The sequence below is a fragment of the Cyanobium sp. ATX 6E8 genome (assembly GCF_024346335.1).
Taxonomy (GTDB): domain Bacteria; phylum Cyanobacteriota; class Cyanobacteriia; order PCC-6307; family Cyanobiaceae; genus Cyanobium_A.
Genome location: NZ_JAGQCT010000018.1, coordinates 1 through 42,856, shown reverse-complemented (window position 1 = coordinate 42,856; position 42,856 = coordinate 1). Strand labels below are relative to the sequence as shown.

Below are 42,856 nucleotides of genomic sequence, written 5' to 3'. Positions count from 1 at the left end.
CGTTTTCAGCTTGCGGATGATCTGCTCCGCGGTGTGCCTGGTGCGTTTCATGGTGAAGTCCCCGGCCCAGTCTGGCCGGCTGAGGACTCTCATTCACCCTGGACCGATTGCCGGGGTCCACGTCATTTGCCCGCAGTGCGGCCCGCGTGGGTCAGCCTTTTGATCGGCTGGCTTTGCTGGCGTCGTCCTTCTGGCGGCAAGCCGTGACCCTGCTGCAGCCATGAGGGGTTCGGTGTTGCCCCCCGCAGCTCTGCACCAAGACGCCTTGGCTGCGTTGGAGCAGGCCCGGCCGCAAGCAGCCCTCGGCCACTGGCGCCAGCTGCTGTTGCAGGATCGCGCTGCTGTGCGCGCCCATGTGCAGGCGGCCGCTGCGACCCTGGCGGTCGACCCCCTGGCCCCCCTGCGCCGTCAGGCGCTGGGTCTGATCGAGGCCCTGCTGGCTGGCGACCCTGGCGAGGCTGAGGTGGTTGCCTTGGGAGCGCTGTTGCGGGGGTGGGGAGAGCTCTGCTACGCGGAGGCCCCTGGCCGGGCGCTGCAGCACTGGGAGCGGGCCTGGGGCTGCGGCCGTGATCCCCAGCTGGCGTTGCATCTGGCCGGGCTGTATCGCCGCTTGGGCTTGGGCGAGGGGGCCAGCTGGCTGGAAGACGCTGGAGGTGCAGCAGCTGCTCGCCCTGCTGCTGCGGCTGGGCCGGTGGCCCTCGAGCCCTGGCCCAGCAGCCCCTGTGCGGCCCAGGCCTGCAGCCCCTGCCAGCACCAACCGGCTCCAGACGATCCACCCCTGCAGCTCTGGCAGGTGCCCGGCGGCCGCTGCTGGGTGCAGCGTCACACCAACCCCTGGGGCCACAGCCATGGCCTGGCGGTGCAGACGGCCGAGAGCGATTTTCTGCCGGAGCTCTGTCGCCGCTACCCCTGGCCCTGGCCCACCTGTTCCCACCTGCAGGCCCATCGCGATGAGGCGCTGCGGCAGCTGGGCTGGCTGGCTGCGGTGCCTGCGGCCGCAGGAGGCTTGCCGCCGCAGGTGCACCATGCGGGCCCGGTGCTGGCCATCGCGGAGCTCTCCGGAGAGCTCTACTTCCACTGGCAGCTTGAGCTGCTGCCGCGGCTCGGGCGCTGCTGGCCCGAACTGCAGCGGCAGTGGCCGGGCCTGCAGCTGTGGCACAACGGCGGCACAGGGCCCTGGGTGGCCGAATCCCTTGAGCGCCTCGGCATTCCGCCGGAGCGGCGGATCTGCGCCCAGCAGGTGCCGCACCTGCAAGCCGAGCTGCTGCTGGTGCCCAGCTTTGCCAGCGCCTTTGGGAGTCCGGCAGGCGCCAACCTGGCGTGGCTTGAGCAATTCTGGGCGGTGGCACGCACCAGCCCGTTGGCAGGGGGCAGGGCGGGGGCAACCACCGATCCACCCCTGCTGTTGCCCCGGCCCGCCACGCCACGCCGGGCGCTGCTGGGGCTCGACGCTGCCTTCCTGCCGGGCGTGGCCAGCCTGCCGCTCGGGCCCGTGGCAGACCAGCTGCTGGCCGTGGCCCATGCCCAGCGGATCGTGGCCCCCCATGGGGCCGCCCTGGCCAACCTGATCGCCGCTCAGCCGGGCACCGCGGTGCTCGAGCTGGTGAATCCGGCCTACCAGCCCCCCTATTTCGCCGGGCTGATGCAGCGGCGCCAGCTGTCGCATCAAGTTTTGCCTGCTGCTGACACCCCCTGGCCCCTGCAAGAGCTGCTCTATGAAGGGCCCTTGGCCTTTCCGATCGACCTGCGCTCCGGCGGCAGTCCGGCGGCCGAGGCCATCGCCCAGTGGTGCGCGGCCCATGCTTGACCCCCAGCTGCACGACACCCTCAACGGGTTGGCGGAGCCCAATCCAGCGCCGGAGCTGTTTGAGCGGGTGTCGCGCTGGCGGCGCAGCTGCGGCGATGCGGTGGCGGCAGGCCGCTGGCAGCTCTGGAGCTTGCTGCCCCCGGAGCGGCCAGAGCTGGAGAAGGCCCTCGCTGAGCTTTGGCTGAGCCAGGGTGAGACCGCCCAGGCAGCAGCCCTTTTGCCCGCCCATGGGGCCAGCTGGGAGCGCTTAGCGCTGCTGCTGGAGCAGGGCCACTTGGAGCAGGCCCGCGCCCTCCAGGCCGCGTTGTTGGCAGCGCCACCAAACCTTTCAGACAGCCAGCTGTTGGCCCTGGCCGGCGCCTGGCAACAGCAACAGTGCCCAGATCAGGCGTTGCAACTGCTCGAGCAGTTGGTGCGCTTCTATGGCCAGCGCAGCTACACCATCACCCCCACTCTGGCCAATGCCCTGGCCCAGGTGCTGGAGCAGGCGCAGCGCTATGGCGAGGCAGCCCAATGGTGGCGCCACAGCCTGCAGCAACACCCCCAACAAGTGGCGCCGCTGATGCGCCTGGCGCGCCAGGCCATGCGCGAGCAGCAGCCTGCCGCCGCCGTGCACTACTGCCGCGAGGTGCTGACCCTCGACCCGGGCCATGCCTGGGCTCCACAGCTTCTGCAGCAGGCCCTGAAGGCTCACGGTGCCCGCGGATCCCTGGCCCTGCTGCGGGGTGAGCCGCTGCCAGCCCCATGGCGCCGCCGCCAACAGCGCTGGCTGGAGCCGTTGCGGGGGCTCATGAAGCCCGGCGCGAGCAGCGACCAGATCGCTGGGTTGATTGCCCGTGGCCCGGTGCTGCCGTTGCCGCTGGCGGCTGCGGAGGGGCCTGAGGAGGGCGGCGCTGAGTTGGCGCTTTGGGGCGATGCCGATGGTCTGGCCCTGGTGTCTGTGTTGCAGCAGGTGGCTGCACGTCCCCATGGTCTCCGGGTGATCTGGCTGCTGGCCAGTCCAGAGCCCCTACTGCAGCAGCACAACCTGGAGCGGCTCCTGCAGCAGCCGGGGGCGCTCAAGCTGCGCTGGTGGCCCTGCTGGGATCCCCAGCAACATGCCCTGTTGACGGGGCTGGCGCTGGCCAAGGGGGCCCGCGATGCCCCGGCCGAGCACATGATTCCGGCGGGGTGCCGGCTGTGGCGCCGCGGAACAGCACTCCAAGGCTGGCATTCGGATTCTGCAACTTATAATGCAAATGATGCACTTAGCGGCGAATGCTGACGCAGCCAAGCCGAATCCGTAGTTGCAATGCTGTATAATTTGCGCAGTGAAGTTTATACACGGTGTCTTTCGCCATCCCCACCGTTGCACCCATCACCGTAACGAGCTCCACGGTTGAGCCCATCGCCGGTTCGACAACGACGCTCAACACCGCAACGCCTGTGGTCATCACCGATCCCGGATCTACGGGCACTCCGGTGACGATCACCGGCAACGGCACGCTGGCCGTGGCCACCCAGGAAGCGCAGGTGTTGCTAACGGGTAACGGCGACATCGACGTCGGCATTGCGCGTGACAGCAATGGCAATCCGCTGGGCATGGGTGGCGCGGTGATCCAAGCCACCGACACCAAGGGCGGCAGCATGGTGGTCAACCTCGACGGGGCCAATATCGGGGGCGCCAAGGTGAGTGGCAATGTCAATCTTTCCGGCCTCGGAGGTGCCGGCACCATCGCTGACAACGCGCCTCCTGGCACTTTCGATGGCACTCCCGACACCTATATCCACACCGGCGCTGGCAACGACGAAATTCAGGGCAGCGCCGGGATCGATTTCATTCGTGCCGGCGCCGGCAACGACACCATCAATGCTGGTGCGGGCGACGACATTGTGCGTCCGGGGGCTGGCAATGACTTCATCACCCTGGGCAAGGGCAATGATGTGGTGTATCTCACCGTTGACCAGCTCCAGGGCACCAGCACCAACACCATCTCCGACTTCAAGGTGGAAGGTGCGGACAAAATTCAAATTGCCAAAGAGCTCCAGGGCCTGGTGTCGATCAGTGGCAAAGGCACCAACCAGATCGTGATCAGTCTCAGTGGCGCCCAAACCGGCACCACTACGATCGTCTCTGAAGGCCAGGCCATCAACGACGACGACATCCAATTCGTCTGATCCCTTGATCCCCACCCATGCCCAGCCCCTCTGGGTGCTGGGCATGCATCGCAGCGGCACCTCCCTGTTGGTGCGCACGCTCGAGCGTGCCGGCGTCAGTCTTCCCACCAATCTGTTGCCACCAGCAGCAGACAACCCCGATGGGTTTCAGGAGTCGGCTGATTTTCTAGCCCTCAATGAGGCCTTGCTCGCCCAGGCCGGCTCGCCTTGGGATGGCACCTGGCCCCTGGCATCGGGCGTGGACTCGGCCCAGGTGCAGGGCTTGGACAACGAATGCCTGCGCGGCCTCGAAGGCTTGTTGGCCACCGAAAGCGACCCTCCCTTGCTTGGTGGCAAGGGCCTACGGGCCCTCAAGGATCCACGGCTGTGCCGCACCTGGGGCTGCTGGCAGTCGTTTCTGCCCCAGCCCTGGCAGCGTTGGGGAGTGGCGATCGTGCGCCATCCCTTTGCTGTGGTGGCCTCGATCGGCTACCGCGACGACATGCATCCGATCAAGGCTCTGGCCCTGTGGCTACGCCACAACCTTGAGATGCTGCCAAACCAGCCCGGCTTGCCGCACGCATCCTGGCCATTGCTCAGTTTCGAGCGCTTGCTTGCCGATCCTGCCGCCGAACTCGCCGGTCCACTGCAGCAGTGGCGCCAGGCTGGTTTGGCGGTGGCGCCAACCCCCGGGCCCGGCGGCCCGCCTCGCCCCCTGCCCGCTATCCCTGCACAACTCGAGGGCGTAGATCAGACCTGGCAAGACCTGGCCTTGCACTTTTACCGGGCCCTCACCGCAGCCCGCCGGCTGGAGCAAGTGGATCCAGCCGTTTGCGCTCAGGTGGATCGGTTGCTCAACCAGCAGCCCCTGCTGACCCAGCAGCTACTGGCGATCGAAACCAACCGGCGTCTCACCCTGGGCCATGCCTTGGCAGCGGAGCGCCGCGGCACGGCGCCACAAGAGCGCTTGTTGGGAGAAACGGATCTGCAGCGGCTCGAGCAGGCCCAGCGCCGCCCCGTTGCCGACCCCCATCTGGAGCTGCAGGGGGTGTGTGTGGATTTGCGCGGCCGCGAGCAGCGCCATTCACTCACGCGCTTGGCCTTAGGTGTGCGCCGCTCCAGCACCCGAGCCCTCGCCCTCGATGGCCTCACCCTGCATGTTGAGCGTGGCGAACGGGTGGGGTTGCTCGGCCACAACGGCAGTGGCAAAACCACCCTGCTGCGCCTACTCAGCGGCATCTATGCCCCCACGGCAGGCACCTTTCGCTGCCATGGCGAGCTGCTTTCGCCCATCATCGAGCAGTCGCTGGGTTACAGCCGTGAGCTCACCGGTGTGCAGCTCTGCTACTACAACTACCTGCTGCATCAACGCCAACACAGCAGCTGGGCCGATTACCTCAATGAGATCGAAGCGTTCACCGAACTCGGTGATGCCCTGGCCACCCCAACCAAAACCTGGTCGCAGGGGATGCAAACCCGCCTCTCGTTTGCCCTGATCACCGGGCGCAGTGTGACGGGCCTGGCCCTCGATGAGGGGTTGGTGGCGGGAGATCAGTGGTTTCAGCGCAAGGCCAAAGCCCAGCTGGATCGCTTCATGGCCCAGGCCGGCACCCTGGTGCTGGCCTCCCATTCGGTGGATCTTCTGCAGCGTTACTGCAGCCGGGGGGTGATTCTTGAGCGGGGCCGCATCTGCTTCGATGGCAGCCTGTTTCGCGCCTTGCAGCTCTACAAAGGGATGGTGGGATGACCCCGTGCAGCAGCTTGAACAGCTACCGCCAGATCCTGCCGGCACTGGCGTATGCCGCCTGGCTGAGGTTGTCCGTGCAATTCGCCCGCACGCTGATTGGCAGCGGTTGGATTGGTCTCTCCACCCTGCTGTCGGTGGCGGTACTGGGCACCATCTACGGCACCCTCACCCGCGTGCCCGATTGGCCGGCCTACTGGATTTACGTGGCCCTCGGCATGGTGAGTTGGTCCACCCTGGCGGGCAGCATCACGGCCAGCTGCACCTTGATGGAGCGGGCGCGGGAACGCCTGCTCAACCAGCCCCTGCCCCTGGGGGTTTACGTGCTGGAGGAATGGGTGACAACCAGCTTCAGTTTGCTGATCGCCCTGGCTGGCTTGCTGCTGGTGGTGGGTGTGCTGGAGCCCCAGGTGTGGCTGCGGCTGCTGCAAGGAGGTTGGTTAGGCCTCCTCAACCTGCTGTTGGGGTGCCTTTGGCTCTCGCTCCTGCTCAGCCCATTGGCGGTGGCCCTGGCTGATCTGCCCCAGCTGATGCCAATCCTGTTGCAGATCGGCTTTTTGGCCTCGCCGATCCTCTTTTATCGCCAAAGCCTGGGGGCTCTGGCCTGGGTGAGCCAACTCAACCCGCTCTACGGCTGGGTGCGCCTGGCCCGTGACCCCTTCCTCGGCGAGATGCGCTGGGGCTGGCAGCTGCTGGTGCTGCTGGTGCAATTGGCCTTGGTGGCGGTGCTGCTCCGCTGGCTTGACCGGCGCCGGATGGCTGTGATCCGCTGGTTGTAGTGCCCTATTGCTTGTAGCCAATGATCGGTGGGCGCAGGAAATCCACCAGCTCGACCGCATCCACCCAGTCGGGCCGGCCACCAGCGAGCAAGAGCGGATCGAGGCTGTGGCAGAGATTTGACTCCAGCAGGTCGCGCTTGATGAATGGAAACCCTTGCAGCAGCAAGGGAATGGCGAATTGATGGCTCGGCGACACATGAATGATCGCGCGATCGCTGCTCTCGAGCAGTTGGCCCAGCAGCAGGTCTGCCGCCGCCGCTGAGCAGTGCTCCAACAGCTGCTTGGCCAGGGCGGTGCTGCAGAGCCAACTGCGCAACCCCACCACCCCATGCAGGGGCTGCAACGCCACCCCGTGGCGCAGCAGCAGTTGGGACAGGCCAATCTCGCCATCCCGGATTGCTGCGGCCGTGCCGCCCCAGCCCGGGTAGCTCCACCAGAACCCATGCCACCAGGGTTGCTGCAACACCGCAGCAGGGATGTTCAAGGCATAGCTCTGCAGGTGGTAGCCGTTTTGGAAGGAGTCGGTGAAGCCCACCACCGCGTCTGGATGCCCATCAAGAAAGCGCGGCCAGCTGCTCGTCTCCAGATCCACCACCGGATAGACGCTGTCATTGAGCAACACCAGCTGCTGGCACTGCTGCAGCGCGCCCCGCTGGGCTAGCGCCAGCCAGGCATCTTGGAAGGCACCGAAATCCCGCCCCTGGTTGCTGCGCAAGAGCACCGGCATCTGCCGCTCGGCACACCACTGCAGGCCGGCTTCTTTCAAGCCGCTGCTGATCACCAGCACCTGCCAGCCCCGATCCGTCAGGTTGTTCAGCAGGCGCCGCACGCAGGCCTGCAAGTGGCCCCGCGGCGAGTAGTGGCAAAACAGCACCATCCGGCTGGCCGCTGCGGTCTGCTCCGGCCAGATCAGCTGCTCGACCCGCTCCAGCCGCCGGATTCGGGCCAACATCCGCTCGGCGTGACGCCGCTGCAGCGGAGCTGCCAAGGGGGCCAGCCGGCGTTGCTTCCAGCTCTCCCAATCCTGTTGCCACCGGCGCAGGCGCCGCTCCAGCAGGCTGCGGGCGCCCATCAGCCCTGCCCCACGGGCTCGGCGCTGAAGTAGCCACCGGGCACCAGGGCAACGCCGGTGTTGAGGCTGTGCTGCTCGCGCGCAAATGCCGCAGCGGCAAAACGCTCGGGCACAAAGCGAAAGTCGATGCTGCTCACCGACACCCCTTCGCGGTTGCGGCAGCAGCCATGGCGCCGATCGATGTGGTTGAACAGCACCAGCTCGCTGGCCGCCAGGGAGAGTGGGCTGTACCGATAACTGCCCGCTTGCTCCTCCACTTGCAGCGCGGCAGAGCCTTGCATCGGCGTGAGTGCCAGCACCGCATTGAGCTCATGGGGCGGGTGGCCGAAATCGGAATCGTGATGAAAACTGCCCACCCAGCGGTTGCCCGGCAGGCCAAAGCGATAGGTGGGGATCTGTTGCACGAAACAGGGCTCACCGATGAGCTCCACCACCACACGCGCCGCAAGGGCGGTATACAGCGGTGCCAGCTGAGCATGGGCTGCGTAGAAGCGTTGATGCAGGTCGGTGTGCTGGTCGCGGCCTGGGCGAAACAGCGGGTAGGGGCCAACGTGCTGGTGCAGGTCGGCCAGGGCCATGCCCAGCTGCTCTTCCAGGGCCAGCCGCAGGGTTTCGGCTTCCTGGAGGCGCCGGCGCCGGCCATGCAGGCGTTCCCTCAGCTCCTGCGCTTGCAGGATGAATTGAGGGCGCATCCGCTGCGCCCCACTGCGCAAATCGCAGTGCCCCGATGCAGCACTGGCACCCATCACCATTTGTGCGGCCAGCCTTCGCCGAGGCCAATATGCCCCATATCGGTAGGTATACAGCGTTGCAAATTCGTATTCGTCTTTATGGCCACCTGCGCGCTGCTTTCGGCCTAGCCGGTGGCGCCCAGGCCACCAGGCGCGCCCTTGAGCAGGCCGGCTGCGAAGTGGAGCCCGTGGATCTGGCCCTCGTCAGCCACCCCCCCCTGGAGCCGGCTGAGGACCCGGAACCTTCGTTGGAGCCAGCCACGGTGCAGGTGGAGCTGGTGCACACCAACCCCAATGTTCTGACCCATACCCCCGGCTTGCTGGATCCGGCCACGCTCCAGGCCCCCATCCGCATCGGTTACTGGGCCTGGGAGCTCGAGCAGTTTCCAGAGGGCTGGCAGGACCACTTCCGCCATTTCCACGAGATCTGGTGCCCGAGCAGCTTCTCGGCGCAGGCATTGGCCCAGCGGGCACCGGTTCCGGTGGTGGCGGTGCCCCACCTGCCCGATTGGCCGCGCTTGGACGCTCTTTATGCCAAGCGCCAGGCCCCACCGAGGGCCGGGCAGCCGTTTCGCTTCCTCACCCTGTTCGATTACTGGAGCACGCCAGAACGCAAAAATCCCGCAGGTGTGATCGACGCTTTTCAGCGGGCCTTCCCGCTTGGCTCCGGCACGGCCACTGATGCCGCCCCTGCAGTCGAGCTGGTGATCAAAACCAGCAGTGCTGCGCAGTTTCCGGCTCGAGCAGCTGAGCTGCGGGCCCTCACCGCATCCGACCCGCGCATCAGCTGGCGCGATGAGCTGCTGAGCTCCGCCCAGCTTGATGCGCTGCTCGCTTCTGCTCAAGCCCTGGTGAGCCTGCACCGCGCGGAAGGCTTTGGGCTGGTGCTGGCAGAAGCCATGGGCGCCGCCGTGCCGGTGATCGCCACGGGCTATTCCGGCAACCTGGAGTTCTGCGCTCCCGGCAGTTGTTGCAGCATCCCCTGGCAGCCGGTGACCATCCCTGCCACCGCAGGCGACTACCCGGCCGGTGCCACCTGGGCCGAGCCGGACGTGGATGCCGCGGCCCAGGCGATGCGCCAGCTGGCGGCTGATCCTGTAGCCGCAAGGGCCTTGGGAGAGCGGGGCCGCCGGGTGGTGCGCGAGCGCCTCAATCCCCAGCGCATCGCCGCCATCATTCACCAGCGGCTGGGGTCTCACCTGTTGCCACCAACCCCAACAGCTGCAGCCGCTGGCTGAGCGCCTCTTCCCAGGGGCTGGCTTCTGCCACTCTGTGCAAAATCTGCCAGCAGCGCTGGGGATTCAAGGCGTAGCAACTGGCTTCCAGCAGCCGGCGGCGGCACGCGGCGTTGCTCAGTCCATGGCGCCAGAGCCAGTCGCTCAGTTCCTCTCCGGGAACCAGCAGGGCTGCTTGCTGGGCACCGCTCCAGTACGCCTCTGGGGTGTCGGGCTGCCCCAACCAGACCTCCAGGGTGTCCAAGCAGCGCTTGATCTCCAATTGATAGAGCACCTGCAGGTGGTTGCGCGCTGTGAGTGGGCTGCTTGAGCCCTCTTGTTCACTGCGCCGATACAGCGCTTCCGCCTCCTCGAGGCGCGCCTGGCCCCGCAGGGCATCGGCCATTTTGTGGCTCACCCAGAAGCTCCGCCCCGGGGCCTCGAGAGCAGGGCGCAGCACCGCTTCGCAGAGGGCGTAGGAGCCTTGCATCAACAGGCAATAGCCGAGGGCATCCCGCAACTCCCAGCTCGCCGAGGGTGCCAGTTGCAGCAGGCGCCACAACAGACCCTCCGCTTCTGGCCAGGCTTCCTGCTGCAGACAAGTGCAGGCTTGGTGCCAAAGCCGCTGGCCCAGGTCTGCACCTGCCTGCGTTGCTGTCATCGCGTGATCCAGGCGCTGTTGAATGGGCGGTAAGCCATTCTCACGCCCACAATCAGTTGCGCTGTTTTGTCTGTTCCGTTGTTGGCCTCCCAAGCACAGTCCCAGCCCTCGCACCAGCTGGTGTTGCTCTGGCCAGCTGCTCCCCTGCTGGAGGAGTTGATCGGCACCGGCTTGCTGCTGCTATGGCTGCAGGCCCGGGTGGAGCAGTTGCTGTGCTCCCGGTCCGAGTCCGCGCCAGCGGCCCTATTGGAGTTGCAGCAAGCAGCGATGGCCCCCGCCACCCAGACGTGGGACAGCTGGTGTGAACAACGCAGCCTGGATCCGGCCTGTCTCGATGGCCTGGCTGCCCAGCGCCAACAGCTCGAAGACCTGAAGCAGGGCTGGTTTGCCAAACGGGCCCATGAACTGTTTTTGGAGCAGGGATCGCTGCTGGATCAGGTGCGCTTTTCGGTCCTGCAAACCACCGATCCCGACCTGGCCCAGGAGTGGTTTTTCAAATTGCAAGACGGCGAATCTGAATATGCAGATTTGGCATTAACTTCGCTGGGTGCGGAGCAGCAGAGTGGCGGTAGTGTTGGCCCTGTGCGCGTCAGAGATCTCCAATCGCCTTTGGATTTGCTGCTCCGTCGTGCCACTCCGGGGATCGTGCAGCCCCCCCTGCTCACCCCTGCCGGCCGCAGTTGGGTGGTGCGCCTCGATCAACGGCTACCGGCCCAGTGGAATCCGCGCCTATGCGCAGAGCTGGTGGAGCAGCTCTACCGCGAATGGCTCAACGCCACCTTGAAAGGCTGGCTCGATCAGCAGCCCCGGCCCGGTGCCCAGCTCGTGCTGGAACGCCCGAATGGCTAACCCAAACATTTGCAGCAACCCAAGGGCTCGGAGTCGCCGATGACTGAGGCCGCCAGCCTGCCGATCCTGCAGCGCGGATGGCTGGCCGAACAGTCGGCCACGCTCCAGCAAGCCCTGCGCAGCCACCTCCAGTGGTTTCGCTACCGCACCGGCCAGGCCCTGCTCCAGCGCGATCGACTGCCCCATCAGGTGATGTTCATCGCCGAGGGCAGTGTGCGACTTGTGGCCGATGATCCCGCCACCGGTCCTTTCACCCTGGCCAGGCTCGGCCCAGGAGATGCCCTCGGCTGGTGCGGTTTGGTGCGCGGCGTGCCCTGTGAAACAGCCCTGGCGATGGAGCCCAGCCTGGTGGGGGCCCTGCCAGCCGCTGAATTCCTCAAGGTGTTGCGCAGCGACCCTGCCTTGCAGCGCGCCTGCCAGGAGGTGGATCGCAGTGAGCTCGCCGAGCTGCTGCTGGCTTGGCTGGCCGCCCAGCCCCAGCGTTACCGCGATGCCCCTGGACTGATCGAAGCGCTGTGGCAGCCCGGTGGCCTGCAGGTGCTGACTGGCGCCGAGCTGGCCCAGCCCCAGGAGCTTCCAGCCGATCACCTCTGGCTGCAGAGCGTGCCCCAGAGCGCGCCCCGCCAGGCCTGCAGCCACTGGCCTGGTGGGGTTGGGGCTGACGCCGCGCGTCTGGTGGGGATCCGCCGTTCCCTGCTCGAACCGGCCCTGCACGAGCGTTTCAGCCAATCCGAACCCGGCCCAGCGGCTGGCCAACGGGGCTACCGGGCTCCCCAAGCCCTGTGGGACGTGGCCCAAGACGCCAGTGACTTACCCACCCCGGATGAGCTGCCCGACCTGGGCTTTAGCTCCTCTCGCCTGCGTCTGCCCCCCCTACGGGAGTTGGGGGAGGGGCCCCTGGCCTCCGCGATGGTGTGCCTGCAGCGGCTGGCCAGCCGCTACCGCTTTCCCTTCCCGCGTGACACCGTGCAGCAGGTGCTGCTGGATTGCGAAACCCGGCTGGGCGGCATCTCGCTGATTCACCTGGGCCAGTTGCTGGAAAGCCTGGGCCTGGAAGTGCGGCCACTGCGCTCCCCCGGCAGCCAGTTGCATCGCATCGAGCCGCCAGCACTGATTCGCCTGCACGATCACTTTGTGCTGGTGGAGGAGGCGAGCGCCAAGGGCTTGCTGGTGGCCGATCCTCAGCGCGGCCTCGTGCAGCTTTCGCTGGCTGAGGTGCGGGAGCTCTGGCCCCAGAGCCTGGAGTTGATGCTGGTGCGGCCTGCCGAAACGCCCGACGCCGACCAAGAAGCCACGCGTTTCGATCTGGCTTGGTTCTGGACCGTGATGCAGCCCTACCGGCCGCAGATGGTGCTGCTTCTGATCACCGGCTTCGTGGACAAGCTGCTCGAGGTGGTGTTTCCGCTGGGCATGTTGCAGATCATCGATGTGGTGGTTGGTAGCCGCAACCTCTCCCTGCTTCTGCCGATTGGCGTGGTGATGGCGATCGCCATCGTGGTGATGGCGGTGCTGGGATTCCTGCGCCAGTTGCTCCTGTCCGATCTCTCCGACCGCATCGACACGCGCCTGGGCAGCCAGATCGTGGGGCATCTGTTCCGGCTGCCGCTCAAGTTTTTTGATCGCCGCACAGTCGGCGACCTCTCCAGCCGCCTCTACGACCTGCAGCGGGTGCGGCGCTTCCTCACCGATACGGCGATCAGCAGCACGCTCGATCTGCTGTTCATGCCGTTGCTGGCGGTGGTGCTGTTTTGGCTGCAGCCGGTGCTTGGAACTGTGGTGGTGCTCCAGGTGCCTCTGCTGTTGCTGATCAATCGCTTCAGTCGCCCCGCACTCAAGCGTTTGCTCACCCGTCGCAACCGGGCCTGGAGCCGTGCCCAGGGTTTCCTGGTGGAGGTGCTGACCGCCATCCGCACCGTGAAGAGCCAGAACTTCGCCACCCAAGCCCGCTGGCAGTGGCTGGAGCGCTACCGGCTGTACACCGGCGAAGACTTCAAATTCTCCCAAGTGCAGGTCACCACCCGGGAGCTGACCAAGGCTGTCAGCCAGGCGATGCGGGTGGCGCTGTTCATGGTGGCGGCCTGGTTGGCCGTGCAGGGCTACACCTCCGTGGGTGGCATCTTTGCCGTGTACATCCTCTCGAGCGGCATCACCGGGCCCCTCCTCAACCTCGCCACCATCTCCAACCAGTACCGAGAAGCCAGGGCTGCCATGGACGCCCTGGCCGATGTCCTTGGCCAGCAGCCGGAGGAATCCATCAGTAGCGCCAGCCTGCTGCCCCTGGGCCCCATTCGTGGTGAGGTGAGCTTTGAGCGGGTGGCCTTCTCCTACGGCCTTGATGGCCGTCGCCAGCTCGACGACTTCAGTCTTGAAATCGCTCCAGGTCAGTTTGTGGGGCTGGTCGGCAGCAGCGGCAGCGGCAAGAGCACCGTGGTGCAGTTGCTGGATGGGCTTTATCGCCCCCAGGAGGGGCGTGTTTTCGTCGATGGCACCGATATCGGCAAGGTGCAGATCGGCAGCCTGCGGCGACAGGTTGGGTTTGTGCCTCAAGAATCGATCCTGTTTGACGGCACGGTGCTCGACAACTTGCGCCTCAACATGCCCGATGCCCCCTACGACGCGGTGGTGGAGGCGGCCCGGGTGGCCTGTGCCCACGACTTCATCATGCAGTTGCCCGATGGCTACAACACCAGGGTGGGCGAACGCGGTGGCGCCCTCTCCGGCGGTCAAAAACAACGCATCGCCATTGCCCGGATGGTGCTGCAAAACCCCAACTTGGTCATCCTCGATGAGGCCACATCCGCCCTCGACCCGACCACCGAATTTCTGTTGCTTGAGCGACTCCGTCAGCGCTTTGCGGGCCGCACCCTGTTGGTGGTGACCCACCGGGTCGGCACGCTGCGAGAGGCCGATCGCATCCTGCTGATGGATCAGGGTCTGATCCTGGAAGACGGCAGCTGGGATGGCCTGATGGCCCGGGGTGGTGCCTTCGCCACCCTCGCCACCCAGCAAAGCTCCCATCACGCCTGAGCCCAGCCATGGCTAACTCCACGCGTCCGTCCAGCCCAGCCCAGCGCCCTGCGTTGCCGGGGCGGCTGGTGCACCAGCAGGGCACCGGCATCGATGATCTCGAACAAGAGGCCCTGCGGCTGGAGAGTCGCCCATCGCCCAAGTTGCCACTGGTGCTAGCCGGGGCCCTATCGGTTGTCACCCTCACTGTGTTTGTTGCTGCAGCCGTGGTGCAGGTGGATCAGATCGTGGCCGTGCCCGGCAAGTTGGTCACCCGACGCAGCACCCAGGCCCTGACAACCCCGGAGCAGGGCGTGGTGAAGGAGGTGTTCGTCAAGGAAGGGCAGCGGGTGGAAGCAGGTCAACCGCTGGTGGTGCTGGATCCCCAGGTGCAACGCAGCGATGTCAACGAGCTCGGTCTTCAGCTGCAGGCTGAGGATTCCCGTCTGGCCTCGGCCCGGGCGCGTGTGCTGGAGTCCATCGCCGGTTTGGAGCGCCAGGAGGCGATTGATCGACGGGTGTTGGAGCCGTTGCAGCGGCTATCCGCTGAAGGCGGCACCCGCATGCTCGATGTGGCGGAGAAAGAGCGTTTGCTGGAAGCCACCCGCCGTGAGTTAGCCGAGGCCCGCCGCGAGCTGGTCACGATCAATTTTGAATCCCAGCGCACCCAGGCCCAGTTGCGGGCCGATCTGGTCGGTGCCCGCTCCAAGCTGGAGTTGGTCACCCTGCGGGCCCCCGTCAGCGGCACCGTGATCAATTTGCAGGCCCAGACCGGTCAGGTGGCCAGTGGTCAGGTTCCCTTGCTGAAGCTCGTGCCCAGTGATGAGCTCCAAGCGCAGGTGTTCGCGCCCAACCGCGACCTGGCCTTCATCCGGCCGGGTCAGAAGGCTGAGGTGGGCTTTACCGCTTACGACCCGACCCTTTATGGGACGCTGCCCGCCGTGGTGGCCACCATCAGCGAAGACGCTTTGCCGCCCAGTCCTGAATACGACTATCCCCATTTCCCTATCACCCTGGCCCTCGAGAAACAAGTGCTGCAAAGCAAAGGGCAGCGTTTTGCGTTGCAGCCCGGCATGGCGCTCAATGCCCATATCAAACTGCAGAAGCGCACCATCCTGCAGTTGTTGTTCAGCCGCTTCAACCAAACTCTCGATGCCGTGCGCACCGTGCGATAGAAGCGCGCCAGACAACATTTTACTGGCCCTGCTGGCGACCAGCCCCTCCCAGCTTGGTTCGCTGCTTGCTGCGAACTTGCGAAGGGCGCTTTGGTCGCGAGGGCACGGCCCACCACGAGCCGCGGATACGCAGCTAATCGAGCAGCGGAAACTGCGCAGCGATGCCATCGCCGGTGAACTGGGCCACCCAGCCGTCGGGGTTGTCGAAGAAGCGGATGGCGGTGAACTGCGGGGCGGAGCCCATGTCGAACCAGTGCTTGGTGCCGGCGGGCACCCGCAGGAAGTCGCCGGTCTCACAGTGCACTTGCAGCACCTCCTCGCCGATGTGCAGGCAGAACAGCCCGCAGCCCTCCACAAAGAAGCGCACTTCGTCTTCGCTGTGGGTGTGCTCGGCCAGAAACTTCTGCCGCAGGGCCTGCCCCTCGGGGTGCTCCGGGGTGAGGCGGATCGCATCCACCGTGGGGTAGGTGCCGCTGGCCTGCACCTGAGCGATCTCCGGGGCATAGGCCGCCAGGATCTCGGCCGACTCGGCGTGCTCCGGGAGCTCCACCCGGGCCGGCCAGCGCTCGAAGCCGATGCCGCGCGCAGCTAGGGCTTCGCCGATCAGGGCCGGATCACTGCTGGCCAGGCTGGCCGCGGCGGGGCTACCGCCAGCGGCCGGGAAGATCTGCAGATGGCTCATCGCACCAGCGCGCCCACTGACGTGAGCCTAGAAAGGGCCCCTCAGCAGCCTGTGTGTGATTCCCCCCTCGAGTGCGCCTGCCGCCGTCGGCCTCACCCTGGTGGGCGTGGGCCCCGGTGATCCGGAGCTGCTCACGGTGGCGGCGGTGCGGGCGATCCAGGCGGCGGCGGTGGTGGCCTACCCGGTGGCGCGGCTGGAGGCTGAGGGCATGGCGGCGGCCATTGCTTCTCCCTGGATCGACCCGGAGCAGCGGCGGTTGCCGCTGCTGTTTCCGATGGTGACGGAGGCCGAACCGCGCCGGGCGGCCTGGCACGCCGCCGCCGATGCCCTGGCGGCGGAGGTGGCGGGTGGCCGCGCCGTGGTGCTGCTGTGCGAGGGAGATGCCTCTCTCTACGCCAGTGCCTCCTATGCCCTGCTGGCCCTGGCGGAACGCCATCCGGCCTGCCCCGTGGCGGTGATCCCCGGCATCACTGCGGTGGCGGCTGCAGCAGCAGCAGGCCGCTGGCCCCTGGCCCTGCAGCAGGACGCCCTCTGGATCCGCCCCACCCCTGACACCGCCGCGGCACTGGAGGCGTTGCTGGCGGAAGCCCGGGCGGCTGGGGCGGTGCTGGCCCTGCTCAAGCTGGGCCAACGCTGGCGCTGGGTGCGGCCGATTCTCGAGACCCGGGGCCTGCTGGAAGCGGCATTGTTTGCCCAGCGGGTGGGCTGGCCCGACCAGCTGCTGGCCGCGGCCGCGGCGGTGCCCGGCGAGGAGCAGCCCTACTTTTCGCTGTTGCTGATCCGCCAGGGTTGGCCCGAGGTGTTGCCATGACTCAGGTGCTGCCATGACGGCCATCGACTGGTTCTCCCTGCTGCACCCGGTCCTGGTGATCTTGTTTGTGTACCCGGTGGTGGGGGCCACGATCCGGCTGGGGATCCTGGTGCGCGAGAAGCGCCTGGGGATCACCCAGCAGCCCGCCCTGGTGCCCCGCGAACATGCCGACCACGGCCGCTGGCTCACGGCCGGGGTGGTGGTGGCGGTGTTGACCGCCCTCGTGTACTCCTTCCTCAGCAAGGCCGCGGAGCCCGGAGCGGCTTTTGCCGGAGGGGCAGCGCGCCTGGTGCTGCTGATGGTTGTGGCGGCCGGCACCCTGGTGGCGCTGCTGGCGCTGCTGAAGGTGAAGCGGCCAGCGCTGCGGGCCAGCTTCACCCTGCTCACCTGGGCCGGTCTCCTGGGCCTGGGTAGCCAACCGGAGATCTGGCGCCTCTCCGACAACCCCTTCAGCGGGGCCTTCTGGAGCTCCCACTACTGGAGCGGGGTGCTGTTGACGGGGCTGCTGCTGTTCAACCTGGCGGCCCGGCCTGAAATCACCCGCCACCTGCGCTGGCGGCGGCTGCACATCGCCTCCAACCTGCTGGTGCTGGTGTTGCTGGCGGTGCAGGCCATCACCGGCAGCCGCGACCTGCTGGAAATCCCGCTCAGTTGGCAGAAGCCAGCGATCCACCGCTGCGATTTTCAGAGCCGCATCTGCCCGGAGCCAGCTGCTCCTCAAGCCTGAACAGCCGCTCCGCACTTTCCCAGCTGGCCTGCGGCCCGATCCAGCAGCTCCAGCGCCTCGGCCGGGGTGGGGGCCCGCATCAGGGCGTGGCGCAGCTGGGGGGCGCCGGCGAAGCCGTTGCAAGTCCAGCTCATGTGCTTGCGGGCGATCAGCAGGCCGTGGTCACCCTTGGCTGCCACCAGGGCCCGCAGCTGCTCGGCCGCCAGGGCCAGCTTCTCGGCAGGGCTGGGGGTGGGCGGCACCGGCCGGCCGGCCAGGGCCGCATCGAGTTGGCCCACCAGCCAGGGGGCGCCCATGGTGCCTCGGCCCACCATCACGCCATCGGCGCCCGTTTCCGCCAGGCAGCGCAAGGCATCCTCCGGGCTGTTGACGTCGCCATTCGCGATCACCGGAATCGTGAGCGCCGCCTTCACCGCGGCGATGGCGGCCCAGTCGGCGCGGCCCTTGAAGCCCTGCTCGCGGCTGCGGCCGTGCAGGGTGAGCAGCTGGGCGCCGGCGCTCTCGAGCTGCTGGCACCAGGCCACGGGGGCGAGGTCGCTGCCGCACCAACCCAGCCGCGTTTTCACGGTCACCGGAATGCGCACGGCCGCGGCCACGGTGTCCACGATGCGGGCCGCCAGCTCGGGGTCGCGGATCAGGCCGCTGCCGCCGCCCTTTTTGGCGATCTTCTTCACCGGGCAGCCCATGTTGATGTCGATCAGGAAGGCGCCGGCGGCCTCGGCGCGGCGGGCCGCCTCGGCCATGGCGGCGGGGCGGTGATCAAACAGCTGCACGCCGATCGGGCCGGCTTCGCTGGCGAGCTCCTCCACCTTCTGCAGCCCGAAGCCCAGCTCCAGGCTGGTGGCGTTCACCATCTCGGTGAACAGCAGGGCATCGGGGGCCCAGCGCCGCACCAGGCCGCGGAAGATGCGGTCGCTTACCCCCGCCAACGGCGACTGCAGCACCCGGCAGCGCAGGGCGCGCGGTGTGCCGTTGCCGGCCAGCTGCAGGGGTGTCTGCGGGGGAGAAGCGGTGATCATGGTGATCCGATTGTGATGCTCCAGGCCGATGGCTTCCGTTCAGGCCGCCGCCAGCCCCGATCCCTTCGCCCTGAGCCGCGAATTGCTGGAGGCGGTGTTGGCCGACCGCCTCAGCGATCGTTTCGTGTGTGAGCTGATCTGGCCGCGCCTGGGATACGCGCAGAACGGCTCCGGCATCTGGAGCGCAGGCCCGGCTGCGGGCGCCGTGTGGCGGGAGTCCTTCCCGATCGAGCCCCAGTTCATCGCCGAGCGGCCGCCCAGCGTCGCCCTCACCCGCTCCATCCCCAAAGAGCACAAGCAACTGCTCAAGGAGCAGCTGGGCTTCGCGGGCTACCGGATCGGCGAGCTCTACCCGCGCCGCACCCGCCGCGCCACCGCCGTGAACTGGCTGCTGGCCCACCTGGCTGAGCGGGGTGAACCGTTGCCGGAGAGCGGGCCGCTGCCGGCGCTGCGCGAGGTGCCGGCCGATCCGGTGGCGGGCCATCCCGGCGACCTGCCGATCTCCTGATGGCCCGGGTTGGGGCCTCTCTGTAGGGTCAAGACAGGACAGATGTAGGAATACCTCCCTTGGCCTTACCGGTCGTTGCCATCATTGGCCGCCCCAACGTGGGCAAATCCACCCTGGTGAATCGGCTCTGCCGCAGCCGCGAAGCGATCGTGCACGACCAGCCCGGCGTGACGCGCGATCGCACCTACCAGGAGGGCTACTGGGCCGATCGCACCTTCCGCGTGGTGGACACCGGCGGCCTGGTGTTTGACGACGACAGCGAATTCCTGCCGGAGATCCGCGAGCAGGCCAACCTCGCCCTGGCCGAAGCCGCCGTGGCGTTGGTGATCGTGGATGGTCAGCAGGGCTGCACCGCCGCCGATCAGTCGATTGCCGAATGGCTGCGCGGCCAGGGGGTGCCCACCCTGCTGGCGGTGAACAAGTGCGAGTCGCCCGATGCGGGCCTGGCGATGGCAGCGGAATTCTGGGGCCTGGGCCTGGGCGAGCCCTTCCCGATCTCGGCCATCCACGGCGCCGGCACCGGCGACCTGCTCGACAAGGTGGTGAGCTTCCTGGCGCCCAGCGAGGAGCAGGAGGGCGAGGAGGAGCCGATCCAGCTGGCGATCATCGGCCGGCCGAATGTGGGCAAATCCAGCCTGCTCAATGCCGTGTGCGGCGAGAACCGGGCGATTGTCAGCCCGATCCGCGGCACCACCCGCGACACGATCGACACCACGATCGACCGCGAGGGCAAAACCTGGAAGCTGCTCGACACCGCCGGCATCCGGCGCCGGCGCTCGGTGAGCTACGGCCCTGAATACTTCGGCATCAACCGCAGCTTCAAGGCGATCGAGCGCTCCGATGTGTGCGTGCTGGTGATCGATGCCCTCGATGGCGTCACCGAGCAGGACCAGCGCCTGGCGGGCCGCATCGAGGAAGACGGCCGCGCCTGCGTGGTGGTGGTGAACAAGTGGGATGCCATTGAAAAGGACAGCCACACCATGCCGGCGATGGAGAAGGAACTCCGCGCCAAGCTCTATTTCCTCGACTGGGCGCCGATGCTGTTCACCTCGGCTCTCAGCGGCCAGCGGGTGCAGGCGATCTTCCCGTTGGCCCTGCTGGCGGTGGAGCAGCACCGCCGCCGCGTCACCACCTCGGTGGTGAACGAGGTGCTCACCGAAGCCCTCAGCTGGCGCACGCCCCCCACCAGCCGCGGCGGCCGCCAGGGCCGCCTCTACTACGGCACCCAGGTGGCGGTGCGGCCCCCCAGCTTCACCTTGTTTGTCAACGAGCCCAAGCTGTTTGGCGACACCTATCGCCGCTACGTGGAGCGCCAGATCCGCGAGGGCCTGGGCTTCGAGGGCACGCCGATCAAGCTGTTCTGGCGCGGCAAGCAGCAGCGCGATGCCGAGAAGGAGCTGGCCCGTACCCAGAATCGTGGCCGTTGAGCCCAGGCCAGAGGTGAGAGGGAGCGGCTGAGTGGATGTTCTGCGCCAGATCCCCATCGGCCAGTTCGCCGCTCCGGATCCGGCAGAGGCGGCCGGCGGCGGCAGTTGGCTGCGCCGGCTCGATCCCCGGCTGAAGCTGGCCTGGAGCCTGATCTTCCTGGTGACGCCGATCCTGGCCGGGCCGCTCTGGCGCCTCAGCCTGGTGGTCCTGCTGCTGTTGATCACCGCCGTCAGTGGCCTGAGCTGGCGCCTGTGGCGCCGCAGCGTGCCGCTGCTGCTCGCCCTGGCCCTGCTGGTTGGCGGCTTGGCCGCGTTGTTGCCGGCGGGGTCGCTGCCACCAGCCCCTTTGCAACGCCCGCCGGTGGAGCTGCGGCTGGAGCCCGGCCCGCCCGGCACTGCACCGCCGGAGCGATCCGGTGCCCGTTGGGTGCTGCTGCGCCAGGGGCCGTTGGTGGTAACCCGGCGCTCGGCGGAGCTCGGCCTCAATGGCGCCACGTTGCTGTTCACGTTGGTGCACAGCGCCAACCTGCTGCTGCTCAGCACCGCCCCCGAGCAGCTGGTGTGGGCGATCAGCTGGCTGCTGGCCCCCCTGGGTCGGTTGGGCTGGCCGGTGGAGCGGCTCGGGTTCACCCTGCTGCTGGCTCTGCGGTTTTTGCCGCTGGTGCAGGAGGAGCTGCAGAACCTGTTGCGATCTGTTGCAACCCGGGCGGTGAATCTCAAGCGCCTGGGCTGGAAAGGGGGCCTCGGCCTGGTATTGGCTGTGGGTGAGCGGCTTCTGGCCAATGTGCTGCTGCGGGCTGAGCAGGGGGCTGAGGCGCTGCTGGCTCGCGGCGGCTGCTGGCTGGCACCTGAGCTGCTGCATCGCCCGCTGGTTGGGGGCCGGCGCCAGGGCCTGCTCAATGGCACGGCGGCGGGATTGCTGTTGCTGGTGCTCGTGCTGCGCTGGAAAGTCGGTGCCCTTTAATGGCAACTGACCGATCGCATTCGTGAGCAGCGCATTGGCGAGCAGCGCATTTGTGAGTCCCGAGCGCTATCTCAACCATCCCACCTTTGGGATGCTTTATCGGGTGGCGTCGGTGTCCGAAGGCCGTGATCTGTTTGCCACGCTGTATGCCCAGCGCATTTTCTTCATCGTCACCCTGCAGCCTCGGGGTGCCACCTTTGAGGTGGTTCCGCTGATGGATGCTCGCCACTACGCCGAACAGAATCTGGCAAGGGCCCGTCGTGAGGGTCCTGAGGCCCATGCCCATTGGCGTCAGTTGTTTGACCAGACCTTCATCTGAGCTGGTGGCTGACGGCGGGCTGCCTGAGCGATTGGCCGGCCTGCGGTTTGGGCTGCCCCCCGGCTGCCGCCTGTTGGCGGTGAGCAAGGGCCAGCCGACCGCCCGGATCCGTGAAGCGGTGCTGGCCGGGCAGCGCAGCTTCGGCGAGAGCCGGCTGCAGGAGGCTGCGGCCAAGCAGGCCGAGCTGGCCGATCTCGAGCCCCTCGACTGGCATTTCATCGGTCGCCTGCAGGCGAATAAGGCCCGCGGCGTGGTGCGCCATTTCGGCACGATCCACTCCCTCGACAGCCTGGAGCTGGCCCGCCGCCTGGCACGCATCGCCGCCGAAGAGCAGCGGGCTCCGGCCGTGCTGTTTCAGGTGAAGTTCCGCCCCGACCCCGCCAAAACCGGCTTCGAGCCGGCCGAGCTGCGTCGCCATTGGCCTGAGCTCAGCGGCCTGGCGCCGCTGCGGCCGGTGGGACTGATGACCCTGGCACCCCTGGGCCTCACGCCAGCTGAGCGCAGTGACCTGTTTGGCGACTGTGCCGCCCTGGCCACGGAGCTGGGCCTGCCGGAGCGCTCGATGGGCATGAGCGGCGACTGGCCCGAGGCGGCCGCGGCGGGCAGCACCTGGGTGCGCATCGGCAGCAGCCTGTTTGGAGCGCGGCCGGCCCCGTTGGGCTGAGCCTCCCGTTGACGGGGTGCGAATCCCGAAATCGGTGCGAATTCCGCTCTGAAACCCTTGCCGCCATTGGCGTGGGACGCTATTCAGGTGGAAAGCTTCCTGTGAGGTTCGCTCCGTGTCGTTGTTCTCCCGTCTGCGTGCCGTTGTCTCAGGAGACGACTACCTCGATGGCGACTACGACGACGAGCTCGATTACGACGGTGGCGAGCTGCCCGAGCCCGGTTTCACCAGCCGTGCCAGTGCTCTGGCCCTGAGCTCCGATTTCACGGCCGACGATCCTTTCGCCGGCACCAACGTGATCGGTATGCCTGGCCTGTCCACGGCCGCCGCTGAGGTAACCCTGATGGAGCCGCGCAGCTTCGATGAGATGCCCCGCGCCATCCAGGCCCTGCGTGAGCGCAAGACCGTGATCCTCAACCTCACGATGATGGAGCCGGATCAGGCCCAGCGCGCTGTGGATTTCGTGGCCGGCGGCACCTTCGCCATCGATGGTCACCAGGAGCGCGTCGGCGAGAGCATTTTTCTGTTCGCTCCCAGCTGCGTCACCGTGACCACGGCCGCCAGCGAAGAGACCTCCGCCTCCTCGATCGTGAGTCGGGAGAGCAGCGAGCCCCAGCAGGAGGCGGCCCCCAGCCCAGCTTGGGGACGCCAGGACGCCGCCATTTAGGGCCGTCGTGACGCCAACCTTCGGCGTGGTGGGCCTGGGCCGCATGGCCCAGGCTTTGTTGTGGCCCCTGCTGGAGGCTGGGCTGGTGGAGCGCGAGGGTGTGCGGGCTGTGGTGGCCAGTGAGGCCTCCGCCGCCAGCCTGCGCCAGGCCCATCAGTTGGCCGTGGACACCGATGCGGCCGCCGCCTGGACGGCACCGGTGGTGTTGCTGGCGGTCAAACCCCAGCAGCTGGAGGTTGCCGCCCGGGGCGCTGCCGAGGCCGCCGCGGCAGGTTCTGCTGCCCCATCGGGCGGCCTGCTGATCTCGGTGCTGGCCGGCGTCACCCTGGAGCGTCTGCAGCGCCTGTTTCCCGCTTGGCAGTGCGTGCGCGCTGTGCCCAACACGCCGGCGCTGGTGCGTGCGGGTCTCACCGGCCTGGCCTGCGCCGACGCCGTGCCGGCGGAGCGGCGGCGCTGGGTGGAGCAATTGTTTGCCCTGGTGGGCGAGGTGCACGAGCTGCCCGAAGCCCAGCTCGATGCCTTCCTGGCCCTCACCTCCTCCGGGCCCGCGTTTGTGGCGGTGGTGGCCGAGGCCCTGGCTGATGGTGCTGTGGCGGCGGGGCTGCCCCGGCGGCTGGCCCAGCGCCTGGCCCACCGCACCCTGGCCGGTAGCGCGGCCCTGCTGCAGGAGCGGGATCTCCATCCCGGCCAGCTCAAAGACATGGTGAGCTCTCCTGGCGGCACCACCATCGCCGGCCTGCGGCAGCTGGAGCAGGCTGGGCTGCGTTCGGCCCTGATTGAGGCGGTGATCGCCGCCGCCGAGCGCAGCCGCGCGCTGGCCTGAGCCGGCTTTGGCTTGAGTGCGGTCAGCCCTTGGAGGCGCCCAGCCGGGGCTCGGTGCCGGCCAGCAGCCGTTGGATGTTGCTGCGGTGGCGCCACACCACCAGCACGGTGGTGAGCAGGGCGAGGGCCAGGTAGGGCCAGCGCAGCCCCAGGCCCGTATCGGCAAACCAGCCCAGCATCAGCAGCGGCAGCGCCAGGGCCGCCACCACGCTGGAGAGCGACACGATGCGGCTGACGCTCAGCACGGCGAGAAAGATGCCGAAGCAGGCCAGGCCCACCGGCCAGGTGAGCCCCAGCAGCATGCCCAGGCCCGTGGCCACCGCCTTGCCCCCTTTCCAGCCCAGCCACACGGGCCAGATGTGGCCGGCCAGCGCCGCCAGCCCGGCCAGCACCACGCCAACCCCGAAGGGATCGAGCACGGTTTTGGCCAGCAGCACTGCGGCGGTGCCCTTGAGCACGTCCACCAGAAACACGCCCAGGGCAGGCCCCTTGCCCACCACCCGCAGCACGTTGGTGGCGCCGGTGGAGCCGGAGCCCTCGCGGCGGATGTCGAGGCCGGCAAGCCAGCGGCCCGCCAGGTAGCCGCTGGGGATCGAGCCGAGCAGGTAGCTGGCGAGCAGCACGGGCAGGGTGATCAGGGGCATGGCAGGCGGGGTCAGTAGGGCTCGTCGGTGATCAATTCGCCGGGGCCGGCCGCAAAGGCCAGCCACACCGGGAACTGCAGGATCGGGATGTCGATCACCTGCTCGCCCGCATCCACCACGATGAAGGGCAGTTCGCCGCGCTCCTCGAGGCGATCGGCGCGCTCCACCAAGGCGTCGGCCCGCTCGAACAGCACGATGCCGCTGGTGGGGCCGAAGTCTTCCCGCGCCAGGCCCAGGCAGTCCTGCAGGCTGCGGCGCCATTCCCCCAGGCGCTCGGGCTGGCTGGCCAGCACCAGGGTCTGGAAGCGTTCGCCGTAGAGCTCGCCCAGGATGGCAATCGCAGCCGCGGCCACCAGGGCATTGCGGCTGCGGCTGCCGCAGCTCGGCTGGGCGCCCCGGCCGCCCTGGCCCAGAAACCAGTCGTCGAGCAGGGTGGCCCCGCTGGGGTCGAGGGTGCGGCGCAGCTGCCAGGGATCGGCGTAGAAGTCGGGCTGGCCGCCAAAGCCTGCCAGCCGTTCGCGAATCAGGGCTTCGTCCTGGCTGAACTGGCCGGCGGCGGCCACGGCAACACTCGGCTCGGCGTCTCTGGCGGCGGGGCTGGCCTGGTCGAGGGGGGAGGGCTGCACCAGCACCTGCTGGGGCACCAGCTCCACCTGCTCCGCCGCCACGGCCAGATCCTGCAGGGCGCCCACCAGATAGTCCTGGAAGCCCTTGAGCCGCCGTGCCACCGCATCGGCCTGGCCGGCGAAGCTGGATTCGATCTCCTTCTGGATCTGGCCGCGGCGGCCCTCCAGCTGGCGGATCTCCTCCTGCAGGGCCTCGCGCTGCTGGCGCAGCTCGCTCAGGGCCAGGGCCTGCCAGTCGGGTTCAGGGCTGGGGGTCTCGGGGCTGGGGGAAGCCTGGATGGGATCGTCAGACATCGGCGTCGTCAGAGATCGCTAGGGGAATCGGGTCGCTCCGGGGAACTGGACGGGCTCACGTGCAGCTCCAGTTGCTGTCGCAGTGTGGCCGCATCAAACAGCACCGGCAGCAGGTGAATGCTGCGCTGTTCACGGAAATAGAACAGCACCGGCAGCCCTGGCCAGAAGAGTTTCCAGCCCAGCCAGGCGGCGTAGGGGAAGCGCCGCAGCAGGCTCTGCTGGCGCCACACCAGCAGCGCATCGCCGCTGAATTCCAGCCGCAGCAGGCTGGTTTGCAGCAGCAGGAACAGGCCGAACACGGCCACGCTGGCGCCCAGCCAGATCGCGCCGCTCCACCAGGGACGCAGGGTGAGGGCGGCCAGCCCCAGGGCGATCACCCCAAGGGGCACACCGAAGCTGGGTGCCAGCACGATGCCGCTGGAGCCGGGGGTCGCGGATGGATCAAGGGGATCAGGGGTGAGGGGATCAGGTGCAGGCATCAGCTGAACAGCAACTTGGTGAGCAGGGCATCCATCAAGGCGACGGTGACCAGAATCATCACCACGGCGCCCGTGGTGCTGGTGCCCACTTCCTTGGGACCACCCCGGGTGGTGAGCCCCCAACCACAGGCGATCACGGCGATCTGCAGGCCGAACACCAGCGCTTTGAGCAGCATGGACGGCAGATCGCTGGGCTCCATCCAGGTGCGCACCGAGTTCCAGAACACGGCGGGAGGGATGCTGTAGAGCATCGTGCTGCTCACCTGGCCCGACCAGATCCCCACCCAGAAGAACAGCAGGCATTGCACCGGCGCCATGATCACCATTGCCAGCACCCGTGGCACCACCAGATACTCCACCGGGTCGGTGCGCAACATGGTGATCGCGTCGATCTGCTCGGTCACCTTCATGGTGCCGATCTGGGCCGCATAGGCCGTGGCCACCTTGCCGGTGAGCAGGGTGGCGGTGAGCAGCGGGGCGATCTCCCGCGACAGCCCCAGGGCCAGTAGGCCGCCCACTGTGGCGCTGGCGCCCTGCTTGGAGAGCTCTGCCGCCACCTGAATGTTGAACACGGTGCCCGCGGCGAGGGCGGTGATCAGCACGATCAGGAAGCTGCCAGGCCCGGCCTCCATCAGCTCCTGCATCAGGTCGTTGAAGCCGATGCGCCCCTTGGCCATGGCGCTCACGGCTTGGCCGCCAATCAGCAGGCTGGCGCCGAAGCGTCTCAGCCAGCGGGGCGCTCTGAGCCAGTCGGGACGCGTCATGGCTGGCGGTGCAGGCCTTTCTCCGGCCAGCGTCGCATCACCACCAGGCCAGCGACGATCAGCAGTGCCGGAATCAGGCCCATGCAGACGCGAATAGTGGTGAGGGCCGAAGCCGGTTGAAGCAGCCCCTGGGCGGCTTCGTAGCCGCTCAGGCTCAGCCCATTGCCGAGGGCAAACACGGCGACGCCGATGCCCAGCTTCTGCGCCACCACCATCCAGGCGGTGTAGAGCCCCGCGGGTTTGTCGGGGTCGGCATCGACGGCATCGGGCAGCAGGGCCCAGGGAATCAGGTAGGCGGTGGAGGCCCCCAGGCCCGTGACCACAATCGTGAGCACCAGCAAGCCCAGGCTGATGCCATTGCTGAGGCTGGCCAGAGGAGCTGCTGCGGCATCGAGGGGCACCAGCAGCGTCGCCCCCACGCAACCGGCGATCCACAGGCCTGTGCCCCAGCGCAGGGCGCACACCCGGCCGTGGCGTCCTGCGACCCGGCTCCACAGCTGCAATCCCGCCAGGGCACTGAGCTGAAACGGGATCAGGATCCAGGTGCTCCAGCTTTCGGGCAGGCGCATCACCACCGCCAGAAAGATCAGCGACACGGGCTGCATCAGTTGCAGCGCACACCAGAGCAAGAGGTAAAGGCCCAGCACCTTCACAAACCGCGGGTTGCCGGCGACGCGTCGCAGCTGGCGCCGGATCGGTTCGGGCTGGCCCGTGGGGCGTTGGCAGTTGCGGGCGAAGGGCGCCAGGCCCCAGCAGCACAGCAGGGTGAACAGCGTCAGCGTCAGCCCCGACACCCAGCCCATGCGCTGATAGCCCGAGGCACCCTGGCCCACCAACAGAGCTCCCAGCACCAATCCCGCCAGGCCGGCCAGGATCGAGCCGGTGAAGCGGCCCGCATTCAGCTGGGTGCGCAGCTGGGTGGAGCTGGTGAGCTCGGAGGCGAGGGCGGAGTAGGGCAGGTTGACGCAGGTGTAGAGGCCCATGGCCACCAGCTGAATGGCCACCAGCACAGTGAATTTCTGCCAGTCCCCCCCCGGCGGCACCCACCACATCGCCACCAAGGCCAGGCCGAGCGGGATGGCGCTGCCGGCCATCCAGGGCAGACGCGGGCCCCAGGGGTGTTTGGTGTGGTCGCTGAGCCAGCCCACCAGGGGGTCGTTGATGCCGTCCCACACCTTCAGCACCATCAGCACCAGGCCGGCCATCCAGGCCGGCAGCCCCACCACACCGGTGTAAAACACGAATAGATAGAAGCCCAGCTGGGTGGCGGCCATGCCGGTGCCGATGTCGCCGAGGCCATAGCTCCACAGCAGCCGGCGTCGCGCGGCTGTCCCCAGGGGTTCGCTGCGTGCCGCGGTGAAATCAGGCGTCACAGGCGGCGATTTCGGGCTGGGTGGGCAGGTCATAATGCAGCAACTGCAGGTTGCAGCCCGCGGCGGTGGGCCAACAATCCAGCAGCCGCTTCAGTACGTCTGTACTGCTGCGGGCGTAGTTTAGTGGTAAAACCTCAGCCTTCCAAGCTGATGATGCGGGTTCGATTCCCGCCGCCCGCTTTCGTCTTCCTGAAGGGTCTCCTTCTCGGCATGGGCGCCAGCTCTTTGGTTGGCTGTGGCGCAAGCGAGGAGCCAGGCGGAAATCACCCCTAACCTAGCCCGTTCATAACCCGTTACAATTCGCGTAACAATCTGAAACGCCCCATGGCTGACTCGTCCTCCCGCTTCGGTTTTGTTGCTTTCGCCGAAACCTGGAATGGCCGCATGGCCATGCTCGGCTTCGTGATCGGCCTCGGCACCGAGCTGCTCACCGGCCAGAGCATCCTCTCCCAACTCGGTCTGGGTTGATCACCATGAGCACCGACTACACCGCAGCAATCGCTTCCCTCATCGCCCTGGTGGCGGTGCTGACCGGCATGACGGTCTACGTCCTCAGCCGTCCCACCGATCTGGGACAGAGGACCCGATGATCGCCGCTCTCACCACCTGACGCGGATACCGCTTCACGGCCGCATCACACCCACTCCTGGTTTTAAGCCCTGCTAGCCAGCATTAGAGAGTTGTGCCGTGGAGCAGCGGTGCGGCCACCAGCACGACCAGGCTGCGGCTTTGCAGGGGGGCTCCGCTCGGTTGCCAGGGTTCCGCGATGGCCGGCAGGTCGTCGCCGGGCGGTAGGGCTGTGTCGATCACCCGCAGCCAGCCCTCACGGCAACTGGGCAATTCGAAATGCATGGCCTTGCTGTAGGCGTTCATGCCGCACCACACCAGCGGGCCCTGTTGGCTGTCGTTCAGGCTCCAGGCCAGCGTGTGCGACCAACTCGCCCAGTCGGGTTTGTCGCGTTCGATCCCGTGCCACTGGCTCCAGAGATGGCCGCGATCGCTGCTGCGCCGCTGGGGTTTGTCGTCGAGGGGGATTTCGGGGTTGAACAATCCCGCCAGGTGGGCCCGCAGCCGCAGCAGGCGTTGCAGAAACACCCGCAGGGCCTGGTCGCCGTCGTCGGGCTGCCAGTGCATCCAGCCGAGGGGGTTGTTCTGGCACCAGGTGTTGTTGTTGCCCCCCTGGCTGCGGCGCACCTCATCCCCCATCAGCAGCATCGGCACCCCGGGGGCCAGCAGCATGCTGGTGAGCAGGTTGCGCAGCTGGCGTTCCCGTAGGGCGGTGATGGCGTGGTCGCTGCTGGGACCTTCAACGCCGTGATTCCAGCTGTTGTTGTGGTTGTCGCCGTCGCGGTTGTCTTCGCCGTTGGCCAGGTTGTGTTTGCCGTTGAAACTCACCAGATCGGCCAGGGTGAAGCCGTCGTGGGCAGTCAGGAAGGTGATGCACTGACCGGGGTGCACCGGCGTGAGGTTGAACAGATCCGGGCTGCCGGAGAGCCGTTGCGCCATTGTCCAGCAGGTTTTTTCATCACCCTTCCAGAAGCGGCGCAGGTCGTCGCGGAAACGGCCGTTCCAGGTGGCCACCCGGCGGGCGGGGAAATCGGCCAGGCGGTAGAGGCCACCGCAATCCCAGGGTTCGCTGATCAGCTTGAGGTCGCTGAGGTCGGGATCGGCCTCCATGTCTTCAAACAGGGGCGGCGACTCCAGGGGGGCCAGGTTGTCGCCGCGGCTGAGGGCAATGCCGAGGTCGAAACGGAAGCCATCCACCCCCAGTTCGGTGGCCCAGCAGCGCAGGGATTCCAGGATCAACCGGCGCACCAGGGGCCGGTTGGCGGCAATCGTGTTGCCGCAGCCGCTCACGTCCTGGTAGTCGCCCTTGGCGCTCTGCTGGTAGTAGAGGCGGTCGCAGAAGCCCCGCCAGCTGAGGGTGGGGCCGTCCTGGTTGCCTTCGGTGGTGTGGTTGTAGACCACATCGAGCAGCACTTCGATGCCGGCGCGGTGGCAGGCCGTCACCAGTTGGCGCACCTGGTCGCGGCCGGCCAGGGGGTCGTTCCCGACCAGGTAGTCGGGATGGGGGGCCATCCAGCTCAAGGGGCTATAGCCCCAATAGTTGTTGCGGCCGGCCGGGGCATCGTGGGGGTCGAAGGCCATCACCGGCAGCAGCTCGATGGTGGTGATGCCCAGCTCGCGCAGGTAGGGCAGGGTGGGGATCAGGCCCAGCAGGCTGCCCTGCTGCTCCGCCGGCACCGGGCAGCCTGGACCCTGGGTGAAGCCGCCCACGTGCAGCTCGTAAATCACGCTCTTCTGCCAGCTGTGGCGCGGCCGCGGCGCGTGGTGGAAGTCAAACCGGTCCCGCTCGGTCACCACCCCCTTGAGACAGTGGCCGGTGTTGGGCGCGGCCCCCACGGCGCTGCCCCGCTGGTAGGTCGTCCAACCGGCGATGGCCCGGGCGCAGGGGTCGAGCAGCACCTTCGATGGGTTGAAGCCATGGCCGCCCGGCTGCAGCGGTCCAAACACCCGGTAGCCGTAACAGCAGCCCAGCCCCAGGCCCTCCACCTCCACGTGCCAGTGGTCGGCGGAGCGGTGCCGCTGGTCGAGCTCCACCGCTCGGTGGGGTTCGCTCGCTTCTCCGCTAGCAAACAGCAGCAGTTCGATGCGGGTCGCCAGTGGGGCGACGACCGAGAAATTCACGCCCCGCGCCGTCAGGCTTGCGCCCAGCGGCCAGGGATGGCCGATGTGGATCCCCAGGTGGTGATTGGGGGCCTGGGCGAGGTCAGGACTGTTGAATTGGACCGTCAAGGCGCCAGGCCTGGTTGCCACAACGTTAAGCAGGTCCTCCGGACAGGCCTGGTGTCTGTCTCCGTTTCCCGATCCCTCGCCCCCGCCCCCGTTGACCCTGCTGTCCCAGCCCCCCGAATCCGGCCGGCCGCCCCAGCTGGTGCGCCCGGGCCTGTGGTTGTTTGCCCCCAGTCGCGACAGCCAGGGAGGCAGCAGCTGGTTGCTGGAGGCTGGGGCCTATGGCGGCATCGGCGATCTGCTGGTGGATGCGCCAGGGTTCACCGAGGCCAACCTGGCGATGCTGCGGCAGCGCACGGCGCAGGTGGGCCCCGGCACGCTTGTGCTCACCAGCCGCGAGGGCCATGGCCGCTGCCGTCGCCTGCAGGAGGCCCTGGGCTGGTCGGTGCTGGTGCAGGAGCAGGAGGCCTACCTGCTGCCGGGGGTGCAGGGGTGCACCAGCTTTGGCCATGAGCATCTCCTGGCGCCGGGGGTGCGGCTGCTCTGGACGCCGGGGCCCACGCCAGGTGCCTGCGTGCTGCATGTGCGAGCGGGGGAGCTCGATGGCCTGTTCTCTGGGCGGTTGCTGGTGCCTACAGGCCCTGGGGCATTGGCGCCGCTGCGCACGGCCCGCACCTTCCATTGGCCGCGTCAGCTCACCAGCGTGGCGCGCCTGCGGGCCTGGTTGCCGGCCGGGTCTCCCGACTGGATCGCCAGTGGTGCCGGGCTCGGCGCCCTGCGCGGCGACAAGCTCGTGCGTGGCGGTGCGGCGCTGCTGGCCCAGCTCGATCGCTGAGGCCCTGGGCCGGATTTTTGGGGCATTCCGGCAAATTTTGCGCCTTGTGTGGGGGAATTGTCACGAAAACCGTTGCGGCGGTGGACTTCTGTGTTGCAGCGCCGTCCAGAGCCCCATACCATTGGCGCGCTCTACTCAGGGCCGGTCGGGGTTTTCCGACTCGCCACTTTCATCGCGACCCCACCGTCGCAACCCGACCGTCACCCCCGAGGCTTCCTCGTCCTATGAACAAAGCAGATCTCGTCAACCTCGTTGCTGCCCGCACCGAGCTCACCAAAACCGACGTCTCCCAGGTCGTCGATGCCGCCATCGAAACCATCATTGATTCGGTGGTGGAAGGCAAGAAGGTGTCGATCCTGGGCTTTGGTTCCTTTGAGCCCCGCGAGCGCTCGGCCCGTCAGGGTCTGAACCCCAAGACCGGCCAGAAGATCAAGATCCCTGCCAAGCGTGTGCCTGCCTTCACCGCCGGCAAGATGTTCAAGGATCGGGTTCAGGGCTGATCGGGGCCCCGCCCTGCCATCCACCCCAGATTGTCTGGTTGAAGCGGTCCTGCGGGGCCGCTTTTTTTGTGGCCGGATGGGACCGCATGAAGATAAAGACAGTGGCTTCTTCACCCCTGACGGCCTCGGCCCTTCCCTGCCATCTCCAAGCCCTGCTGGAGGCCGGTGTGCGCCGGCGGGAGCTGGGCTATCGGGGCCGTTTCGCCCCCTCCCCCACCGGCGCCCTGCACCGCGGCAATCTGCGCACAGCCCTGCTCAGCTGGCTGCACGCCCGGCTGCGGGGCGGGCAGTGGCTGCTGCGCATCGATGATCTCGACACGCCGCGCAACCGCTCCGGCGCCGAGGCCGCAATCCTGGCGGATCTGCGCTGGCTGGGCCTGACGTGGGACGGTCCGGTGCTGCGTCAGAGCGAGCGGCGCGGTTTGTATGGCACGGCCCTGTCGGCCCTGCGGCGCCAGGGCCTGCTCTATCCCTGCCGCTGCAGTCGCCGTTTGCTGGCGGATGTCTCGGCCCCCCATGGCGCCCTGGCGGTGTATCCGGGCTTCTGCCGCGATCGAGGCGGTGGCTGGGGATCTGAGCAGGGGAGGCTGCCCAGCTGGCGGTTGCGGCTGGCGGCCGGGGCGCTGCGCTGGCCCGAGGCCTACGCCCCCCCCGGAGCCCTCGATGCTGAGGCTGCCATCGGCGATGTGGTGCTGCGCCGGGCCGATGGCTTCCTCGCCTATCACCTGGCCACGGCGGTGGACGAACTCAGTCTCGGCATCAGTGACGTGGTGCGCGGCGATGATCTGTGGAGCGCCACCGGCGCCCAGGTGGCGGTGATGGCGGCCCTGGGTGCGGCCCCGCCGAGCTACGGCCATGTGCCGCTCTGGCGCGACGCTGAGGGCCGGCGGCTCAGCAAGCGGGAGGGGGCCGAGGGCCTCGACGGTTACCGGCAGCGCGGCCTGGATGCGGCGGCGGTGCTGGGGGAGCTGGCTGCCAGTGCTGCTCTGGTGCCGCCGGGCAGCCGGCTGAGTGCCGCCGAGTTGCTTCAGGAGCTGAGCCCAGGGCGGCTGGATCGGGCCCTGCGGGCGCTTCAGCCTTAAGGAAGCTTTCGGGATCAGGGCGGGAAAAGCGGACCACACTGGCGACTAACGCCCAAGTCCCCGGATGGGGACCCCCGATGACCCTTTCCTATGCGCTCCTGCAGCGAACCAACCAATTGCGAGCATGCCGCTGCCCGCAGTGCGGCGGCAGTGGCATGCTGCGCCTGGCCGATCAGCGCTACCGCACCTGCCTCGATTGCCTCGGCCAGGGTCGGGTGATGCCCGCTGAGCTACGTGGCCAGCCAGCCGTGGTGATCAGCGTCTCTGCTTCTTCTGCCGCCAGATGAAAAAGGCTGCGGTGGCCACCACAACGGCCAGTGGTGCCGCCGTCAGCAGCAGCAGAATCACGGCAGTCCAGTCGGTGTACATCGCTCAGACGCAAAACCGTGGCCATCATCCCAGCAGACCGTGCCCGATCCGTGCGATCGGGCCATGCTGATGACATGCCGATGATCCTTTCTTTTGCCCGGGCGGCCTTGGTTCCAGCTGCGGCACTGGTTCCCGCTGCGGCACTCGGCCTCGCTGCGGTCCTGCTTCCCTTGGCTCCGGCGCGTGCCGGCGTGGAGTTTGACAACTGCCAGCCCACCGCTGATGGCGGCATCAGCTGCGACACGCGTGCCACCGGCAACACCTTGATGGACGACGAGTCGGCCCGGTATGGGCTCTTCGACGACGCCAGCCCCGGCTGGAATGAGTTCGATCCCGACCAGGGGTTTGAGGATGGTTTCGGTGGCAACGAGACCTGAGCTCTCCCGCTCCCATGGCCTGGGGGATTCACTGATCGAGCGTCTCCACGCCGTGCAGCAGGCCCATGGCTACCTGCCGCAGAAGGAGCTGCAGCGCCTGGCGGTGGCGATGGCGCGCCCCCTCAGCGAGGTGATGGGCGTCGCCAGTTTTTATCACCTGTTTCGCCTCGATCCGCCGCCGCTGCACCGCTGCGTGGTGTGCCGCGGCACCGCCTGCTTTGTGCGGGGTGCCGAGCGGCTGGAGGCGGCCCTGCAGCAGCGGGGGGTGGGGTTTGAGACGGCCAGTTGTGTGGGGGCCTGCGGCCAGGCTCCGGTGCTGGTGTGCGATGGGGCTGTGGCCACTGGCGATCCCGGTGCGCTGCCATGGCTGTAACGGCCCCTCTGCGCTGGCGCTGCTGCGATGCCACCGCCTGCCGGGCGGCGGGGTCGGCGGCCCTGCGGCAGCGGCTGGAGGCCGAGGTGGGTGCCGATCGGGTCAAGCCGGTGGGCTGCCCCCTGGCCCGTTGGCCTTCAGCACCGACGGCTACGTGGTGCAACCGCTCGAATTTCCCGGCGGCGACATCGGCAGCCTGGCGGTGACCGGCACCGCCAACGACCTGGCCATGGTCGGGGCCAGGCCGCACCACCTGAGTGTGGGCCTGATCCTGGAGGAGGGGCTGGAGCTGGCGCTGCTGCGGCGGGTGGTGGCTTCGATGGCGGCGGCGGCCCAGCAGTGCGGCCTCACGATCGTGACCGGCGACACCAAGGTGGTGGAGCGCGGCAAGGCCGATGGGGTGTTCATCACCACCAGCGGCATCGGCGTGGTGGAGGCACCGCTGCCGATTGATCCCACCGCGATCCGCCCCGGCGATCAGCTGCTCGTGAGCGGCGATCTGGGCCGCCATGGGGTGGCGATCCTGGCGGCGCGCCATGGCCTGACGTTGGTGCCGCCGGTGCTGAGCGACTGCGCGCCCCTCTGGCCCCAGGTGCAGGAGCTGCTGGCGGCGGGCGTGTGGATCCACTGCCTGCGCGACCTCACCCGCGGCGGCCTGGCCAGTGCCCTGCAGGAGTTGGCCGACGCGGTCGGGGTTGAGCTGGCGATCGAGGAGGTGCGTCTGCCGGTGGCTGAGCCGGTGGCGCGCACCTGCGACCTGCTGGGCTTTGAGCCATTGCACCTGGCCAATGAGGGCTGCTTTGTGGCGGTGGTGCCGCCCCAGGCCTGCGCTGCGGCCCGCGCGCTGTTGGAGCCGCGTGGCGGAGCCTGGGTCGGTTCGGTGCGGCCGGCCGGTGGGGCGGGGCCGCGGGTGTTGCTCAGGACGGCCCTTGGCACCGAACGGTTGCTGGTGCCCCTCAGCGGTGAGCTGCTGCCGCGCATCTGTTAAGCGGGCGTGCAGCTGGGTCCCCTTTTGGGGGTAATCGGCTTGGAAGGGTCCCGTCGCTGGCTAGGTTTGTTGCACCGTCCGGTCAAGGCGTCCGCCCCCGAGAAGGGTCCATGGACCTCACCCCCTTTCTGAGCAGCCTGGAGGGCACCACGCTCGACCAGGTGCTGCTGTCGGTGGCGATCAGCGGCAAGGTGGCGATCGCCATGAAGGGCCGCTTCCTGCTGCGCTCCGTGTGTGAGAGCTTTCAGGACCGCACCCGCATCGGCTGTGCCGTCACCGACGAGGCCACCTGCCTGCGCTATCTGCTGCGGGAGCCCTACGAGCTGCTGATCTGCACCGACTACCTCGAGGACGGGAACGGCTTCGAGCTGGCCCGCAAGGCCCGCGCCGCCCAGCCCAGCCTGCGGGTGGTGGTGCTGGCGCTGGGGGATGTGATCCCGGCCCAGTACGTCGATGCCCCCTGGTTGGAGGCGGTGGTGGCGGAGGCCGATTTCATCGGCGATCAGCGGCCCCTGCAGGCGGCGGTGCTGGCGGTGATGGGGCACCACTCGTATCGCAGTCCCGCCCTGCGCACCGGCACCCTGCCCTATCTCAGTTGCCCTGGCTCACCAAGCGGGAATACGAGGTGCTGGATCTGCTGGCCAGCGGCCTCACCGATCGGGAGATCGCCGAGCGGCTGGTGGTCAGTGAGGAAACGGCGAAGACCTACACCAAGCGCCTGCTCAAAACCCTCGACGTCAACAACCGCCTGCAGGCGGTGCTCAAGGGCATGCGCTGCGGAATGGTTCAGATCTGACGCGTTCAGATCTGAATTGTCCCCCTATGGGGGGCTCGGGGACAGGGCCCTTGGGCGCAGAGTCATTCCCGTGCCCACAAGGGTTCTCCGCTGACCCGAAGGCCGCTCGTTTCATGACCACCTCCCTGCCCGCTCCGGGCCTCACCATCGGTGAGCTCGAAGCCAACTACTCCCTCTACTGCAAGGCCCTGCGCCTGCTGATCCGCGAAGGCAAGTCGATTGCCAAGGTGCGTCGCACCGTCTGCTGGCAACGCCTCGAGATCCTCCACAATTGTCTGCCCGGCCAATACCGGGAGCCCGACTATCTCTTCGCCCTGCTGCAGAGGGAGCTGAAAACCGTCATTTAAGGCTCCGGGTCGAGCACCCAGAGGGCGAGGCCGCCGCCCCGGCCCCGGGCCAGCAACCAGCCCGAATCGGCGTTGCCCGTCCGGGCGATCAGGGCGAAGAAGGGGCGCCGGCGCGGCTCCGGTTGGCGTGTGATGGCTTGCCGCCACAGGGTCTGGCGGCCGAGCTTCAGCGCCAGCTCTGTGAACCAGAATTCCAGCAACGGCCGTGCGCCCCGCAGCTGGCCGTGGCCGCTGAAGCACAGCTGCAGGGCGCCGAGCTGCACGCTGTTGCGCACCGTGAGCGCGTCGTCAGCCGTGGCGCCTGCATCGATGCTGAGGCTGGCTTTCAGACTTCGCAGCAGGGCGGCCGTCGTGGGGTTGGGCTGGGCCTGGGCTTTGCTCCAGAGCTGGTGGAGTCGCCAGCGGCCCACCAGGTTGGTCGTGGTGAGTTGGGAGCCTTGCCGGCGGCTGAGCCGTTCGCGCTCCAGCACCTCCGTGCCTGTGGGGATTGGGATGTCCATGGAGCGCCCTACGCCAGACCCAGCATCCATGGTCACAGTGCAGACAGAGATGTTGTGACCATGTCCGGCCCCCAGCCACCTGCCATGGCCCCGTCCAGCCCGATGGCCAAGGATCCGATCTGCGGGATGGTGGTGCCTACGGCCACAGCCCTCTCGGCCCAGCGCGCCAGCCGCACCTATTACTTCTGCAGCCAGGGCTGCCGGCAAACGTTTCTGGCACCCGAGCAGGAGCTGCGTCGGATGCGTCGGCGCGTCGGCATTGCCCTCAGCGGCGTGCTGGCCCTGGCAATCGTTCGAGCCGGGGCCTTCCTGGCTTTGGCGGCCGGCGTGAGCCTGCTGAACATGGCGCCGGTGGCCCAGTTGCCCTGGCTCACCTGGGGTGTGTGGTTGTTCCTGCTGGCGACACCGGTGCAGGTGTTCGGCGGCTGGAGCTTCTATGTGGGGGCCTGGGCCGCCCTGCAGCGGCGCGCCCTGAACATGGACGTGCTGATCGCGCTGGGCACCTCCGTGGCCTACCTCTACAGCGTGGTGGTGGTGTTTGCACCCCAGATCCTGCCGGTCGACATCGACGAGCGCGGCGTCTATTTCGAGGTGTCGGCGGTGGTGATCGCCTTTGTGTTGCTGGGCAAATACATGGAGGAGATCATCAAGCAGCGCTCCTCGGCGGCGGTGCGGCGGCTGCTGGATCTGCAGCCCGCCAGCGCCACGGTGATCCGCGAGGGCCAGGAGATGACCGTGCCGGCCGAGGCCGTGCTGCAGGGCGATCTGGTGCTGGTGCGCCCCGGCGAGAAGGTGCCTGCCGATGGGGTTGTTGTGGAGGGGCAATCGTCGCTGGACGAGGCGCTGATCACCGGCGAATCGCTACCGGTGAGCAAGCAGCCGGGAGCGGAGCTGATCGGCGGCACGATCAATGGGCGCGGGCTGCTGCGCTTTACGGCCACGCGGGTGGGGGCCGAGACGGCCCTGGCCCAGATCATCCGCATCGTCGAGGAGGCCCAGGCCAGCTCAGCGCCGGTGCAGCGGCTGGCGGATCGGGTGACGGCCTGGTTTGTGCCGGCGGTGGTGGCCGTGGCGTTTGCGGCCTTTGCCCTCTGGACCCTGGCCGGCAGCTTCAGCAGTGGCCTGCTGGCCTTCATCGCCGTGCTGGTGATCTCCTGCCCCTGCGCCCAGGGCATCCTGATCCGCAGCGGTGAGGTGCTGGAGCGGGTGGAGCGGCTCACCACCGTGGTGTTCGACAAAACCGGCACCCTCACCCAGGGCAAGCCCGCGCTCACCCAGGTGGTGCCGATGGCTGGGCAGTCGCGCGAGCAGGTGCTGCAGCAGGCGGCCTCGCTGGAACACGGCTCCGAGCACCCCCTGGCGGCGGCCCTGCTGGAGGCCGCCAGCGCTGAGGGGCTGGCGCTGCTGCCTGCCCGGGATTTCCAGGCCCAGGTGGGGGAAGGTGTGCAGGCAGTGGTGCAGGCAGTCGTGCAGGCAGTGGTGGGTGACCAGGCCCTGTGGCTGGGCAACCGGGCCCTGGCGCGGCGCGTTGTGCCCCAGCTTCCTGGGACTGTGCAACACGCTGTGCAACAACTGGAAACCGCCGGCAACACCGTGATGCTGCTGGGCCAGGGCGAGGCCGTGCTGGGCCTGCTGGCGGTGGCCGATACCGTGCGGCCGGAGGCGAGGCAGGCGGTGGAGCTGCTGCAGCAGCGGCGGATCCAGGTGGTGATGCTCAGCCCAAGGAGGCGGGCGATCTGCTGCTGCTCGGCAACGACCTGCGCGATGTGGTGACGGCCATTGGTCTGTCGCGGGCCACGATGAACAAGATCCGCCAGAACCTGTTCTGGGCCTTCATCTACAACAACCTCGGCGTGCCGATTGCGGCCCTGGGCTGGCTCAACCCGATGATTGCTGGTGCGGCGATGGCCCTGAGTTCGCTGTCGGTGATCGTGAATTCCTCGCTGCTGCGCCGCTACCGCCGCGCGGCTCAGGCCTGAACCAGCAGCAGCAGGCGGTTGCCCTCCGGATCCTGCAACCAGGCTTCCACCCCAAAGGGTTCGTGCCGCGCCGGTTCCAGTAACGATCCCCCCTCCGTGGTGGCCTGCTGGATCCAGGCCTGGAGCAGGGCGGCGGGGTCTCCAGCGTCCACGCTCTGTTGCAGGCAAAGCGCCATCCGCCCTGGCTGCCTGGGTTGGGGCCGGCTGCGGGAGGGTGCGTAGAGCTCGAGGAAGCCACCGGCCGGCCAGGGCACGCGCCAGTGGGTCGCGCCCCACCCTTGTTGGGGGGGCGCGTTCAGCAGGGCGCCATAAAAGCGAGCCAGGTTGGCCGGATCATCGGCGGCCAGCACGATCGAGCCCCTCATCGTCAGCCTGCCCCGCAACGCTTGATGCAGTGTTCCAGAGTTGTAGACGGTTGGACCTGCTGCTGGGGCTGTGCCCTGCCTGACCCAACAGGCCCGCCAGGCAATGGGTGATTCAAAGACACGACCGGCTGAGGTCAGAGCTCAGCCGCCGTGATCAGAACACACTGGCTTTATCGGCAACGATCAGGCCCCACTCCAGCAGAAAGGCGGTCGCCATCGCGATGGCAGCCACGGTCCAGGCCGAGCGCATCAAGCGGCTGAGCATGAGAAAACGAATAGGAATCATTTGATCATCCAAGTCGGATTCGGCAGCGTTGCCGGCATCAGTGCCTGATCCCTGACGGCAGCGCTATAGCACTGCAGCGAGGGCTGGGCTGCAACCGCACCCGGTAGCTGACATGGGCTGGGCCGACGGCGTGGATCAGGGCATCGCGGGCCTCTTCCTGCAGGCTTTCGCGCTCCATGGCGCAGACGGCCAGTCCCAGGGCGGCGTTCTCGCCAATCAAGGTGCCATCAGGCCGTTGGCTGACGGTGAACAGGGCTTCTCTCATGCGTGAACTATCCGGGCTCTGCTCGCCAGAGCCATTGCTTTGTTCATCTTCAAGGCAACAGCGCGGTTGGCGGTGTGATCAGCCCTACCTGTTGAGGTGATGATTGCCGACCATTTTCTGCTGCTTGCTGACGTCAGCTCTGTTCAGGCTGCCTGGGCATGGCGGTGGCGCAGGAGCTGGGGCGAAAGACGGCAGCCCAACTGAATCCCGCCTTGATCCAGAAGTCGACCCAGCCTTTGCACGGCTGCCTGTTCTGGCCTGGAGAAGCGGCTCTGCTCGGAGAGAACCCAGTCAATCTCCGGCTGGGTGATGACTCCAGAACTCAGGGCCTCAAGGAACAGCTCGCCCAACACCATGACCTTTGTAACGGATATGTTACATCTTGCACCGCTGCCGCGGTGAGCGCGAGCGAGGTGCTCCAGGAAGGCGCTTGAAAGCGACTGGTGCAACTGGGCAGGGCGACCACCTTTGCTTGCTTCACGTTTCTTCACTAAGCCTGCCAAGATTTCATAAACGCCCTCTGACCATGTCCACGTCTCTTCTGCTAGAGCTTTTTGGTGGCTTCGCGGGGGCCTGCTTCACGCTCTGGCTGGCAACCCAAAGCATGTCTTCACCCCGCGGCTCTGTGCTGGCTGGCCTGGCGCCGCTGAAGCCAGCCGTGCTGACCTATCTGCAGAGGCCAGGACTGCTGGCATCCGTCGGCCTGCTGCTGCTGCGCCTGAGCATCGGCGTGATGATGATTCATCACGGCCAGGAGAAGCTCGCCGACCCTCAGCAGTTCGCCAACACCTATGTGGCGTCGCTGCACCTGCCCTTCCCCCTCTTCTTTGCCTACGTGGCGGGATTCTCTGAGCTGATCGGCAGCTGGCTGGTGATCCTGGGCCTGCTTACCCCTCTGGGCGCCCTGGCCCTCACCGGCACGATGGCGACCGCCGCCTACCAGCACATCCTGACGGCCGGCCTGAACATTTACGTGCTGGAGCTGGTGGTGCTCTACCTGGGAGGCAGCCTGGCGCTGCTGCTGATCGGGCCGGGGCGTTTTTCCTTTGATGCCGGCATGGCTCCAGAGCTGCTCGCTGGCATGGAAACCTCCAGCTCAAGCTTCGAATCGGAGTGGGCTGAGCGCTCCGGCTCCCTGACTCCGCTGGCCATCCCTGTAAAGGCCTTCGATCGGGCTGACTGATCCGAACGAGGTCGCAGTCAGCACATCCCCCGCGCCCCCGCCTGCAGCGGTCACATTGTGTTACAGTTCACTTAACAAATCGAAACAGTCATGGCTGAATCCACCCCCCGCTTCGGTTTTGTCGCCTTCGCCGAGACCTGGAATGGCCGTTTGGCCATGCTCGGCTTCGTGATCGGCCTGGGCACCGAGCTGCTCACCGGCCAGAGCATCCTCGGCCAGCTCGGTCTGGGCTGAGCCCATGACCACTGACGTGCTCAGTCGCCCCACCGACCTAACCCCGAGGACTCGATGATCGCCACCCTCTGCGTTGTGCTTTTTGGTGCCTGGGTTTTGGGTGCCTTGTTCCAGCCCGATCTCGCGGACTGATGCTTCAGCTTCTGATTCATTCTTGAAAATCCCATGACCAACCCCCCCGCTAACGACCAATGGCTCGAGCACCGCGCCGAGCAACTAATCCTTCTGGAACAGCTCAAGCGAGCTGAGCTTTTCAATGGCCGCGCCGCCATGCTCGGCATCGTGCTCGGCATCGTCACTGAGGCCATCACTGGTTCTGGCATCGCGCATCAGATCGGCCTCGGTGCGTTGGTGGACGGCTACGCCGCCTGCCGCACCCAGTTCCTGCCTTTCTGCTTCTGAGATTTACGGCCTTTGGGCCTGCCGTCAGCCCCCGGCCCTGCCGGGGGTTTTGTTGTGGCTGCAGCTCGTCTCTCCACGGCTAAACGACCAGCGCCTCCACGCGCCAGGCATCAAGAACAAGATGTAGCAAAAGAGACCTTAAATGGTAACAATTTTGACACTTCGCTTGTAATGACTTTCCGGTAATCATTTCAGGTTCTTTAGGGTCGGTCGCGGCTTGGCTTGTCACTGCTATATCAATGGCTGTACAAGTTCTTATTGGAGCTCGTGCTAAGAGCACGGTGATCAATAGCCTTTCAATGCGCGCGATTTTTTGCATATGCCGCAATTTCTGTCTCCCGTGCTGCTCACGGTCCAGTGGCTGCTGCTCTTTGTGCTCCTGACCATCTATGGCGCGATGTGGAACGGTGCCCAACAGAACAACCAAACAGGCTGGGTCGTTGCTGTTTTGTGGTCGACTGTCATCTTGGTTGTGCTGAAGGGATCGCACGGCATCTATCGCGTCCTCTTTGATCTCCAAGCTTTTTCATGATGTGAGTGGCCCTTGCTGGTGCAGCAGCCTGGTGCAGAGTGATGCAATTGTGAGGCAAAAGGTCGTTTGACCATCTTGAGACAAGCTGCGGCAACGGCTGCTCCGCCTTGGATTTGGCATTTGCTGCTACTCGACGCGCCCACTTTGGTCAACTTGGATACAAAACTGACATTGACGTCAAGGATTAGCTTATAACATGAAGTGGCAATCAAAACTACTCTTATGGCCAATCTCAAGCATGGGCTACATGCGGAAATGCAATGTCCGGCGATGATGCGCAAGCCTCAGCGTGTCTCCATCACTCTCTCTTGGTCGATGTATCAGGCGCTTGTTGAGGAAAGCTGCCTGCAAGGGCGCTCGATATCCAATCTGGCTTCCTATTGGCTGGAGCAGCATTACGTGATGGCCAAATCACGGCGGGAAGCCTGAGGGAGCTTGTTGGCTGACCAAGCTTGTCGCTGATGGCTTGCAGCAGTCCCAAAGAGGTTGCGGCATGGCAGCCGCGGTTCAGCAGCGGCATCGCCGCGGCTCGTGCCGATGGCCTGCTTGATCTCCGCCACCTCCCGGCCGATGTTGCGCACCATTGTTTCTGTGGTCTCGCGCGGTGCCGGCAGCATGATTGACGTGACCCCCTTTGTTGGTCCAAGCCTTATGAGAGTTGGTGGGTGTGGTCATGCGGCAACTCCCTGTTGAGCTGCCTCCAGGGGCGTACGCCCCTGGAGGGCCGAGTGCGGCCTGAGAGAGTT

Annotated in this window: 51 protein-coding genes and 1 tRNA gene; 38 read left to right on the top strand and 14 right to left on the bottom strand. The window is 67.2% G+C overall.

Features of this window, described 5'->3' with window-relative positions; genetic code table 11:
- The first annotated feature begins 220 nt into the window (after nucleotides 1-220).
- The 5 genes from KBY70_RS12565 (at nucleotide 221) to KBY70_RS12545 (ending at nucleotide 6,466) form a co-directional block, all read left to right on the top strand.
- Nucleotides 221-1,807, top strand: a complete 1,587-nt coding sequence (locus KBY70_RS12565; protein WP_254988720.1) for a glycosyltransferase family 61 protein — start codon at nucleotides 221-223, stop codon at nucleotides 1,805-1,807.
- The gene (locus KBY70_RS12560) at nucleotides 1,800-3,071 is read left to right on the top strand and encodes a tetratricopeptide repeat protein (protein WP_254988719.1); all 1,272 of its coding nucleotides are present in this window, start codon (nucleotides 1,800-1,802) and stop codon (nucleotides 3,069-3,071) included. The genes KBY70_RS12565 and KBY70_RS12560 overlap by 8 nt, the downstream gene beginning before the upstream one ends.
- Before the next feature lie 62 nt (nucleotides 3,072-3,133).
- Nucleotides 3,134-3,964: a calcium-binding protein gene (locus KBY70_RS14495; RefSeq protein WP_254988718.1), complete on the top strand. Its 831-nt coding sequence runs from the start codon at nucleotides 3,134-3,136 to the stop codon at nucleotides 3,962-3,964.
- A gap of 4 nt (nucleotides 3,965-3,968) precedes the next feature.
- Nucleotides 3,969-5,690: an ATP-binding cassette domain-containing protein gene (locus KBY70_RS12550; protein ID WP_254988717.1), complete on the top strand. Its 1,722-nt coding sequence runs from the start codon at nucleotides 3,969-3,971 to the stop codon at nucleotides 5,688-5,690.
- The gene (locus KBY70_RS12545) at nucleotides 5,687-6,466 is read left to right on the top strand and encodes an ABC transporter permease (RefSeq protein WP_254988716.1); all 780 of its coding nucleotides are present in this window, start codon (nucleotides 5,687-5,689) and stop codon (nucleotides 6,464-6,466) included. Before KBY70_RS12550 ends, KBY70_RS12545 begins: the two co-directional genes overlap by 4 nt.
- Before the next feature lie 4 nt (nucleotides 6,467-6,470).
- Here the strand turns inward: KBY70_RS12545 and KBY70_RS12540 are convergent, their stop codons facing one another.
- Both KBY70_RS12540 and KBY70_RS12535 read right to left on the bottom strand, forming a co-directional pair.
- Nucleotides 6,471-7,538, bottom strand: a complete 1,068-nt coding sequence (locus KBY70_RS12540; protein ID WP_254988715.1) for a hypothetical protein — start codon at nucleotides 7,536-7,538, stop codon at nucleotides 6,471-6,473.
- The gene (locus KBY70_RS12535) at nucleotides 7,538-8,230 is read right to left on the bottom strand and encodes a hypothetical protein (RefSeq protein ID WP_254988714.1); all 693 of its coding nucleotides are present in this window, start codon (nucleotides 8,228-8,230) and stop codon (nucleotides 7,538-7,540) included. The genes KBY70_RS12540 and KBY70_RS12535 overlap by 1 nt, the downstream gene beginning before the upstream one ends.
- Nucleotides 8,231-8,265: 35 nt before the next feature.
- Here KBY70_RS12535 and KBY70_RS12530 point away from each other — a divergent pair, with 35 nt between their 5' ends.
- On the top strand, nucleotides 8,266-9,507 hold the full coding sequence (locus tag KBY70_RS12530; RefSeq protein ID WP_254988713.1) for a glycosyltransferase: 1,242 nt from the start codon (nucleotides 8,266-8,268) through the stop codon (nucleotides 9,505-9,507).
- Here KBY70_RS12530 and KBY70_RS12525 read toward each other — a convergent pair.
- Nucleotides 9,443-10,144 carry a hypothetical protein gene (locus tag KBY70_RS12525; RefSeq protein WP_254988712.1) on the bottom strand — a complete coding sequence of 234 codons (702 nt, stop codon included), beginning with the start codon at nucleotides 10,142-10,144 and terminating at the stop codon, nucleotides 9,443-9,445. The two genes, KBY70_RS12530 and KBY70_RS12525, sit on opposite strands and share 65 nt — an antisense overlap.
- 81 nt (nucleotides 10,145-10,225) lie before the next feature.
- Here KBY70_RS12525 and KBY70_RS12520 point away from each other — a divergent pair, with 81 nt between their 5' ends.
- The 3 genes from KBY70_RS12520 to KBY70_RS12510 are packed head-to-tail and all read left to right on the top strand — an operon-like array spanning nucleotide 10,226 to nucleotide 15,174.
- The gene (locus KBY70_RS12520; RefSeq protein WP_254988711.1) at nucleotides 10,226-10,993 is read left to right on the top strand and encodes a peptidylprolyl isomerase; all 768 of its coding nucleotides are present in this window, start codon (nucleotides 10,226-10,228) and stop codon (nucleotides 10,991-10,993) included.
- Between the two features lie 39 nt (nucleotides 10,994-11,032).
- On the top strand, nucleotides 11,033-14,020 hold the full coding sequence (locus KBY70_RS12515; protein ID WP_254988710.1) for a peptidase domain-containing ABC transporter: 2,988 nt from the start codon (nucleotides 11,033-11,035) through the stop codon (nucleotides 14,018-14,020).
- 8 nt (nucleotides 14,021-14,028) lie between these two features.
- Nucleotides 14,029-15,174, top strand: coding sequence for an HlyD family secretion protein (locus KBY70_RS12510; protein ID WP_254988709.1), 1,146 nt, complete (start codon nucleotides 14,029-14,031; stop codon nucleotides 15,172-15,174).
- 133 nt (nucleotides 15,175-15,307) lie between these two features.
- On the opposite strand, the gene KBY70_RS12505 is transcribed toward KBY70_RS12510, so the two are convergent.
- The gene (locus KBY70_RS12505) at nucleotides 15,308-15,856 is read right to left on the bottom strand and encodes a 1,2-dihydroxy-3-keto-5-methylthiopentene dioxygenase (protein ID WP_254988708.1); all 549 of its coding nucleotides are present in this window, start codon (nucleotides 15,854-15,856) and stop codon (nucleotides 15,308-15,310) included.
- A 55-nt stretch (nucleotides 15,857-15,911) separates the two neighbouring features.
- Between KBY70_RS12505 and cobI the strand changes: the two genes are divergently transcribed.
- A complete protein-coding gene (gene cobI, locus KBY70_RS12500) occupies nucleotides 15,912-16,667 on the top strand; it encodes a precorrin-2 C(20)-methyltransferase (RefSeq protein WP_233128731.1) in 756 nt (251 codons plus the stop codon).
- 13 nt (nucleotides 16,668-16,680) lie between these two features.
- On the top strand, nucleotides 16,681-17,394 hold the full coding sequence (locus tag KBY70_RS12495) for a DUF4079 domain-containing protein (RefSeq protein WP_254988707.1): 714 nt from the start codon (nucleotides 16,681-16,683) through the stop codon (nucleotides 17,392-17,394).
- Here KBY70_RS12495 and dusB read toward each other — a convergent pair.
- Complete coding sequence (gene dusB, locus KBY70_RS12490; protein WP_254988706.1) at nucleotides 17,385-18,413, bottom strand: tRNA dihydrouridine synthase DusB; 1,029 nt, start codon at nucleotides 18,411-18,413, stop codon at nucleotides 17,385-17,387. The genes KBY70_RS12495 and dusB overlap by 10 nt on opposite strands.
- Before the next feature lie 28 nt (nucleotides 18,414-18,441).
- Between dusB and KBY70_RS12485 the strand changes: the two genes are divergently transcribed.
- From KBY70_RS12485 to proC, 7 genes are all read left to right on the top strand, one after another.
- Nucleotides 18,442-18,921, top strand: a complete 480-nt coding sequence (locus KBY70_RS12485; RefSeq protein WP_254988705.1) for a DUF1823 family protein — start codon at nucleotides 18,442-18,444, stop codon at nucleotides 18,919-18,921.
- Nucleotides 18,922-18,980: 59 nt separating this feature from the next.
- A complete protein-coding gene (gene der / locus KBY70_RS12480; RefSeq protein WP_094561432.1) occupies nucleotides 18,981-20,348 on the top strand; it encodes a ribosome biogenesis GTPase Der in 1,368 nt (455 codons plus the stop codon).
- A 31-nt stretch (nucleotides 20,349-20,379) separates the two neighbouring features.
- Nucleotides 20,380-21,312: a CbiQ family ECF transporter T component gene (locus KBY70_RS12475; protein ID WP_254988704.1), complete on the top strand. Its 933-nt coding sequence runs from the start codon at nucleotides 20,380-20,382 to the stop codon at nucleotides 21,310-21,312.
- A gap of 52 nt (nucleotides 21,313-21,364) precedes the next feature.
- Nucleotides 21,365-21,631: a PipX family protein gene (locus KBY70_RS12470; RefSeq protein WP_094561450.1), complete on the top strand. Its 267-nt coding sequence runs from the start codon at nucleotides 21,365-21,367 to the stop codon at nucleotides 21,629-21,631.
- Nucleotides 21,632-21,635: 4 nt separating this feature from the next.
- Nucleotides 21,636-22,295 (top strand): YggS family pyridoxal phosphate-dependent enzyme, encoded by a 660-nt coding sequence (locus KBY70_RS12465; RefSeq protein WP_369802058.1) that lies wholly within the window; start codon nucleotides 21,636-21,638, stop codon nucleotides 22,293-22,295.
- Between the two features lie 115 nt (nucleotides 22,296-22,410).
- Nucleotides 22,411-22,962, top strand: a complete 552-nt coding sequence (locus KBY70_RS12460) for a cell division protein SepF (protein WP_094561429.1) — start codon at nucleotides 22,411-22,413, stop codon at nucleotides 22,960-22,962.
- A 7-nt stretch (nucleotides 22,963-22,969) separates the two neighbouring features.
- Nucleotides 22,970-23,785, top strand: a complete 816-nt coding sequence (proC, locus tag KBY70_RS12455; protein WP_254988703.1) for a pyrroline-5-carboxylate reductase — start codon at nucleotides 22,970-22,972, stop codon at nucleotides 23,783-23,785.
- Nucleotides 23,786-23,807: 22 nt separating this feature from the next.
- Here the strand turns inward: proC and plsY are convergent, their stop codons facing one another.
- The 5 genes from plsY to KBY70_RS12430 are packed head-to-tail and all read right to left on the bottom strand — an operon-like array spanning nucleotide 23,808 to nucleotide 27,997.
- Entirely contained in the window at nucleotides 23,808-24,428 is a 621-nt protein-coding gene (gene plsY, locus KBY70_RS12450; RefSeq protein ID WP_254988702.1) for a glycerol-3-phosphate 1-O-acyltransferase PlsY, read from the bottom strand.
- A gap of 11 nt (nucleotides 24,429-24,439) precedes the next feature.
- A complete protein-coding gene (locus KBY70_RS12445; RefSeq protein ID WP_094561426.1) occupies nucleotides 24,440-25,348 on the bottom strand; it encodes a DUF3086 domain-containing protein in 909 nt (302 codons plus the stop codon).
- A gap of 8 nt (nucleotides 25,349-25,356) precedes the next feature.
- Nucleotides 25,357-25,827 (bottom strand): DUF3119 family protein, encoded by a 471-nt coding sequence (locus KBY70_RS12440; RefSeq protein ID WP_254988701.1) that lies wholly within the window; start codon nucleotides 25,825-25,827, stop codon nucleotides 25,357-25,359.
- Nucleotides 25,827-26,591 (bottom strand): MlaE family ABC transporter permease, encoded by a 765-nt coding sequence (locus KBY70_RS12435; RefSeq protein ID WP_254988700.1) that lies wholly within the window; start codon nucleotides 26,589-26,591, stop codon nucleotides 25,827-25,829. The genes KBY70_RS12440 and KBY70_RS12435 overlap by 1 nt, the downstream gene beginning before the upstream one ends.
- Nucleotides 26,588-27,997, bottom strand: coding sequence for an MFS transporter (locus KBY70_RS12430; protein ID WP_409996064.1), 1,410 nt, complete (start codon nucleotides 27,995-27,997; stop codon nucleotides 26,588-26,590). Before KBY70_RS12430 ends, KBY70_RS12435 begins: the two co-directional genes overlap by 4 nt.
- A 76-nt stretch (nucleotides 27,998-28,073) precedes the next feature.
- Here KBY70_RS12430 and KBY70_RS12425 point away from each other — a divergent pair.
- Both KBY70_RS12425 and KBY70_RS12420 read left to right on the top strand, forming a co-directional pair.
- Nucleotides 28,074-28,144 (top strand) — tRNA-Gly (locus tag KBY70_RS12425).
- 144 nt (nucleotides 28,145-28,288) lie between these two features.
- Nucleotides 28,289-28,432, top strand: coding sequence for a chlorophyll a/b-binding protein (locus KBY70_RS12420; RefSeq protein ID WP_094561422.1), 144 nt, complete (start codon nucleotides 28,289-28,291; stop codon nucleotides 28,430-28,432).
- 204 nt (nucleotides 28,433-28,636) lie between these two features.
- Here the strand turns inward: KBY70_RS12420 and KBY70_RS12415 are convergent, their stop codons facing one another.
- A complete protein-coding gene (locus KBY70_RS12415) occupies nucleotides 28,637-30,703 on the bottom strand; it encodes a glycogen debranching protein (RefSeq protein WP_254988722.1) in 2,067 nt (688 codons plus the stop codon).
- Between the two features lie 157 nt (nucleotides 30,704-30,860).
- On the opposite strand from KBY70_RS12415, the gene KBY70_RS12410 reads away from it, so the two are divergent.
- The 10 genes from KBY70_RS12410 to KBY70_RS12365 all read left to right on the top strand — a co-directional run bounded on the left by KBY70_RS12410 (nucleotide 30,861) and on the right by KBY70_RS12365 (nucleotide 36,364).
- Nucleotides 30,861-31,532, top strand: a complete 672-nt coding sequence (locus KBY70_RS12410) for an MBL fold metallo-hydrolase (protein WP_094561448.1) — start codon at nucleotides 30,861-30,863, stop codon at nucleotides 31,530-31,532.
- A gap of 224 nt (nucleotides 31,533-31,756) precedes the next feature.
- The gene (locus tag KBY70_RS12405; protein WP_094561421.1) at nucleotides 31,757-32,032 is read left to right on the top strand and encodes an HU family DNA-binding protein; all 276 of its coding nucleotides are present in this window, start codon (nucleotides 31,757-31,759) and stop codon (nucleotides 32,030-32,032) included.
- A gap of 101 nt (nucleotides 32,033-32,133) precedes the next feature.
- A complete protein-coding gene (gene gluQRS / locus KBY70_RS12400) occupies nucleotides 32,134-33,114 on the top strand; it encodes a tRNA glutamyl-Q(34) synthetase GluQRS (RefSeq protein ID WP_254988698.1) in 981 nt (326 codons plus the stop codon).
- 77 nt (nucleotides 33,115-33,191) lie between these two features.
- The gene (locus KBY70_RS12395; protein ID WP_158217076.1) at nucleotides 33,192-33,401 is read left to right on the top strand and encodes a hypothetical protein; all 210 of its coding nucleotides are present in this window, start codon (nucleotides 33,192-33,194) and stop codon (nucleotides 33,399-33,401) included.
- A 252-nt stretch (nucleotides 33,402-33,653) separates the two neighbouring features.
- Nucleotides 33,654-33,860, top strand: coding sequence for a hypothetical protein (locus tag KBY70_RS12390; RefSeq protein WP_254988697.1), 207 nt, complete (start codon nucleotides 33,654-33,656; stop codon nucleotides 33,858-33,860).
- A complete protein-coding gene (locus KBY70_RS12385; protein WP_233128725.1) occupies nucleotides 33,844-34,233 on the top strand; it encodes an NAD(P)H-dependent oxidoreductase subunit E in 390 nt (129 codons plus the stop codon). The genes KBY70_RS12390 and KBY70_RS12385 overlap by 17 nt, the downstream gene beginning before the upstream one ends.
- Nucleotides 34,224-34,439 (top strand): (2Fe-2S) ferredoxin domain-containing protein, encoded by a 216-nt coding sequence (locus KBY70_RS12380; RefSeq protein WP_254988696.1) that lies wholly within the window; start codon nucleotides 34,224-34,226, stop codon nucleotides 34,437-34,439. The genes KBY70_RS12385 and KBY70_RS12380 overlap by 10 nt, the downstream gene beginning before the upstream one ends.
- Entirely contained in the window at nucleotides 34,364-35,221 is an 858-nt protein-coding gene (hypE, locus tag KBY70_RS12375) for a hydrogenase expression/formation protein HypE (protein WP_254988695.1), read from the top strand. The genes KBY70_RS12380 and hypE overlap by 76 nt, the downstream gene beginning before the upstream one ends.
- A 625-nt stretch (nucleotides 35,222-35,846) precedes the next feature.
- Nucleotides 35,847-36,017 carry a response regulator transcription factor gene (locus tag KBY70_RS12370; RefSeq protein ID WP_254988721.1) on the top strand — a complete coding sequence of 57 codons (171 nt, stop codon included), beginning with the start codon at nucleotides 35,847-35,849 and terminating at the stop codon, nucleotides 36,015-36,017.
- 113 nt (nucleotides 36,018-36,130) lie between these two features.
- A complete protein-coding gene (locus KBY70_RS12365; RefSeq protein ID WP_254988694.1) occupies nucleotides 36,131-36,364 on the top strand; it encodes a DUF3136 domain-containing protein in 234 nt (77 codons plus the stop codon).
- Here KBY70_RS12365 and KBY70_RS12360 read toward each other — a convergent pair.
- Complete coding sequence (locus tag KBY70_RS12360) at nucleotides 36,361-36,864, bottom strand: hypothetical protein (protein ID WP_254988693.1); 504 nt, start codon at nucleotides 36,862-36,864, stop codon at nucleotides 36,361-36,363. The genes KBY70_RS12365 and KBY70_RS12360 overlap by 4 nt on opposite strands.
- An 84-nt stretch (nucleotides 36,865-36,948) precedes the next feature.
- Here KBY70_RS12360 and KBY70_RS12355 point away from each other — a divergent pair, with 84 nt between their 5' ends.
- On the top strand, nucleotides 36,949-38,637 hold the full coding sequence (locus tag KBY70_RS12355; protein WP_254988692.1) for a heavy metal translocating P-type ATPase: 1,689 nt from the start codon (nucleotides 36,949-36,951) through the stop codon (nucleotides 38,635-38,637).
- Entirely contained in the window at nucleotides 38,634-38,843 is a 210-nt protein-coding gene (locus tag KBY70_RS12350) for a hypothetical protein (protein ID WP_254988691.1), read from the top strand. The genes KBY70_RS12355 and KBY70_RS12350 overlap by 4 nt, the downstream gene beginning before the upstream one ends.
- Here KBY70_RS12350 and KBY70_RS12345 read toward each other — a convergent pair.
- Both KBY70_RS12345 and KBY70_RS12340 read right to left on the bottom strand, forming a co-directional pair.
- Nucleotides 38,834-39,208: a VOC family protein gene (locus KBY70_RS12345; protein WP_254988690.1), complete on the bottom strand. Its 375-nt coding sequence runs from the start codon at nucleotides 39,206-39,208 to the stop codon at nucleotides 38,834-38,836. The genes KBY70_RS12350 and KBY70_RS12345 overlap by 10 nt on opposite strands.
- A 323-nt stretch (nucleotides 39,209-39,531) precedes the next feature.
- Nucleotides 39,532-39,759, bottom strand: a complete 228-nt coding sequence (locus KBY70_RS12340) for a hypothetical protein (RefSeq protein WP_254988689.1) — start codon at nucleotides 39,757-39,759, stop codon at nucleotides 39,532-39,534.
- Between the two features lie 158 nt (nucleotides 39,760-39,917).
- Here KBY70_RS12340 and KBY70_RS14490 point away from each other — a divergent pair, with 158 nt between their 5' ends.
- From KBY70_RS14490 to KBY70_RS12310, 6 genes are all read left to right on the top strand, one after another.
- On the top strand, nucleotides 39,918-40,193 hold the full coding sequence (locus KBY70_RS14490) for a hypothetical protein (protein WP_315859748.1): 276 nt from the start codon (nucleotides 39,918-39,920) through the stop codon (nucleotides 40,191-40,193).
- Nucleotides 40,194-40,363: 170 nt separating this feature from the next.
- Complete coding sequence (locus KBY70_RS12330; protein WP_254988688.1) at nucleotides 40,364-40,942, top strand: DoxX family protein; 579 nt, start codon at nucleotides 40,364-40,366, stop codon at nucleotides 40,940-40,942.
- Between the two features lie 90 nt (nucleotides 40,943-41,032).
- Complete coding sequence (locus KBY70_RS12325; protein ID WP_254988687.1) at nucleotides 41,033-41,176, top strand: chlorophyll a/b-binding protein; 144 nt, start codon at nucleotides 41,033-41,035, stop codon at nucleotides 41,174-41,176.
- Nucleotides 41,177-41,341: 165 nt separating this feature from the next.
- Nucleotides 41,342-41,578: a chlorophyll a/b-binding protein gene (locus KBY70_RS12320; protein WP_254988686.1), complete on the top strand. Its 237-nt coding sequence runs from the start codon at nucleotides 41,342-41,344 to the stop codon at nucleotides 41,576-41,578.
- A 340-nt stretch (nucleotides 41,579-41,918) separates the two neighbouring features.
- On the top strand, nucleotides 41,919-42,110 hold the full coding sequence (locus KBY70_RS12315; protein WP_143592967.1) for a hypothetical protein: 192 nt from the start codon (nucleotides 41,919-41,921) through the stop codon (nucleotides 42,108-42,110).
- 222 nt (nucleotides 42,111-42,332) lie between these two features.
- Nucleotides 42,333-42,539: a hypothetical protein gene (locus KBY70_RS12310; protein ID WP_143592966.1), complete on the top strand. Its 207-nt coding sequence runs from the start codon at nucleotides 42,333-42,335 to the stop codon at nucleotides 42,537-42,539.
- Nucleotides 42,540-42,856 lie beyond the last annotated feature (317 nt).

What these genes read in the sequence shown, in the direction of transcription:
- KBY70_RS12565 (WP_254988720.1), top strand. Translation starts at nt 221, where the DNA reads ATGAGGGGTTCGGTGTTGCCCCCCGCAGCTCTGCACCAAGACGCCTTG.
- KBY70_RS12560 (WP_254988719.1), top strand. Translation starts at nt 1,800, where the DNA reads ATGCTTGACCCCCAGCTGCACGACACCCTCAACGGGTTGGCGGAGCCC.
- KBY70_RS12545 (WP_254988716.1), top strand. Translation starts at nt 5,687, where the DNA reads ATGACCCCGTGCAGCAGCTTGAACAGCTACCGCCAGATCCTGCCGGCA.
- KBY70_RS12540 (WP_254988715.1), bottom strand. Translation starts at nt 7,538, where the DNA reads ATGGGCGCCCGCAGCCTGCTGGAGCGGCGCCTGCGCCGGTGGCAACAG.
- KBY70_RS12535 (WP_254988714.1), bottom strand. Translation starts at nt 8,230, where the DNA reads ATGCGCCCTCAATTCATCCTGCAAGCGCAGGAGCTGAGGGAACGCCTG.
- KBY70_RS12530 (WP_254988713.1), top strand. Translation starts at nt 8,266, where the DNA reads ATGCAGCACTGGCACCCATCACCATTTGTGCGGCCAGCCTTCGCCGAG.
- KBY70_RS12525 (WP_254988712.1), bottom strand. Translation starts at nt 10,144, where the DNA reads ATGACAGCAACGCAGGCAGGTGCAGACCTGGGCCAGCGGCTTTGGCAC.
- KBY70_RS12515 (WP_254988710.1), top strand. Translation starts at nt 11,033, where the DNA reads ATGACTGAGGCCGCCAGCCTGCCGATCCTGCAGCGCGGATGGCTGGCC.
- KBY70_RS12510 (WP_254988709.1), top strand. Translation starts at nt 14,029, where the DNA reads ATGGCTAACTCCACGCGTCCGTCCAGCCCAGCCCAGCGCCCTGCGTTG.
- KBY70_RS12505 (WP_254988708.1), bottom strand. Translation starts at nt 15,856, where the DNA reads ATGAGCCATCTGCAGATCTTCCCGGCCGCTGGCGGTAGCCCCGCCGCG.
- KBY70_RS12495 (WP_254988707.1), top strand. Translation starts at nt 16,681, where the DNA reads ATGACGGCCATCGACTGGTTCTCCCTGCTGCACCCGGTCCTGGTGATC.
- dusB (WP_254988706.1), bottom strand. Translation starts at nt 18,413, where the DNA reads ATGATCACCGCTTCTCCCCCGCAGACACCCCTGCAGCTGGCCGGCAAC.
- KBY70_RS12485 (WP_254988705.1), top strand. Translation starts at nt 18,442, where the DNA reads ATGGCTTCCGTTCAGGCCGCCGCCAGCCCCGATCCCTTCGCCCTGAGC.
- plsY (WP_254988702.1), bottom strand. Translation starts at nt 24,428, where the DNA reads ATGCCCCTGATCACCCTGCCCGTGCTGCTCGCCAGCTACCTGCTCGGC.
- KBY70_RS12445 (WP_094561426.1), bottom strand. Translation starts at nt 25,348, where the DNA reads ATGTCTGACGATCCCATCCAGGCTTCCCCCAGCCCCGAGACCCCCAGC.
- KBY70_RS12440 (WP_254988701.1), bottom strand. Translation starts at nt 25,827, where the DNA reads ATGCCTGCACCTGATCCCCTCACCCCTGATCCCCTTGATCCATCCGCG.
- KBY70_RS12435 (WP_254988700.1), bottom strand. Translation starts at nt 26,591, where the DNA reads ATGACGCGTCCCGACTGGCTCAGAGCGCCCCGCTGGCTGAGACGCTTC.
- KBY70_RS12430 (WP_409996064.1), bottom strand. Translation starts at nt 27,997, where the DNA reads ATGACCTGCCCACCCAGCCCGAAATCGCCGCCTGTGACGCCTGATTTC.
- KBY70_RS12420 (WP_094561422.1), top strand. Translation starts at nt 28,289, where the DNA reads ATGGCTGACTCGTCCTCCCGCTTCGGTTTTGTTGCTTTCGCCGAAACC.
- KBY70_RS12405 (WP_094561421.1), top strand. Translation starts at nt 31,757, where the DNA reads ATGAACAAAGCAGATCTCGTCAACCTCGTTGCTGCCCGCACCGAGCTC.
- KBY70_RS12395 (WP_158217076.1), top strand. Translation starts at nt 33,192, where the DNA reads ATGACCCTTTCCTATGCGCTCCTGCAGCGAACCAACCAATTGCGAGCA.
- KBY70_RS12380 (WP_254988696.1), top strand. Translation starts at nt 34,224, where the DNA reads ATGGCTGTAACGGCCCCTCTGCGCTGGCGCTGCTGCGATGCCACCGCC.
- KBY70_RS12365 (WP_254988694.1), top strand. Translation starts at nt 36,131, where the DNA reads ATGACCACCTCCCTGCCCGCTCCGGGCCTCACCATCGGTGAGCTCGAA.
- KBY70_RS12360 (WP_254988693.1), bottom strand. Translation starts at nt 36,864, where the DNA reads ATGGACATCCCAATCCCCACAGGCACGGAGGTGCTGGAGCGCGAACGG.
- KBY70_RS12355 (WP_254988692.1), top strand. Translation starts at nt 36,949, where the DNA reads ATGGCCCCGTCCAGCCCGATGGCCAAGGATCCGATCTGCGGGATGGTG.
- KBY70_RS12345 (WP_254988690.1), bottom strand. Translation starts at nt 39,208, where the DNA reads ATGAGGGGCTCGATCGTGCTGGCCGCCGATGATCCGGCCAACCTGGCT.
- KBY70_RS12340 (WP_254988689.1), bottom strand. Translation starts at nt 39,759, where the DNA reads ATGAGAGAAGCCCTGTTCACCGTCAGCCAACGGCCTGATGGCACCTTG.
- KBY70_RS14490 (WP_315859748.1), top strand. Translation starts at nt 39,918, where the DNA reads ATGGCGGTGGCGCAGGAGCTGGGGCGAAAGACGGCAGCCCAACTGAAT.
- KBY70_RS12330 (WP_254988688.1), top strand. Translation starts at nt 40,364, where the DNA reads ATGTCTTCACCCCGCGGCTCTGTGCTGGCTGGCCTGGCGCCGCTGAAG.
- KBY70_RS12325 (WP_254988687.1), top strand. Translation starts at nt 41,033, where the DNA reads ATGGCTGAATCCACCCCCCGCTTCGGTTTTGTCGCCTTCGCCGAGACC.
- KBY70_RS12320 (WP_254988686.1), top strand. Translation starts at nt 41,342, where the DNA reads ATGACCAACCCCCCCGCTAACGACCAATGGCTCGAGCACCGCGCCGAG.
- KBY70_RS12310 (WP_143592966.1), top strand. Translation starts at nt 42,333, where the DNA reads ATGGCCAATCTCAAGCATGGGCTACATGCGGAAATGCAATGTCCGGCG.